67 protein-coding genes and 1 pseudogene (2 of these 68 cut by a window edge) are annotated in these 57,310 nt (G+C 40.8%); 63 read left to right on the top strand and 5 right to left on the bottom strand.

What is annotated here, in order from left to right; translation table 11 throughout:
- From CS562_RS01615 to CS562_RS01590, 6 genes are all read left to right on the top strand, one after another.
- On the top strand, nucleotides 1-1,897 hold the 3' portion of the coding sequence (locus CS562_RS01615) for a serine/threonine-protein kinase (protein ID WP_099853197.1). Its footprint begins 194 nt before the window's first position; the window shows 1,897 of its 2,091 coding nt (coding positions 195-2,091); its start codon lies beyond the left edge, outside the window; its stop codon occupies nucleotides 1,895-1,897.
- 33 nt (nucleotides 1,898-1,930) lie between these two features.
- Entirely contained in the window at nucleotides 1,931-2,683 is a 753-nt protein-coding gene (locus CS562_RS01610) for a vWA domain-containing protein (protein ID WP_064639011.1), read from the top strand.
- Nucleotides 2,684-2,694: 11 nt separating this feature from the next.
- Nucleotides 2,695-3,537 carry a protein phosphatase 2C domain-containing protein gene (locus CS562_RS01605; RefSeq protein WP_099853193.1) on the top strand — a complete coding sequence of 281 codons (843 nt, stop codon included), beginning with the start codon at nucleotides 2,695-2,697 and terminating at the stop codon, nucleotides 3,535-3,537.
- Nucleotides 3,538-3,726: 189 nt separating this feature from the next.
- Nucleotides 3,727-4,533, top strand: coding sequence for an SDR family oxidoreductase (locus CS562_RS01600; protein WP_076289576.1), 807 nt, complete (start codon nucleotides 3,727-3,729; stop codon nucleotides 4,531-4,533).
- Nucleotides 4,534-4,712: 179 nt separating this feature from the next.
- The gene (hrpB, locus tag CS562_RS01595; protein ID WP_099853192.1) at nucleotides 4,713-7,229 is read left to right on the top strand and encodes an ATP-dependent helicase HrpB; all 2,517 of its coding nucleotides are present in this window, start codon (nucleotides 4,713-4,715) and stop codon (nucleotides 7,227-7,229) included.
- A gap of 256 nt (nucleotides 7,230-7,485) precedes the next feature.
- Nucleotides 7,486-8,088 (top strand): general stress protein, encoded by a 603-nt coding sequence (locus CS562_RS01590; protein WP_063563227.1) that lies wholly within the window; start codon nucleotides 7,486-7,488, stop codon nucleotides 8,086-8,088.
- 137 nt (nucleotides 8,089-8,225) lie between these two features.
- Here the strand turns inward: CS562_RS01590 and CS562_RS01585 are convergent, their stop codons facing one another.
- Nucleotides 8,226-8,627, bottom strand: a complete 402-nt coding sequence (locus CS562_RS01585) for a YidH family protein (RefSeq protein ID WP_257219296.1) — start codon at nucleotides 8,625-8,627, stop codon at nucleotides 8,226-8,228.
- A 70-nt stretch (nucleotides 8,628-8,697) separates the two neighbouring features.
- Here CS562_RS01585 and CS562_RS01580 point away from each other — a divergent pair, with 70 nt between their 5' ends.
- The 7 genes from CS562_RS01580 (at nucleotide 8,698) to CS562_RS01550 (ending at nucleotide 14,838) form a co-directional block, all read left to right on the top strand.
- Complete coding sequence (locus tag CS562_RS01580) at nucleotides 8,698-9,843, top strand: acyltransferase (RefSeq protein WP_099853189.1); 1,146 nt, start codon at nucleotides 8,698-8,700, stop codon at nucleotides 9,841-9,843.
- A gap of 320 nt (nucleotides 9,844-10,163) precedes the next feature.
- Entirely contained in the window at nucleotides 10,164-10,538 is a 375-nt protein-coding gene (locus CS562_RS01575; protein ID WP_063563231.1) for a replication termination protein, read from the top strand.
- 2 nt (nucleotides 10,539-10,540) lie between these two features.
- Complete coding sequence (locus CS562_RS01570) at nucleotides 10,541-11,542, top strand: Gfo/Idh/MocA family protein (protein ID WP_099853186.1); 1,002 nt, start codon at nucleotides 10,541-10,543, stop codon at nucleotides 11,540-11,542.
- A 292-nt stretch (nucleotides 11,543-11,834) separates the two neighbouring features.
- Complete coding sequence (locus CS562_RS01565) at nucleotides 11,835-12,275, top strand: ribonuclease (RefSeq protein ID WP_090993640.1); 441 nt, start codon at nucleotides 11,835-11,837, stop codon at nucleotides 12,273-12,275.
- Nucleotides 12,276-12,292: 17 nt separating this feature from the next.
- Complete coding sequence (locus CS562_RS01560) at nucleotides 12,293-12,568, top strand: barstar family protein (RefSeq protein ID WP_099853184.1); 276 nt, start codon at nucleotides 12,293-12,295, stop codon at nucleotides 12,566-12,568.
- Nucleotides 12,569-12,757: 189 nt separating this feature from the next.
- Nucleotides 12,758-14,044, top strand: coding sequence for an MFS transporter (locus CS562_RS01555; protein WP_099853181.1), 1,287 nt, complete (start codon nucleotides 12,758-12,760; stop codon nucleotides 14,042-14,044).
- 110 nt (nucleotides 14,045-14,154) lie between these two features.
- Nucleotides 14,155-14,838 (top strand): ArsR/SmtB family transcription factor, encoded by a 684-nt coding sequence (locus CS562_RS01550; RefSeq protein WP_076289585.1) that lies wholly within the window; start codon nucleotides 14,155-14,157, stop codon nucleotides 14,836-14,838.
- Nucleotides 14,839-14,997: 159 nt separating this feature from the next.
- On the opposite strand, the gene CS562_RS01545 is transcribed toward CS562_RS01550, so the two are convergent.
- Nucleotides 14,998-15,564 (bottom strand): TraR/DksA C4-type zinc finger protein, encoded by a 567-nt coding sequence (locus CS562_RS01545; RefSeq protein ID WP_076289586.1) that lies wholly within the window; start codon nucleotides 15,562-15,564, stop codon nucleotides 14,998-15,000.
- 205 nt (nucleotides 15,565-15,769) lie between these two features.
- Here CS562_RS01545 and CS562_RS01540 point away from each other — a divergent pair, with 205 nt between their 5' ends.
- The 27 genes from CS562_RS01540 to CS562_RS01410 all read left to right on the top strand — a co-directional run bounded on the left by CS562_RS01540 (nucleotide 15,770) and on the right by CS562_RS01410 (nucleotide 37,908).
- The gene (locus CS562_RS01540) at nucleotides 15,770-16,147 is read left to right on the top strand and encodes a DivIVA domain-containing protein (RefSeq protein WP_024630343.1); all 378 of its coding nucleotides are present in this window, start codon (nucleotides 15,770-15,772) and stop codon (nucleotides 16,145-16,147) included.
- A gap of 62 nt (nucleotides 16,148-16,209) precedes the next feature.
- On the top strand, nucleotides 16,210-16,644 hold the full coding sequence (locus CS562_RS01535) for an Rrf2 family transcriptional regulator (RefSeq protein WP_076289587.1): 435 nt from the start codon (nucleotides 16,210-16,212) through the stop codon (nucleotides 16,642-16,644).
- Nucleotides 16,645-16,680: 36 nt separating this feature from the next.
- On the top strand, nucleotides 16,681-17,178 hold the full coding sequence (locus CS562_RS01530) for a metallophosphoesterase family protein (RefSeq protein ID WP_099853178.1): 498 nt from the start codon (nucleotides 16,681-16,683) through the stop codon (nucleotides 17,176-17,178).
- A 231-nt stretch (nucleotides 17,179-17,409) separates the two neighbouring features.
- Nucleotides 17,410-18,324, top strand: coding sequence for a sugar phosphate isomerase/epimerase family protein (locus CS562_RS01525; RefSeq protein ID WP_099853175.1), 915 nt, complete (start codon nucleotides 17,410-17,412; stop codon nucleotides 18,322-18,324).
- Nucleotides 18,321-19,493, top strand: a complete 1,173-nt coding sequence (locus CS562_RS01520) for a Gfo/Idh/MocA family protein (protein ID WP_076289590.1) — start codon at nucleotides 18,321-18,323, stop codon at nucleotides 19,491-19,493. The genes CS562_RS01525 and CS562_RS01520 overlap by 4 nt, the downstream gene beginning before the upstream one ends.
- 53 nt (nucleotides 19,494-19,546) lie before the next feature.
- On the top strand, nucleotides 19,547-20,644 hold the full coding sequence (locus CS562_RS01515) for a Gfo/Idh/MocA family protein (RefSeq protein WP_099853173.1): 1,098 nt from the start codon (nucleotides 19,547-19,549) through the stop codon (nucleotides 20,642-20,644).
- A 206-nt stretch (nucleotides 20,645-20,850) separates the two neighbouring features.
- Nucleotides 20,851-21,378 (top strand): hypothetical protein, encoded by a 528-nt coding sequence (locus tag CS562_RS01510; protein WP_076289592.1) that lies wholly within the window; start codon nucleotides 20,851-20,853, stop codon nucleotides 21,376-21,378.
- 244 nt (nucleotides 21,379-21,622) lie between these two features.
- Entirely contained in the window at nucleotides 21,623-22,168 is a 546-nt protein-coding gene (locus tag CS562_RS01505; protein WP_076289593.1) for a GrpB family protein, read from the top strand.
- 207 nt (nucleotides 22,169-22,375) lie between these two features.
- Nucleotides 22,376-22,762, top strand: coding sequence for a hypothetical protein (locus tag CS562_RS01500; RefSeq protein ID WP_099853170.1), 387 nt, complete (start codon nucleotides 22,376-22,378; stop codon nucleotides 22,760-22,762).
- Between the two features lie 404 nt (nucleotides 22,763-23,166).
- A complete protein-coding gene (locus CS562_RS01495) occupies nucleotides 23,167-23,439 on the top strand; it encodes a hypothetical protein (protein WP_143813552.1) in 273 nt (90 codons plus the stop codon).
- Between the two features lie 205 nt (nucleotides 23,440-23,644).
- Entirely contained in the window at nucleotides 23,645-24,427 is a 783-nt protein-coding gene (locus CS562_RS01490) for a nucleoside phosphorylase (protein WP_099853166.1), read from the top strand.
- A 224-nt stretch (nucleotides 24,428-24,651) separates the two neighbouring features.
- Nucleotides 24,652-25,305 (top strand): lysozyme inhibitor LprI family protein, encoded by a 654-nt coding sequence (locus tag CS562_RS01485; protein WP_076289597.1) that lies wholly within the window; start codon nucleotides 24,652-24,654, stop codon nucleotides 25,303-25,305.
- 249 nt (nucleotides 25,306-25,554) lie between these two features.
- Nucleotides 25,555-25,932 carry a VOC family protein gene (locus tag CS562_RS01480; RefSeq protein ID WP_180287001.1) on the top strand — a complete coding sequence of 126 codons (378 nt, stop codon included), beginning with the start codon at nucleotides 25,555-25,557 and terminating at the stop codon, nucleotides 25,930-25,932.
- Between the two features lie 269 nt (nucleotides 25,933-26,201).
- Nucleotides 26,202-26,630, top strand: a complete 429-nt coding sequence (locus tag CS562_RS01475) for an NUDIX hydrolase (RefSeq protein ID WP_076289599.1) — start codon at nucleotides 26,202-26,204, stop codon at nucleotides 26,628-26,630.
- A gap of 212 nt (nucleotides 26,631-26,842) precedes the next feature.
- A complete protein-coding gene (locus CS562_RS01470; RefSeq protein WP_076289600.1) occupies nucleotides 26,843-27,436 on the top strand; it encodes a hypothetical protein in 594 nt (197 codons plus the stop codon).
- 466 nt (nucleotides 27,437-27,902) lie between these two features.
- Nucleotides 27,903-28,346 (top strand): hypothetical protein, encoded by a 444-nt coding sequence (locus CS562_RS01465; RefSeq protein ID WP_076289601.1) that lies wholly within the window; start codon nucleotides 27,903-27,905, stop codon nucleotides 28,344-28,346.
- Nucleotides 28,347-28,561: 215 nt separating this feature from the next.
- Entirely contained in the window at nucleotides 28,562-29,497 is a 936-nt protein-coding gene (locus CS562_RS01460) for an acetamidase/formamidase family protein (RefSeq protein ID WP_099853161.1), read from the top strand.
- A gap of 167 nt (nucleotides 29,498-29,664) precedes the next feature.
- Nucleotides 29,665-30,003: a 2'-5' RNA ligase family protein gene (locus CS562_RS01455; protein ID WP_099853157.1), complete on the top strand. Its 339-nt coding sequence runs from the start codon at nucleotides 29,665-29,667 to the stop codon at nucleotides 30,001-30,003.
- Nucleotides 30,004-30,391: 388 nt separating this feature from the next.
- Entirely contained in the window at nucleotides 30,392-30,958 is a 567-nt protein-coding gene (locus tag CS562_RS01450) for a histidine phosphatase family protein (protein ID WP_076289603.1), read from the top strand.
- Between the two features lie 119 nt (nucleotides 30,959-31,077).
- Entirely contained in the window at nucleotides 31,078-31,467 is a 390-nt protein-coding gene (locus CS562_RS01445; protein ID WP_099853155.1) for a hypothetical protein, read from the top strand.
- 286 nt (nucleotides 31,468-31,753) lie between these two features.
- Nucleotides 31,754-32,863, top strand: coding sequence for a DUF3626 domain-containing protein (locus CS562_RS01440; protein WP_257219294.1), 1,110 nt, complete (start codon nucleotides 31,754-31,756; stop codon nucleotides 32,861-32,863).
- A gap of 332 nt (nucleotides 32,864-33,195) precedes the next feature.
- Nucleotides 33,196-33,711: a phosphotransferase-like protein gene (locus CS562_RS01435; RefSeq protein WP_099853149.1), complete on the top strand. Its 516-nt coding sequence runs from the start codon at nucleotides 33,196-33,198 to the stop codon at nucleotides 33,709-33,711.
- An 80-nt stretch (nucleotides 33,712-33,791) separates the two neighbouring features.
- On the top strand, nucleotides 33,792-34,046 hold the full coding sequence (locus CS562_RS01430; protein ID WP_306553496.1) for a hypothetical protein: 255 nt from the start codon (nucleotides 33,792-33,794) through the stop codon (nucleotides 34,044-34,046).
- A gap of 386 nt (nucleotides 34,047-34,432) precedes the next feature.
- Nucleotides 34,433-34,651 (top strand): S-layer homology domain-containing protein, encoded by a 219-nt coding sequence (locus CS562_RS33780; RefSeq protein WP_099853147.1) that lies wholly within the window; start codon nucleotides 34,433-34,435, stop codon nucleotides 34,649-34,651.
- A gap of 207 nt (nucleotides 34,652-34,858) precedes the next feature.
- The gene (locus CS562_RS01420; RefSeq protein WP_099853144.1) at nucleotides 34,859-35,341 is read left to right on the top strand and encodes an ATP-binding cassette domain-containing protein; all 483 of its coding nucleotides are present in this window, start codon (nucleotides 34,859-34,861) and stop codon (nucleotides 35,339-35,341) included.
- Nucleotides 35,342-35,461: 120 nt separating this feature from the next.
- A complete protein-coding gene (locus CS562_RS01415; RefSeq protein ID WP_099853141.1) occupies nucleotides 35,462-36,724 on the top strand; it encodes an AAA family ATPase in 1,263 nt (420 codons plus the stop codon).
- Nucleotides 36,721-37,908, top strand: a complete 1,188-nt coding sequence (locus CS562_RS01410) for an HNH endonuclease family protein (protein WP_099853139.1) — start codon at nucleotides 36,721-36,723, stop codon at nucleotides 37,906-37,908. Before CS562_RS01415 ends, CS562_RS01410 begins: the two co-directional genes overlap by 4 nt.
- A 269-nt stretch (nucleotides 37,909-38,177) precedes the next feature.
- On the opposite strand, the gene CS562_RS01405 is transcribed toward CS562_RS01410, so the two are convergent.
- Complete coding sequence (locus tag CS562_RS01405) at nucleotides 38,178-38,501, bottom strand: DNA-directed RNA polymerase subunit alpha C-terminal domain-containing protein (protein ID WP_099853137.1); 324 nt, start codon at nucleotides 38,499-38,501, stop codon at nucleotides 38,178-38,180.
- Between the two features lie 347 nt (nucleotides 38,502-38,848).
- Between CS562_RS01405 and CS562_RS01400 the strand changes: the two genes are divergently transcribed.
- The 12 genes from CS562_RS01400 (at nucleotide 38,849) to CS562_RS01350 (ending at nucleotide 47,958) form a co-directional block, all read left to right on the top strand.
- Nucleotides 38,849-39,400, top strand: coding sequence for a hypothetical protein (locus tag CS562_RS01400; RefSeq protein WP_099853134.1), 552 nt, complete (start codon nucleotides 38,849-38,851; stop codon nucleotides 39,398-39,400).
- Between the two features lie 239 nt (nucleotides 39,401-39,639).
- A complete protein-coding gene (locus CS562_RS32775) occupies nucleotides 39,640-39,795 on the top strand; it encodes a hypothetical protein (protein WP_180287000.1) in 156 nt (51 codons plus the stop codon).
- A 48-nt stretch (nucleotides 39,796-39,843) separates the two neighbouring features.
- On the top strand, nucleotides 39,844-40,296 hold the full coding sequence (locus CS562_RS01395) for a hypothetical protein (protein ID WP_099853132.1): 453 nt from the start codon (nucleotides 39,844-39,846) through the stop codon (nucleotides 40,294-40,296).
- Between the two features lie 214 nt (nucleotides 40,297-40,510).
- Nucleotides 40,511-40,822, top strand: coding sequence for a helix-turn-helix domain-containing protein (locus CS562_RS33775; protein WP_099853130.1), 312 nt, complete (start codon nucleotides 40,511-40,513; stop codon nucleotides 40,820-40,822).
- 53 nt (nucleotides 40,823-40,875) lie between these two features.
- Nucleotides 40,876-42,363, top strand: coding sequence for a PIN-like domain-containing protein (locus tag CS562_RS01385; protein ID WP_099853128.1), 1,488 nt, complete (start codon nucleotides 40,876-40,878; stop codon nucleotides 42,361-42,363).
- A gap of 77 nt (nucleotides 42,364-42,440) precedes the next feature.
- Entirely contained in the window at nucleotides 42,441-42,986 is a 546-nt protein-coding gene (locus CS562_RS01380) for a hypothetical protein (RefSeq protein ID WP_099853126.1), read from the top strand.
- 737 nt (nucleotides 42,987-43,723) lie between these two features.
- Entirely contained in the window at nucleotides 43,724-44,437 is a 714-nt protein-coding gene (locus tag CS562_RS01375) for a hypothetical protein (RefSeq protein WP_099853123.1), read from the top strand.
- Entirely contained in the window at nucleotides 44,434-45,222 is a 789-nt protein-coding gene (locus CS562_RS01370; protein ID WP_099853119.1) for a hypothetical protein, read from the top strand. The genes CS562_RS01375 and CS562_RS01370 overlap by 4 nt, the downstream gene beginning before the upstream one ends.
- 222 nt (nucleotides 45,223-45,444) lie before the next feature.
- Complete coding sequence (locus CS562_RS01365; protein WP_099853116.1) at nucleotides 45,445-45,939, top strand: hypothetical protein; 495 nt, start codon at nucleotides 45,445-45,447, stop codon at nucleotides 45,937-45,939.
- Between the two features lie 139 nt (nucleotides 45,940-46,078).
- The gene (locus CS562_RS01360; RefSeq protein ID WP_099853112.1) at nucleotides 46,079-46,726 is read left to right on the top strand and encodes a restriction endonuclease; all 648 of its coding nucleotides are present in this window, start codon (nucleotides 46,079-46,081) and stop codon (nucleotides 46,724-46,726) included.
- Nucleotides 46,727-46,764: 38 nt separating this feature from the next.
- On the top strand, nucleotides 46,765-47,487 hold the full coding sequence (locus CS562_RS01355) for a hypothetical protein (protein ID WP_099853109.1): 723 nt from the start codon (nucleotides 46,765-46,767) through the stop codon (nucleotides 47,485-47,487).
- Between the two features lie 192 nt (nucleotides 47,488-47,679).
- Complete coding sequence (locus CS562_RS01350; RefSeq protein WP_099853107.1) at nucleotides 47,680-47,958, top strand: hypothetical protein; 279 nt, start codon at nucleotides 47,680-47,682, stop codon at nucleotides 47,956-47,958.
- Nucleotides 47,959-48,137: 179 nt separating this feature from the next.
- Here CS562_RS01350 and CS562_RS01345 read toward each other — a convergent pair whose 3' ends face one another.
- Together CS562_RS01345 and CS562_RS33770 are read right to left on the bottom strand one after the other, a co-directional pair.
- The gene (locus CS562_RS01345) at nucleotides 48,138-48,446 is read right to left on the bottom strand and encodes a DNA-directed RNA polymerase subunit alpha C-terminal domain-containing protein (RefSeq protein ID WP_099853105.1); all 309 of its coding nucleotides are present in this window, start codon (nucleotides 48,444-48,446) and stop codon (nucleotides 48,138-48,140) included.
- 30 nt (nucleotides 48,447-48,476) lie between these two features.
- Nucleotides 48,477-48,569, bottom strand: a pseudogene (locus tag CS562_RS33770) (hypothetical protein); the annotation flags it as partial.
- 267 nt (nucleotides 48,570-48,836) lie between these two features.
- Here CS562_RS33770 and CS562_RS32770 point away from each other — a divergent pair.
- The 11 genes from CS562_RS32770 to CS562_RS01295 all read left to right on the top strand — a co-directional run.
- Nucleotides 48,837-48,995: a hypothetical protein gene (locus CS562_RS32770; protein WP_180286999.1), complete on the top strand. Its 159-nt coding sequence runs from the start codon at nucleotides 48,837-48,839 to the stop codon at nucleotides 48,993-48,995.
- Between the two features lie 9 nt (nucleotides 48,996-49,004).
- A complete protein-coding gene (locus CS562_RS33765; protein WP_099853103.1) occupies nucleotides 49,005-49,370 on the top strand; it encodes a DUF4145 domain-containing protein in 366 nt (121 codons plus the stop codon).
- Nucleotides 49,371-49,513: 143 nt separating this feature from the next.
- Nucleotides 49,514-51,607 carry a CAP domain-containing protein gene (locus tag CS562_RS01335; RefSeq protein WP_099853100.1) on the top strand — a complete coding sequence of 698 codons (2,094 nt, stop codon included), beginning with the start codon at nucleotides 49,514-49,516 and terminating at the stop codon, nucleotides 51,605-51,607.
- A gap of 210 nt (nucleotides 51,608-51,817) precedes the next feature.
- Nucleotides 51,818-53,323 carry a PIN-like domain-containing protein gene (locus tag CS562_RS01330; protein WP_099853096.1) on the top strand — a complete coding sequence of 502 codons (1,506 nt, stop codon included), beginning with the start codon at nucleotides 51,818-51,820 and terminating at the stop codon, nucleotides 53,321-53,323.
- A 55-nt stretch (nucleotides 53,324-53,378) separates the two neighbouring features.
- Complete coding sequence (locus tag CS562_RS01325) at nucleotides 53,379-53,882, top strand: hypothetical protein (RefSeq protein WP_099853093.1); 504 nt, start codon at nucleotides 53,379-53,381, stop codon at nucleotides 53,880-53,882.
- Between the two features lie 177 nt (nucleotides 53,883-54,059).
- The gene (locus CS562_RS01320) at nucleotides 54,060-54,353 is read left to right on the top strand and encodes a hypothetical protein (protein ID WP_099853091.1); all 294 of its coding nucleotides are present in this window, start codon (nucleotides 54,060-54,062) and stop codon (nucleotides 54,351-54,353) included.
- Between the two features lie 236 nt (nucleotides 54,354-54,589).
- Nucleotides 54,590-54,865, top strand: coding sequence for a hypothetical protein (locus CS562_RS01315; protein ID WP_099853089.1), 276 nt, complete (start codon nucleotides 54,590-54,592; stop codon nucleotides 54,863-54,865).
- 110 nt (nucleotides 54,866-54,975) lie between these two features.
- Nucleotides 54,976-55,500, top strand: coding sequence for a CHAP domain-containing protein (locus CS562_RS01310; protein ID WP_257219291.1), 525 nt, complete (start codon nucleotides 54,976-54,978; stop codon nucleotides 55,498-55,500).
- Nucleotides 55,501-55,531: 31 nt separating this feature from the next.
- A complete protein-coding gene (locus CS562_RS01305; protein ID WP_099853087.1) occupies nucleotides 55,532-56,026 on the top strand; it encodes a DUF5662 family protein in 495 nt (164 codons plus the stop codon).
- Nucleotides 56,027-56,065: 39 nt separating this feature from the next.
- Nucleotides 56,066-57,049, top strand: coding sequence for a serine hydrolase domain-containing protein (locus CS562_RS01300; protein WP_099853084.1), 984 nt, complete (start codon nucleotides 56,066-56,068; stop codon nucleotides 57,047-57,049).
- Nucleotides 57,050-57,204: 155 nt separating this feature from the next.
- Nucleotides 57,205-57,310: the 5' end (the start) of a GNAT family N-acetyltransferase gene (locus CS562_RS01295; RefSeq protein WP_099853081.1), read on the top strand. The gene runs 419 nt beyond the window's last position; the window shows 106 of its 525 coding nt (coding positions 1-106); it begins with the start codon at nucleotides 57,205-57,207; the stop codon falls past the right edge of the window.

The raw sequence follows: 57,310 nt of genomic DNA, 5'->3' as shown, positions 1-57,310 counted from the left end.
CCCGGCTATGGTGTATCAGTCTGAGCATATGGAGTCTTATAGTGAACTGCCAGGTTTGCAGGTATGCAAGCGTGATGTGCTCACTCCGGAAAGAAACGGAGCGCTCATTGGAGAACATCCTGATCTGTTGTATGCGGTATTGATGCCGTGGGTGCATGGTCTGACCTGGTTCGATGTAATCAGCGATCAGAAGCAGCTGACAGCAGAGGAAAGTCTGAAGCTGGCGAGAGCTCTGGCCGGGACCGGTTCAGCCATGGAACAGCGTGGGCTGGCTCATTGTGATTTGTCCGCACCCAATGTGATGATTCCGTTTTTTTCCGAAGTGGAGAACCTGCGAGGGGTTTCAGCAGTAGAACTGGTAGACGTTGAACAGATGTACGGTTCCAGAATGGATCGTCCGGATGCTTTGCTTGCCGGCTCACCGGGCTATGCGGCCCATCGGACAGTGAACAGCGGTTTGTGGAGTGCGTATGCCGATCGTTTTGCCGGAGCAGTTATCATTGCTGAGATGTTAAGTTGGTCTGATGCAGCGATTGTGGAAAAAGCATGGGGAGAAAGTTATTTTGACCAGCACGAAATGCAGACGGTAAATGAACGTTATTATGCCATGAGAGAATCGCTCCAGAAGCGCTGGGGCTCCAAGGTGTCAGATCTGTTTATTCGTGCCTGGGAGAGTCATGATCTCAGCAGCTGCCCTACGTTTGGCGAATGGTTTGTGGCGCTGGCTGCTGTGGATATCCATCTGGCAAGCGCAGCATCTGTTGAAGAATCTGAAGTTAAGGTTTCAGACCAGACAAATGCAGTCGAGACGAACCCGATTAAAGGGACAGGAGCAGGAAACGGTATATCGGATAAACAGGGAATTATGGATCAGAACGTGCCCGCCACGGAACCTTCACCTGGTCAGGAAGCGGTAGTCAATCGTCTCTTCCTTCAGGCGAGAGCATTGGAGGATGAAGGCAAACCGGCTGCGGCGCTCGAAGTGTATCGTTCACTACATCATTTCATTCCGGATAACAGTGCGATGCAGGTGGAAGTTGAGGCTGCGATTCAAGAGCTGGACGCGAAGCTAAATCCCAAGCATGATGATGCAGCTCAGCCAGCCAAGATACCTTTTTACCGATCCAAAAAGTTTATGATTTCTTCGGCGGTGCTGATTGTTCTGCTAGCTGGAACCGTACCAACGGTTAAAATATTGGCCGATCAGGCTGAGGTTAAACAGAAGGAGCAGGCGGCGGCTGCCAAGCAGGCCGAACAAAAGGCTGCGGAAGAGGCCGAAGCTGCGAGGCTGACTGCTCTAAAGCAGCAGGAAGAAGAAAAGAAACAAAAAGCGGCAGATGCGGCGAAACTGGATGCAGAGGAAAAGAAAAAGCTGGCTGAAGCGGAGAAAAAGAAGGCAGAGGCCAAGAAGAAAGAAGAAGAGCGTAAAGCACTTCAGGCCAAGTATGATAAGCAAGCGAAATATGAGGCTTATCTGGCCAAGCAGAAACAACAGAAGCTTGAAGCAGCCAAGAAGGCTGAACAGGAAAAGTACGACAAACAGGCGAAATATGAGGCTTATCTAGTCTGGAAAAAAGAAAATGACGCCAAAATTGCGAAGCAGGAAGCGGAGCGTAAGGCAGCAGCCGAGGCTCAGCGCAAACAGGAGGCGGCTCAGAAAGCTGCGCTCAAGAAAAAACGTGCCCAGAATGTCGTCACACTGATTGCCCATTACAATAAAGCGTATAATGCGCAAAAAGGCAGAAAAATTGAGAATGCCGAATCCTACGCGCGTGATTTTAAAAATCTGTACAATACCGATGCTACCTATTTCAAAGGTGTAGGTAAAGTGGCAGCACGAATGAATGCAATCAATAAATTCCTAAGCAATACGGATTATACATTACCCAACTTGTAAAATAACGTCAACGACGGAGGTGACACATCCCAGATGAACTATACTATTCAAGCATCCCAGCGCACACCCGCACTGATTATCTATCTAATTGATATTAGCGCCTCCATGAACATGGTTCTGGACAACCGTCGGCGGATTGATGTCGTCTATGATGCCTTATCTTTGGCTATTCGCCAAATGGTGTTTCGTTCGACCAAGGGCAACCGACTGACACCCCGTTACAGGATCGCGATTCTGGCATACAGCGACGATGTGTACGATCTGTTGAACGGGATAAAAGGAATTGACGAGATCGCTGCTGTAGGTTCCTTACCAGACTTAACACCGAAAAGATTCTCGGATTCAGCAAAAGCTTTCTTGCAGGCCGAGAAAATTCTGCAGGCTGAAATTCCAAATATGCAGGATTGTCCTGCACCGCTTGTATGTCATATGACCGATGGGGTAGCTACAGGCGAAGATCCGGAGCCCATTGCCAAAAGAATCATGGGTATGAGCGTGCCTGATGGCAATGTACTCGTCGAGAATATTTTTATATCCGATCATCTGCTGGAGGGCCCCATTCCGGAGCCGCGAAGATGGAAGGGAATATCCCAGGAGACAGTCCTCCAGGATGAACATGGGGAGAAGCTGCGCAATATGTCCTCGGTTCTGCCGGAAAGTTATCGTGAAATGCTGGTTGAGGCGGATTATTTGCTTTCACCTGGTGCATTGATGATGCTTCCTGGTACTTGTGCAGAACTGGTATCCATCGGGTTTCAGATGTCCGCTGCTACGCCTGTGAGATAGGAGGGGAAATCATGAGAGCGATGCGTTTGGCAACATTGTCTGCTGGAGATAAGGGAAGCCGTGCGGACCATTATCAGGGCAACTTTCGCTATGTGAGTGTCCAGACCGGGGAACAGCCGTTGACCCGATATCAAGGTACTTTCAAGTGCAGGTACGGTTATGGAAGAGCGGCGGAGACTGTTAATCAAGGAGACACCGGACAGGATTTTGCTGCTGTTCGCATGAATGGTAATGTATGTACTTTCGTATTATGTGATGGGGTAGGCATGAGTTACCTTGGTGATTTTGCTGCACGCTTTCTGGGGAACGCCTTGTTGGAATGGCTGGAAACGACACAGCATCCTTCTTTGGATACTATGGAGCGTCTGCTTCATGATTTGACCAGTCCGGCATCCGAACAGCTGGAGAAGTTGCAGCCTTTGGAAAATTCACCTGTACTGCTGCGGGAAGTGCTGATGGAGAAGCGGAGCAAGGGAAGTCAGGCCATGTATGTGTGTGGACGCATCGAGCTCTCGGCGGGCAATCGAAAAAGCAAAGTGTGGTTAGCCTGGCAAGGGGACTCCCGCATCCGTCTCTGGCGTAACGGTCAAGAACAATCGGCAGCATTTCAGGTGAACTGCCGTACGAATGAACGTTGGTCTACACTGGAGGGTCCGGTTGGTGGCAAACCGCATATCTATGAGGCTAAACTGTCTGCCAATGAAGTAGTTCGTCTTCAACTGTACACGGATGGCCTGAATGACCTGGATGCGATTCAGGCTTATATACCAGATGAGCACATCCAGGTACTGCTGGATGCCAGACATACCGGTGGGCTTGAAGATGATGCCGCTTTCATTGAGCTGGAATGGTAAGGTCGGGTGAAGCATTACGGGATGATCTGATTATGCTGCTAAAAATGGTGAGCCTTAACTGCGAAAAAACTTATCCGTATTGATTTAAAAGACACTCTTTTTGGGTAATCTTGTGAAGAATCTACTTACAGATATTGCATGAACGTACATTCTTACATAATTACTGAGCGAGAAGGAGTGGAATGGATAATGACACAACATAACGGAAAACCAAGATTCGAAGGCAAAGTCGCCATTATTACAGGTGCTGGTTCGGGGATTGGCAAAGCGGCAGCACTCAAACTGGCGAGTGAGGGAGCACATGTTGCACTGCTCGATCTGGTTAATGATCGGATTTCGGAGACGGAAGCCGAAATTAATAAGCTGCGTGCAGGTGCGGCAAGAGCATTCGATGTAGATATTTCCGATCCTGCCCGGGTGGAAAAAGCAGTTCTGGAGACCATTGAATTGTTCGGCGGTCTGGATATCGTTTTTGCCAACGCAGGTATTAATGGTGTATCGGCACCGATTGAAGAAATTCAGGTTGAGGATTGGCAGCAGATTATTACGACCAATCTGAACGGTACTTTTTTTACGATCAAGTATGCACTGCCTCATATGAAGAAACGTGGTGGCGGTAGTATCATTATCACGAGCTCCATTAATGGTAATCAGCGCTTCTCCAGCTTTGGCATGTCGGCGTACAGTACATCTAAGGCGGGGCAGGTTGCTTTTGCGAAGATGGCTGCGCTGGAATTGGCGAAGTTCAAGATTCGTGTCAATGTCATCTGTCCTGGAGCGATTGCCACAAATATTGACCAAAGTACGGTCAAAACGGATGAGTTGCATCAAATCGTCATTCCGATGGAATTTCCGGAAGGCCAGCAACCGCTTGCGGACGGACCGGGTCAGCCAGAGCATGTCGCTGATCTCGTAGCTTTCCTGGCTTCTGCGGAGTCCAGACACATTACAGGTGCGGAAATTGTCATTGACGGTGCAGAATCTCTGCTGAGCTAAATGAGCATTTTGTATCCATCCATAGAGCGACTTTCAATCAGCGTCGTGAACAAGTTAAATGGAAGGATGTAAAATGTTGAAAATGGATGTATCTATGAAGTCGTTCCTCTGGAACGGCTTTTTTTGTTATAATGCTAACATTCGAATAGACACGTGGAACATTAATTAGGAGAGATGAGATGAAGACGGATTTACCGATACAACAGATTATTCCTGAGCTGAGGTTGTTATTTCAGAAGAAGGATACAGGTGTGTTAATTGCGGAGCCGGGTGCGGGTAAAACGACCGTAGTCCCGCTGGCACTTCTGGAGGAGCCATGGGTTGCTGGACGGAAAATCATTATGCTGGAGCCCCGCAGACTCGCCGCTCGCTCGGCAGCTGCACGAATGGCAGCTTCACTAGGTGAAAAAGCAGGACAGACCGTAGGGTATCGGGTGCGGATGGATACGCGTGTAAGTCAGTCCACTCGCATAGAAGTGGTGACGGAGGGTGTATTGACCCGGATGCTTCAACAAGACCAGGGCCTGGAAGACACGGCGATGATTATCTTTGATGAATTTCATGAGCGGCATCTACATGGTGACCTTGGTTTAGCGCTTGCGCTTGAATCCCGGGCCATGCTGCGTCCAGATCTGAAACTTCTAGTGATGTCGGCCACACTGGACCCGGCTCCTGTCTGTGCGTTGCTTGGCGAGGGAACCAAATGGATTGACTGTCCTGGACGAACGTTTCCGGTGGAAACCCGATATGTATCCAAACCGGCATCCGAGCAGATCGAGACTTTTACGGCTCAGACCGTCGTTAAGGCACTGACAGAACAAGAAGGGGATGTGCTGGTTTTCCTACCGGGTGCAAAAGAAATCCATCGCACAGAGCGAGAGCTGTCCAACCGTATGCTTCCTGCTTATGTTGAGGTACATGCTCTATATGGCAGCATGCCTGTAGAACGGCAGGATGAAGCTGTGCGACCCGCAGATGAAGGTAAACGGAAGGTTGTGCTGTCCACGTCCATTGCCGAATCCAGTCTTACCTTGGCTGGAGTTAAAGTCGTGGTGGATGCAGGGCTGAGCCGTGCGTCTGTATTCTCGCCGCGGACCGGCATGAGTCGGCTCGTTACCCTGCCGGTGTCCAAGGCGTCAGCCGATCAGCGGCGAGGGCGCGCGGGGCGGATTGCACCGGGCGTGTGTTACCGGCTATGGAGCGAAGAGGCCCATGGCGTACTGCCTGAGGCAGCAAAGCCGGAGATTGCCTCCGCGGACCTTGCGCCGCTGGCGCTGGAGCTTGCCGCCTGGGGTGTCCAGTCCCCTGCAGAGCTGCAGTGGCTGGACACCCCGCCTGCCGCAGCCTACGGCCAGGCACAGGCGCTGCTGCGCCAGCTGGGCGGCCTGGACGAAGCAGGCCGCATCACGCCCTTCGGGCGGCGGATGAACACGCTTGGCGTGCATCCGCGACTGGCCAGCATGCTGCTCCGCGCGGCGGAGCTCGGGCTGGCCAGCTACGCCAGCATGCTGGCGGCACTGCTGCAGGAGCCTGCGGGCCTCCGCAGCAGTGGCAGTGCAGGCGCGGGCACCGATCTGCGCCCGCGCGTGGAAGCGCTGCTGACTGCGGACAGCAGCGGCATGCCGCAAGCGGCAGCGTATGTCGCAGACGTCGCTGCCGTGCGGCGCATGCTCCAGGAAAGCCGCCAGCTGCGCTCGGCGCTCGGCCCGGCGGCCGATCCGGGACGGCCGGATGAGGACAGCTGCGGATGGCTGCTGTCCTTCGCTTATCCGGACCGGATTGGGCAACGCCGGGAGGACGGCCGCTATCTGCTGAGCAGCGGCCGTGGGGTACGGCTCGCAGCGACAGAATCGCTGAGCCGTTCAGCCTATCTGGTCGCAGCCGAAGCCGACGACCAGGGCGCGGATGCGCGCATCCTGCTGGCTGCGCCAGTGCAGGAGAAGAGATTGCTGGACTTGGGTCCACATCTGTTGCATGAAGAAGTTCAAGTGGCCTGGGACCGAAACACCCGCAGTGTGCGAGCACATAGAAGGCTGCAAATTGGAGCCATTACGTTGAAAGAGAGCAGTATTGCACAGCCACCCGAAGACCAGGTGCTCGAAGCATTACTCTCAGGAATACGTATCGAGGGGCTGGATTGCCTGCCCTGGACAAAATCATCACGACAGCTGGCGGACAGGATGCGCTTTTTGCATCATCATGTGCCGGAATGGCCTGATCTCATCGAAGATCATCTGACCGAAGAACTGGCAGAACATCTCAGCCCTTTTCTGACAGGCATGCGATCTGCTGCGGATCTCAAGAGATTGTCGATGCAGGATGTGCTGCTCGGCGGACTGAGCTGGGAACAGCGACAGCAATTGGATCGTGAAGCTCCTACACATATACAAGTGCCTAGTGGTTCACATATTCCGGTGGACTATAGCCGACCTGAAGATCCTACGCTCGCGGTGAGACTGCAGGAGATGTTTGGACAGCAGGAGACCCCGCGTATTGGTGGTGGTCGAGTACCACTGACCATACATTTGCTTTCCCCGGCGCAGCGGCCTGTACAGGTCACACGAGATCTGGCCAACTTTTGGCGGGAGACTTATTTTGAGGTGAAGAAAGACTTGAAAGGTCGTTATCCCAAACATTATTGGCCGGATGATCCGCTCGAAGCGATAGCGACTAACCGGGCTAAACCACGAATTTAGCTAGAATGTGTTTTCCAGCCTCGGTCTGAGAGTTGGGTCTGAACGTGCTCTGAGTGGGCGAGTATGCGATCGGCGGATTTGTGTCTTGAGTACTAACGAACCACGTGCAGGCCCTAACGCGGTGACCCGCTGCATATCAATGGTCGGTCATTCTCCTAGTCCTTTAAGGATATGATATTGCGGTGGAAGGGTTTGAAAGAAAACAAGGCGGGTAATAACATAGCGAACCACTCAATTAGATGAGGAGGGATTCACTATGCAGAAGAAAATCGTAGGTGTGTTTAATACAGAACGTGAGGCATCTTCCGCAATCGAGGGACTGAAAGCGCAAGGATTTACTTCAGATGAAATCTCGGTAGTTACACAGGATCGGGATGAACTGAAAGCTATTCGCGAAGAGACGGGTACAAAAGCGCCCGAAGGTGTAGCTGCAGGTGCGGCAACAGGCGGAGTGCTAGGTGGAGTAGCTGGATTGCTCGCTGGTATTGGCGCATTGGCGATTCCGGGCATCGGTCCTATTCTGGCCGCAGGCCCTATTGCCGCAGCCTTTACGGGTGCAGCTGTAGGTGCAGGAGCAGGCGGACTTGTAGGTGGACTCGTGGGTCTCGGCATTCCGGAAGAGGATGCAAGACAGTATGAGGAATACGTGCAAAGTGGTAAAATCCTGCTACTCGTGGACTCTACGGATCGGGACACGGATGTTTATGACGTGTTTAGCAGTAACAGTTATGTGAACCGGGACAGAATCGATGTCAATCGGGATGATGTTACGGTTGAGCGCACGGATCTCGATATGGAAAATCAAAGATTGGAAGCTCGGGATAAGGCCGCTCGACTTGGCAACAATACTTTTCTATAATAAATCGGTTCAGTAAAGACAGGAATCTTCAACTGGAATGACATAAGTGAGCCACCAGGTGGTCATCAGCCGGTTTCCTTTAGAGGAAGCCGGCTTTTGTCCCTGTTTTAACTTCCTGCTGTAGCAAGGTTCAGGTGTTAAACCTGCCAGGCAGGGAATAACAATACATACAGTAATACGGCCAGGGCCAGTCCGATCACCAGCAGCATCAGCGTCAGGAACCGAATCAATTTCGTGGATGCCTGGAATGTTTGTGAATTAATCTGATTGCGTTTTCGGTGATAAGCGGAAGCAGAGCACAGGATGATCAGAATACCACTGACCAAGGAAGTAATACCAATGATGATTGCTGCGATATGGGCCATCCGATCATATGCCGTTGAACTGAAGCCGAAGCCGGCTGCAAGAAAGCCAATGCCAACCATGGCAATGCCGGTACGAACCCAGGCCAAAAAGGTCCGCTCGTTGGCCAGATGCTGTTGTACATATTTGGAGTCAATGGTAGTTATGCTTTGGTCTGTATCTGAGATGTGAATCACCCCGTTCATCAATATATGGCTTTATTGTACGTCGTTTTCATGGCAAAACCAAGAAAGGAGGCTGTCTGTTATGCCTCGTAAAGAACGAATTACAGAAATCGAGAGTCTGAGGGGAATTGCTTTTGCGGCGGTCGTCCTTCAGCACTCCATAGCACATTATTCCGTGGTCCCAGAAGCGGGACTGGAAGACGGCGTATTGCTCGCGATCCTGCTAATGCTGTCCAAATTTGCAGTACCCCTGTTTATTTTCATCACAGGTATGGTGCTTTTCTATAATACAGGAGACAAGTTGCATTATGGACGTTTCATGCAAAAGCGTTTAACCGATGTCATCGTCCCCTATATGATCTGGTCACTGATCTACTTCACACTCGCGCCTCGCGGCTGGAACGGATTTGGTTGGCAGGATATCCCTGACCTTGGTTTGAAATTAATCACGGGTAAAACGACCTCGCATTTTTGGTACATTATTATGCTTATTCAGTTTTATCTGTTGTTTCCCCTGTTTTTGCGAGCAATCCGTTATGTTTATAACCGATATGAGGCGAAGGGGCGCACAATAGCTCTTCTGATTTCCGGTGTGGTGTACCTTGTGCTCGCGGATCAATTGCGAAATATCGCCAGGGTTATGGAATGGTTGAATGTCCCGGTGCTGACCGATGCCTTTACAACCTATGCCGATCGAAATTTTTTGTATTTCTTTTTTTATTTTGTGCTTGGTGCGGCAGCCGGGCTATCGGTTCAACGCTGGAATGAGTGGATTCAACGTTTGCGCTGGGGATATTGGACCGTGTTTATAGTCCTTGGTCTTCGGTTTATATATAAGTTAATGCAAGAGTTCCAGAAGCCGGAGGGCATACAGATTACGTTCTATACTGTTAGTCTCATCCGGCCGGATATGATTTTATTCCTCATTGCGTCCATCATGGTGATGTACCACCTGGCTGGCAAGCTCCACAATATCAGAGTAACAAGATTGCTGGCATGGATTGGCGGGGTGTCATACGGGGGCTACCTGATGCACATGCTGATGTTGCGCTACAGCTACATTCCGGATGAACAGTTTTATGTGGCATTGGGTTTAAACCCCGTAGTGCGTACAATCATCACTTGGCTGCTGGCGCTTACGTTATCCTGTGTACTTACATGGCTCATCTCTCGCGTAAGCTGGGGCAAGTGGATTGTGGGAACCGTACCGAAGTCCAAACCTGATTAACAGGTGAATACATCATCATATGAAAAATTCAGAACAACAGTGAGTTTAGGGCAAAAAAAATGAAGGCAACAACCTGACAAAAAGTGACGCCAATAACACGACGAACACTTTTGAAATAAATTTTAAAATTTCATTACATGAAAAATTCATAATAGAAAACCCAAATTCTCGCTCTACCTTACGTTCCTGCCTATCCATCATTTCTCCTTCTTGCCTTCCAACGCCCATGGACTAAAGGAAGAAATACGGATAAAGATGGCAGAAGGGGAACATAAGTTTTATAATACTAGATATATAGAGCTGACAGGAGGGGAATGAACGTGGCTTTTATGATTGCGCAGCGGGCATTTATTAAGCTGTATCTGATTACCATGGTTGAACAGCATAGGGGATACGGCTATGAAATGCTGGAGGCAATGAAGCAGGAATTCAAAGCCTACGGTTATGTACCACCCCAGAGCGAGATATACCGGGCGCTGCATGAATTGGTTCAACAGGGTGTCTTTTATCGTACGAAGAAGCTGAAGGGCAGTGATCCCAAAGTCGATTTTCAGGAAATCGTTTTATATCACTTCACGGATGATGGTGCGGAGAAAGCTGAATTATATAAAAAACAGGTTAAAGCCGATCTCGATCGTTGTCTCGGCATGTTACACAAGGCAGAAGAGGACAATTACGGAGTGAAAGGAAGATAAGCATGCACAGACACTTACAGTGGGGTGTACTTGGTACATCTACAATCGCGAAAAATGCAGTCATTCCGGCGATTCAACAATCCGAACGTGGTGAAGTCTTGGCGATTGCCAGCCGCAGCAAGGAGAAGGCGGAAGCCCTTGCGAATGAACTCGACATTGCCAGAGCGTATGGTAGTTATGATGAACTCATTGCGGACCCGGATATTGAAGCTGTGTATATTCCTCTGCCGAACCACATGCACAAGGAGTGGACAATTAAGGCTGCTCAGGCTGGAAAACATGTATTATGTGAGAAACCAGCTGCTCTGAATTCAGAGGAAGCGGCGGAAATGATTGAGGTATGTCAACAGCACGGCGTACTGTTTGCAGAAGCCATTATGTATCGATACCATCCGAAGCATAGACGTGTGCAAGAGATTATAGCCAGTGGGGAGATTGGTACGGTCAGAGCCCTCCATGGCAATTTCACCTGTAATACTGCTGACGATAAAGATAATGTAAGGTTCAAAAGGGAGATGGGCGGAGGATCATTATTTGATCTTGGCGTATATCCTATCTCGGCAGCTCGCATGTATCTGGGGCAGGAGCCGGAAGCGGTAACGGTACATGCACTATTCTCGGAAGAACATGATGGCGTCGATATGATGGCCTCAGGACTTGTGGAGTTTCCCAATTCAGTATCATTAACGTTTGACTGCGGAATGTGGGCTTCTGGACGAGCCGAGATGGAGATACTTGGTACCGATGGTCGGATTGAACTGCCCAAGGTGTTCGGCTGGGAGAACAGTGATATTCCACCACAGATTATCGTGCACACCGATTCCGTCAGCCGTGAGGAACGTGTATCGGTGTCCAACTCCTACGTTTTGCAGGTGGAGACCTTTGCAGCCGCAGTGCTTGAAGGAAAAGCGTTACCGTTTAGTCCGCAAAATACCATTCAGAATATGCGTGTTATTGATGCATGTCTGGAATCGGCAAGAACCCGTCAACGGGTGCAATTATAGATTAAAGCAAGAGCAAACATGATAGCATGATAGATGATAAGAAATGATCGAAATGGTAGACTCCATCCGCGGGATGTGAGTCTTTTGTTATATTTAAATGTTATATTTATATATTTTTACAATAATAACGGTTGAATTTGATATTTCCTCCAAAATGATGTGATATAAATAGTAAATAGATGGCTTGTTCACTATAATCTAGCAGAACGTACATCCTGGCAGAATTCACATCTCATATCACTTACATAGTGGCAACGTTCATCCATTTTAGAGTCATTGGGAGGCTGGATTTATGAAAAAGTTTTTGTCTACAGCTCTGCTAGCGGTTATGTTAACGATTGTTTTCTTCACAGGTTCACAGATCGCTCCGGTTGGACAACAGAAGGCTTCAGCTGCAACGTGTACCATTATCAATACGTTTACTGGTGTGGCCAACTATCTCAGCGCTAACGGGCAACTGCCATGTAACTACATTACCAAAGCACAGGCAACGGCACTAGGCTGGGTATCGTCGCAAGGTAATCTCGCTACGGTTGCTCCAGGCAAAAGTATCGGTGGAGACGTATTTAGCAACCGGGAAGGCTTGCTTCCAGCAGCGAGTGGCCGCACTTGGCGTGAAGCGGATATCAACTACACTTCCGGTTTCCGTAATTCTGACCGTATCCTGTACTCCAATGACGGCTTGATTTACAAAACGACAGACCACTATGCATCCTTTACTCGCTTGAAATAAGGAAGGACAAGACAGACATGAAGAGGGTAGTACTTAACGGTGAGGACTTTTACAGCACAACAGAGTTACATGAGCTATTGAAGCAAAAGCTTGAACTGCCAGACTTTTACGGTGCAAATCTGGACGCCTTGTGGGACTGCCTTACAGGCATGATTGAGCTGCCGCTTGAATTAATCTGGACGAACTACCAGATCAGCAAGGAACGGCTGGGTAGTGAGGCAGAGAAGGTGTACCAGTTGATGCTGGAGGCGGATGAAGAGAGTATTGGATTTCAATTCAAGACTGAGGACTAGTACATGAATTACGAATCAAAGCAGCAAATATTGGTGCAAAGAGAACAGACCCTTCGGTCTGTTTTTTTGTATTTTATAGGGATATACACAACGTTAAAAATATTTTCACGAAAGGGTTGATTTTCGCATATCATACGTTAAAATAAAATTAACATTAAAAATATTTTCACGTTGAGAGGCGGAGTAATCATGAGCGAAGGTACAGTCGCACACAAACAAGGGATCGGGGAATTAATTCGGATTAAACCATATGTGCAGTTTATGGTGAGCAAGGTAGTATCCAGATTCGGCGATTCGATTGATTCCATTGCCTATAGCTGGATGGTGTACATTCTTACAGGTTCAAAGCTGCTAATGGGAACACTGCTGGCTGTTAACTTTTTGCCGAGTATCTTTCTGGGGCTGTTTGTCGGCGCACTGGTTGATCGCATGTCGCCCAAAAAGGTGATTGTGCTCACGAATACTGGTCGAGGATTATTTGTTGGCATTACAGCACTATTGTTTGGTCTGGGTGAGCTGCAAGTCTGGCATCTGTTCGTCATCACCATTTTGAATTCCCTTCTGGAATGTTTCGCGTCACCCGCAGAGGTATCCAGTATACCGCGATTACTTCCCAAATCGATGCTGCTGTCTGGTAATGCCATGGCCTCATCTGCAACCCGGGTTGCAGAACTCGCAGGACTTGCAGTGGCGGGAACGTTAATTGCAACGGCAGGGATTACATGGACGATATTGATCGATGCGGGCTTGTTTGCTTTAAGTGCACTCCTGATGAGCCGTGTGGGGTACCCGAAAACTAAAAAATCATCTAACAATGAAAATAAAACATTAGAATCATCTGATTCTCCTCCAGTAAGAAAAAGTATATTTTCTGAAATGACAGAAGCCTTTCATTTTATGCGTAAACATGTGTTGTTACTGATCGTTTCCATTCTGTTTGCCTTCGTTAATTTCTGTCTGATGCCATTCAATGTTCTTCGCACGCCATATGTCATTGAAACGTTGCACGCCGGAGCAGGAGGGTTAAGTCTACTCAGTGGGCTGATTGTGGCAGGCATGCTACTGAGTGGCTTGTGGCTGTCTCACCGAGGATCGAATTACCGTAAAAGTGTACTGGTCATCGTCGGCATTGTCATGTTGGGGCTCAGTTATGCCATGACTGCAATCCCGGCTTACATGACGTCCTACCAGCTGCCTGTTGCTTCTGCCTTTTGTCTGATGATGGGCATGGGGATTCCACTCGCTACAACACCCCTTGCGTCCTATCTGATGGAAGTTACGCCTTCCGATATGCTTGGCAGAGTGTATGCCCTTCAAAGTATGCTCGTTGTGAGTGTTGCTCCATTAGGCAGCTTGGTTTCAGGAGCCCTTGCCGATTGGGTGGCATTGCCGATTCTGTTTATCGTGTTTGGTGTTTTGCTTGCTATGTCAGCCGCTTTGGTACTTCTGAGCAAGACTTTCCGCACCGTTCTATAAAAAGGCTTCAGGAAGCCTGTTATCTTCAGTCTGTTTTGACCGAAACCCTGTTCGGACGGTATAATATACACATGATGGGCAACAGGTACCCCGGAAATGAGGATACAGGTATGCAGCGCAAAGTACTTTCAACGATTGAAGAAATCAAGGTCTACTCCGATCCGTATCGGATACAGATCATGAATATGTTTAATAAACAGGGTAGACCCTCTACGGTTAAAGAGATCGCAGACCAGATGGGCGAAGTGCCAGCCAAGGTACATTATCATGTGAAAAAACTGGAAAAAATCGGTCTGCTCACCATCGTATCCACTCGTGAAATTAATGGAATCATCGCCAAATATTATGAGCCCTTCAAGGGAGAAATCCAGCTCCGTAACGAAGATGAAGAGAATTCACCTTTGAAGGAGGTATTTCGTTCCGAAACCTTCAAATTGTTAAATGAAATGTTTGAGCAGAGCCGTCGGCGATTCATGAATCAGGCGGAAAACGGGGACCGTATGTTTATCTCAGATATGACGTTGTATGCTAGCCGGGAAGAAGTAGAGCAGTTGTACAACAACATTACGAAGATGTGTGAACCCTATTTAACGAAAGACAGGCATGATGCGGACCAAGAGGTCTTTCATTTATTCAGTTCCCTATCCAAAGATACGGTGAATAAGCCTGCTTCGGGAACCACTGGGAAATTGAAAAAGAAAGCTTCACCCGATAAGGGCAAGTCTGTTGCGAAAACGTCAAGACCTGCTAAAAAGCAGAAGGAATCCTCGTCTGGTGGTCAGGCGGAAGATTAACCGAAGCATATTCATCGGCTTTATTGAAGTTCCGTCTGTGTAAAGATGATATGCTGGACCAAGAAAAAAAGCCGCCATTGGCGGCTTTTTCATGCGTAATTTGGCATGGTGAAAGACATGTACCTATCTAAGCGTAAACGACCTTAATTCGTTCATAAACTACATGTTTTCATCATAATCTTTCACGTCACGTTTGGCTGCAGTTGCGGGGGAGTTCGATGTGCCATATTCCTCGACGGCTTCCCAGGCGTCAGCGTTATCGAACTTGCCAGCATTGCGCTGTCTTACTTCACCGGCACCGCTTGGCGGCATCGTCATGACTTCCTCCTCAACGGGCCGTTCGTTGCTTAACTCGCGGTTAGGCGTATCATCGATACAGTAGGCTGTGTAAGGGATCGCTTCGAGTCGTTCAAAGGGAATATCCTTACCACAGGTCACACATGAGCCATACGTTCCCTGTTCGATTCGCTCCAACGCTTCATTCACCTGGTTGAACTCGTCGGTTAACGTATCATCTATCGCCAAGTCACGGCTTCGCTCAAACGTCTCCGTACCAGCATCTGCTGGGTGATTATCGTATGATGACAGCTCGCCAGTTGAATCTTTCAGGGACTCGGCTGGAGCACCGTCTTCCATGCTGGATTCAAAATGACGCTGTAGGTTTTCACGTTGTTCCAAAAGAGCGTTTTTCAGCTCTTGAAGTTGATCTTTGGTTAATGTACTCATAAGGACATGCTCCTTTCCCGCAATGGGGTTGTAGTCAGTCCTTACCCGAATTTCATAAGAAGCAATCAGTTTCATGTGTAAAGAGGGTCGTTCGATTTTATATCTGACGGATAATGTGTTATAAAAAATATAGAGAGAAAATGCGGCGGTATCGAAGATCTTCTTGTGCTTACCGCGGCGCGTTTGATAATGGAGGGTTGTCAATATGGATGAGCATATGAAACGAAGATTGGACAAACAAAGACAATTGTTCAAGCAATTGGGCGTGCAGCTCGACGCTTTATCGATTCATGAAAAACAATTCAACTATAAACTTCGTGGTTATGATCCGGATGAGGTGGATGCCTATCTAGATTTGGTTATTAAAGATTACGAACGTTTCTATGCCAATATAGCGGATCTGATGGACAAGTGGCAAGAGCAGCAGTTAACGATTCGGGATCTGAAGTCGTCGGCGAAGCCAGTGGAAGATCCAACGAAGATTGATCGCAAACAACTGGATGATATTGTGAAACAATTGGAGTACAGCGTTCGGCAGTTAAAAATCCGGGCACGCCCTGAACAGGACCTGTTCTCCGAGTAAGTCTGCACATCTGGGATGATATAAAATCAGCATTATAATGCTCAAATAAAAGGTGGTTAATCATGAGTACTCATTTTTCGGTCAGTGTGCATTGTTTGTTGTTGTTGTCTTTCAGCGCGCCTGAACGAATCACTTCGGCACTGATTGCAGGTAGCGTGAATACCAACCCTGTTGTGGTCAGACGTATTCTGGGCGGGTTGAAAAAGGCAGGACTTGTGGACTCCTCACCGGGAACGAGAGGATTTTACCTCGCCAAGCCCTCAAGCGAAATCACATTAGCCATGATCTATCAGGCTGCCAAGGATGAAGGCCCATTGTTTCCGATTCACGGTAACTGTAATCCGAATTGTGATGTTGGCCTTCGTATTGATAGCCTTCTGACCAATTTGTATCAGGTTGCCGAAGCAAAGGTGGAACAGTTTTTCGCATCCATTACCCTTGAAGATATGGAGCGTTCCTGTTCCCAACTTGAAGTTCTTCCAACACATGCCGAATAAAGCGTAATGTAAGGGAAAGGGAAGGTGTGCTGTACTATGAAAATTATTGTCATCTCGGACACTCATTTACCTCGAAGAGCACGTAAATTACCCGATCCCTTGGTTGAGGCGCTATCAGATGCTGATCTGATTCTCCATGCGGGAGATTGGTCGGACTGGAGTGTACACAAGCTGCTCAGCGCTTATGCACCCGTTGAAGGTGTTGCCGGTAATACGGACCCGCCTGAAATAGGTCAAAAACTCGGGTTCTCCCGCATCGTTGAAGCGGACAGTTTACGTCTTGGTCTTGTACATGGTCATCTGGGATCGAAGTCTACAGAGCAGAATGCGATCCACACTTTTGCAGGACAGCAGGTGGATGCTGTGATTTTTGGACATTCGCACATTCCAGTGATGCATACGGTCAATGATGTGCTGATATTTAATCCGGGCTCTCCTACGGATCGGCGCTTTCAGCCCCAATATTCTTTTGGTATCATGACGACACATTTAGGGAAGTTGCAGGCGGAACATGTTTTTTATGATGTAAAATAGAAGTTGCAAACCAGGCATCTCGAATCAGAAGGATCTTCTGTTATTCGGGGTGCTTTTTGCTATGTATGCATTCAAAAGGGAACTTGCAAGTTATCTCTGAATGGGGAATATGGTCTGCTGTTTATCTGTCATTCATCTCTTCTCGTTGCCCCCTATGGAGGCCTTCGTATGAATGATACAATGCGTTTACAACAATAAATTGAATACGTTTACATAAGGAGATGAATGTTGATGAAATTGTCTGTATTCACTGTTGCCACACCGGACTTGACCGCAGAAGAATTGGCTTCTGCTGCAGCCGCAGCAGGCATTGAAGGGATCGAATGGAGATATCGTGGAATACCGGCGGATGCTTTGTCCGAAGAACCTTCTTATTGGAGACATAATCGTTGCTCGATAGATCCGGATCAATGGGAGGAACAGGTACCTGCATTTCGTGAAGCGGCAAAAAAGCATGGCAGACAGTCGATTGCATTGGTGCCATATCTGAGCTGTGGAGATCTGCTTGCGACGGAGCAAGCATTTCAAACGGCACAAGCCTTAGGAGCATCCATGATGCGTGTTGGAGTTCCTGGTTATGATCGCAAAACCAGCTATCCTGAATTATACAAACAAGCTGTGCATTATCTGAATGAGGTTCAAGAGATGGCCCAACAGTATAAGGTAAAAGCTGTAGTAGAGACTCATCACCAAACGATTGCTCCCACTGCATCACTGGCTTATCGGCTCGTGCAATCGCTGGATTCACAGCATGTAGGAGTATTGTACGATCCAGGTAACATGGTCCATGAAGGATATGAGAACCATCGTATGGGACTGGAATTACTGGGACCTTATCTGGCACATGTGCATGTGAAGAATGCGGCCTGGTTCAAGGATGCATCTAACATGAATTCGAATTCCAGTGTGAATGAAAAAAATACAGAAATCTCGTTAACATCAAACTGGCATTGTCAGTGGGCCCCCTTGACTGAAGGCGTGGTGAACTGGTTGCAAGTATTCCGTGACCTCAAATCCGTTGGATATGATGGTTATTACGGGATTGAGGATTTTAGCGGAGTCTTGGAATCGAAGGCGATGCTACAGCATTTTGCAGATGTTTTTGCCGAAATTGAACGTCGTGTGGACGAGGAGGTAGAGGTATGAGTTTGGTTCGAGTAGCCGTCATTGGAATTGGGAATATGGGTGCAGCCCATGCCAGAACGTTGGTAGCAGGTGAAGTACCTGGTGCAGAACTGGTGGCTGTGTGTGATGTGAGACAAGAAATGGAGAGCTGGGTATCCAGCAACCTTCCGGCTTCAGTCACCTATTGGCAGGATGCGGAGCAGATGATGTCATCAGGGACGATTGATGCGGTAATTATAGCAACTCCGCATTATGACCATCCCGAAAAGGCCATTCAGGCTTTTCAGTATGGCTTGCATGTCATGATCGAGAAACCTGCCGGTGTATACACCAAACAGGTACGCAAGATGAATGAAGCGGCTGCTGCCAGCGGCAAAGTGTTTTCCATGATGTATAACCAGCGAACCAACCCTTTATATATCAAACTAAAAGATCTGATTGCCTCGGGAGAACTGGGCGAGGTACGACGCACCAACTGGATTATTACGAACTGGTATCGCTCTCAGAGCTATTATGATTCAGGCGGATGGCGGGCAACGTGGGCTGGTGAAGGAGGCGGTGTCCTGATCAACCAGGACCCTCATCAACTGGACTTGTGGCAATGGACCATCGGCATGATGCCGGTGCGTATGCGTGCCTTCTGTTCATTCGGCAAATACCGGAACATTGAAGTGGAAGATGATGTAACGGCATATGTCGAGTATGAAAATGGAGCAACAGGTGTATTCGTGACCACAACGGGTGAAGCACCAGGCACCAACCGATTTGAAGTCAATGGGGATCGAGGCAAAATTGTCATTGAAGATGGTCAGTTGACCTTCTGGCGTCTTCGTGAACCCGAACCTGAATTCAATCAGAGATTTACCGGAGGATTTGGACAGCCAGAATGCTGGAAATGCGAGGTGCCAATTACGGGTGTGGAAACCGGACATCCTGGCCTGATTCGCAACTGGATCGATGCCATCCTGAACGGGACTCCGCTTATTGCTCCCGGTGAAGAGGGTATCCATGGTTTGACTTTGTCTAATGCTATGCTGCTGTCAACCTGGACGGATAACTGGGTAGATCTGCCGATCGATGAGGATTTGTTCTATGAGCATTTGCAGCAGCGGATTGCCAGTTCAAATACAAAGAAAGACAAGGCAGAGAGTGGTAGTCAACCTGCCGATCTGTCACAGACATTTAAGTAAGGTAATTGTGTAGCTGGTTATTCACGAATCCCAGACGGAAGGACGGAGAAGACATGGCAAAAGACGGAATGTTCTATGCTCCAAAGAGTCTGAAAAAAGAGGTCGTATGCGGTCCAGGTGAGTTTACCATTGCTGCTGTGGCGTTGGACCATGGACATATCTACGGTATGGTTGGTGGGCTGGTGGAGGCTGGGGCAACGCTCAAATGGGTATATGATCCTGACCCGGCTAAAGTCGAGGCCTTTCGGAAACAGTTCCCACAGGCACAGATCGCGGCATCTGAAGCGGAGGTACTTGCTGACGATGAAGTGCAGCTCGTAGCCGGAGCAGCCATTACATCGGAACGTGCGCCACTCGGCATGAGAGTCATGGCTGCAGGCAAGGATTATTTTACGGACAAAGCACCGTTCACGACACTGGATCAACTGTCTCTTGCACGTGAAGAGGTTAAACGCACTGGGAAGAAGTATATGGTCTATTACAGTGAGCGTCTGCACGTGGAAAGTGCAATCTATGCCGGACAACTGATCGAACAGGGAGCCATCGGCAAAGTTGTACAGGTTATGGGGACAGGGCCGCATCGATTGAATGCGGGTGGTCGGCCTGAATGGTTCTTCCAGCATGAAAAGTATGGTGGCATCCTCTGTGATATTGGAAGTCATCAGATCGAGCAGTTTCTGACCTTTGCTTCATGTACGGATGCAGAAGTGGCGTTCAGTCGGGTGAACAACTTCAATCATCCACAATTTCCGGAACTGGAGGACTTTGGCGAAGCATCACTCATCGGCAACAACGGGGCTTCAGGTTACTTCCGCGTTGACTGGTTTACACCGGATGGTCTGGGTACCTGGGGCGATGGGCGAACGGTTATTTTGGGAACGGACGGATACATTGAACTGCGTAAGTATATCGACGTGGCGAGAGAGCCTGAAGGCGATCAGGTATACCTGGTTAACCATGAAGGGGAATACCGTTATAGCGTCAAAGGACAGGTAGGTTATCCATTCTTCGGTGAACTGATCCGGGACTGTCTCGATCGAACAGAAATCGCGATGACACAAGAGCATGCGTTTAAGGCGGCAGAACTCTGCTTGATTGCGCAGCATAAGGCAATGAGTGAGAGAGTGGTATGGAGTAGTGGTGCGAAGTAAATGCATTATTTAAGATAGTAATAGATTATGTAGGTGGAGAGCGGCCTGATGTATAGGCTGCTCTTTTGTTTGTTGTAGTACCTTCGCAAATGGAACAATATGGTTTATTATGTATGTAGTTCAGAAAGTGAGTTAAATGTGGTGTTTACGAAGTGCATAAATTAGATGTTAGATGAAATTTCCGATATGAAAGGATATCTAATTCTATGGGAAACACAATAGTTTTGAATAGAAATAGAGAAAATATTAAACCACTCTCAATGACTAATACTTTGACAGAGGTGTTCTTAGAAGTATTAGTGTTAAGTGGTTCTATGACTGCAAAAACAAATCGTGAAAAAGAACTTATTATTTGGCTGGCTCAGCGAGATCAGGAAGTTGTTGGAATGGGTACAGTAGGTTTTGATATAGATGAACTACCATGGACAATAGATGACTTCACAAAAGAGAAAGAGTTCCTAATAGAAGTATTAGAAAATGCAATAGGTGGGCAAGTTTGGATTAAGTTAAATTATGAACCAAATAAAGAAATGGTCGTTACGTGTCTAGAACATTTCAAAAAAATGATTTTATCATTTGAAGTAAATGATGTAGATGAGCAACAGTATTTTGAATGGACAGAAGGCAATGATCAAGATGAGACACCAACAGTACCAGTAGGTTATCCAAAATGCGACAGACATAATATCTTTTTGTCATGTCACGGATGCTTGATATGTAACAAAGAATATTGAGAGCGTTATATCAAGAAGTCGGCAACATCATCTAACATTATATCCACGCATCGGAGCCTGACGGCTCCTCGGTCCGCCCGAAGGGGATTAGCAGGGAAGTGGAATCAGGCGGACACATCCGCACCGACTAACCGCATCGCGTCCGGCTGCTTGCGGAGCCTTAAGTCGGTGGGACGTCGTGGATACAGGAACGTTATCGGAAATCTTCGTAAATATAAATCAAATAAACTCAAGGGGGATTGCGATGAAGAATCAAAAACCAGTAGCTATTGAAGAATACAATGAAGAATGGCCAAAAGCATTCAATATAATAGAATCAATTTTATCAAATAAACTTGGTGGTCTAGCATTACTAATCGAGCACGTTGGAAGTACATCGGTACCGAATCTTGCAGCCAAGCCAATAATTGATATTGATGTAGTAATTGAATCTATGAAGTACCTACCAGGGGTGATCAAGAAGCTAGACGAACTAGGATATGTACACGTGGGTGATTTAGGAATTAAGAACAGAGAGGCATTTGCAAGAAAGGACGTTTATGTACCTTACAGTAGTGAAGGCTACGTGAAGCATGAACATCATCTATACGTATGCAATAGAGAAAGTGACGAACTAAAAAGACATATAATGTTTCGAGCCATATTAAGAAAGTATCCCTTGTTGGTATCTGAGTACACAAATTTGAAGATCCAACTGTCAAGGGAATTCAGAAACAATCGCAAAGCCTATACTGAAGGAAAGACAGAATTTGTTACGAGGATAATGAATGAGTATAAAGATGTTTTGTAGAGTATTTCAGTAAGACGAAGACATCCGATAACAAAGTGTTCCAACTTCGCGACTGTCGTCGCTCGGTCTGCCTGAGGAATTTTCATTGATGCAGATTCAGGCAGACACATCGTTTTCCTAAGATAAGGGAAATCGACGTCAGGAACACAAAAACGTTACACGAAATCATCGGAACAACATTCAACACTAACTAAAGGAGTGACCTGAATGATAAAGTCGCCTGGAGGTTCACTTTTTCCATATTATTATAAGGGTGGAGAAATCCATTGCCTTAAATATGGAAGTAAGTATAAAAAATATGATGAACTTTTTGAATTAATGAGACTGGAAGAAGAATTTATTTTTAAAGCGAATAAAAAACTGAAGATATGGATTGATCTGTATGAAACATCTACAACAGAAATAGTTCTTCAAGAACTTGTGAACAATCTAAATAACTTGAATGGCTATGTAAAGAAAATCTCATTTGTTGGACTTTCAAGTATAAGTAAATGGAAGTTAAAGCGCAAAATAAAGAATTTAAAGCTAGAATACCCTGTTACATATTTCTCAGATCCGGAGGAAGCAAAGACTTGGTTGATAAGTGAAAGATAGTGAATGTAGCTCAAGAAGGCGATGAATCTGATAACACATCATTCACGCATCGGGCATACGGCCCTTGGTGCGCAGAGACATTTCGAGGAAGCATGTTCAGCGGACAACCTTCTACGGAGGTTCGTGATTGCAAAAACGTTAAGTGAAATTACTGAAGAGAGGGAAAGTACTTGATTTTAGAATATTTAGATAAATATGCTCAGAAGGCTTAACGAGAGGTTACTTCAATAATAACTTGTCCAACTTTTTTGTTTTCTAATGACCCTAATCTAACCAGAAATGAAGCAAATTATAATTACGTGTACATCCATGGATTCAATAGACTTTTAAAGAATAATAGAATATCATCAGATCAATTGATTGAAGTGTTTTCTTTTCTTGAGAAAGAAATTGAGATATACCTTATGAAGCACTACACAGGTAAAAATTTTATGTATTACTTGAAGGCGGATGCTCTAGTCCCGGCATTTACAATAACAATTGTATCGCATTATGAAGATAAAGAGGTGCAAGAAAGTGTATCTTTATTTGAATTAATTGATTGGTACAAAGAAAATGCATGTTTTGATGGATTGGAGATAATTGCGAGAAAGATAAGTGATGAAAGTAAAGAAGCAGAGTCTAAAGGAGCTTTTCCGGATTCAGTAAAAACATATACAAAGACAATTAATACCTAGATAGCAATTCAAAGAGGTTCTTAACTCCACTTAACATAATATTCACACATCGGGCATACGCCCTCGGTGCGGCAGAGGGATTTCAGGGAAGCAGAAGCAGCGGACACTTCCGACTCCGTCGGACGTCGTGAATACAGGAACGTTATATGTAATAGCTGCAAAGAAATAATAAAAAAAAATTAAATTACTTTGGAGGTAAGTCGAGATGGAGAGCAAAAAAATCGATAGTAATGAATTCCCGATATTGGAATTTGATGAATCGCGAGTTGCAATAATAGAGGCAACTAATTTTATTAAGCCAAAAGAAGAATTTGAATACTGTGTCATAACATTTTTTCGAGAGGTAATTGAAAAAATGAAAACGGAGGGAAAGTTGAAAGAAGTTGCATCTCTACATTGCGAGACTGTAGATTTGCCAATATATGAAACATATTATCAAGGAAAAAAAGTACATATTACTTTGGGGTATTTAGGAGCTGCAGGTTCAGCAGGATTCTTAGAAGAACTGATAGCCTATGGTTTTCAGAAATTTATAGTTTGTGGTGGTGCAGGTGTATTACAAAAAGACATTGCTGTTGGACATGTAATAGTACCAGTTTCGGCAGTGAGAGATGAAGGAGTATCATACCATTACATTAAGCCATCAAGAGAAGTTGAATGTAATCTAGAGGTATTAAAATTCATAGAGGACGATTTTAATATACATAACATAAGGTATATTAAGGCCAAAACTTGGACGACAGATTCATTTTATAGAGAGACTAAAGAAAAGGTTGAGTTGCGGAAAGCAGAAGGGTGTATAACTGTAGAAATGGAAGCAGCAGCATTTATGGCTGTCTCACAATTTAGAAATGTAAAATTAGGTGTTATCTTGTATGGCGGTGATGATTTAAGTGGTGTCGAATGGGATAGTCGAAGTTGGAATAGCAGAACAGAAATAAGAGAAAACCTTGTTCAAATATCAATGCGGATATGCAGTTCCTTATAACTGAAATAGCTATAATCTATTTACATATAAACACCGTATTCACGCTGCGGGGCTTTGGTCTGAAAGGGGCATTTCGGAGAAATGGATTCAGGAGACAATCCTGCGAGGCTAAGTGGCGGAGCCACCCGGTCTTAGCGGACCTTAAGCCTCTCGGGTTCGTGAATACAACAACGTTATGCGCCATTACCGGTAAATATTAAAGATAATATTTAAGGAGATAATTTATGAAAGGTAAGATACTCTTCTTATTTTTTATCACGATAATGTTTTCATCTTGTCAAAATATTAGTCAATCGACTACTTTGAATAGCGAAACTAAATCAATAATGAATTCTGAACTGCATCCTGACTTAGAGAGTAAAGGTAATGGAACAGAATCGAAAGAAATAACTGAAGGTCGATCAGAGCCTTCTAACAATGAAGTGTTATCCATGAGAATTGGGAACTACGATTTAAAAGGAGAATTTTATGATGAAATGCTTCGAAATCCTATAGATCATGATTATGAAGTAGAATTTAATGAATTTCAAAATTCCAAAGAGATTATTAAAACAATGGCATGGGGAGCGTTGGAAAGCAAATATACAGAAATTTGGGATAAAGAGTTGAACCAAATATATAAAAAGCTTCTTTCTAAGTTGGATAGAGAACCAAGAGAAGCACTAATCGAATCGCAGAAAGAATGGTTACAGTATCACTTAAGGGAAACAACATTTGTAGAGAAGACATTTATTAATAATGGTTACCTTGGATCAAAAGGATCGGTAAGCCTAGGCACGGTTATACGGGAGAGAATTAGGGAAAGAACGATGCAATTATTTGAATATCGATATTTGCTAGATAGTGAAGTTGAGTTTTTATACCAAAGTGAAAAATAGAGTTGGAATCTTGATCAAAGGTTTCTAGGTGATGCTGCTTCGAAGACAGTAACGTCGCTTAACAATGTATTCATGTTGTGGGGCTAGCACCCCTTGCTTGTCAGATGTATAATCATGGAAGAACAATCAGACAACAAACGAGCCAGTCTAAGATAATTGCTATCTAAGGCTGGCTCGTTTCGTGAATACGAGAATGTATATGAAACTGGCTAAACCCTGATAAAACACAAAACCCGGGAGGGAAGTTTTTTGAATAACTTGATTGAGAATGTTGATCATGTTCAAATACCTGTTAAAGATGTTGATCAGGCAGTAGGATGGTATAGTGAAGTGTTAGGACTAGAACCACTGACAGTTTATCCTCATGCAGCATGGCTGAAATTCAATTCAGGCCCGGTACTGATGCTTCACTTCAGTTCGAAAAATGATAAGACATTATGGTTATCCAATGATGGTTTTCCTATGCCATCATTTATGTTTCTAACAAAGGACATTGAATTATTACACACAACGTTACAAACACATGATGTAAAGATAAGACTATATGAAGATCATGGGTTTGGATGGGTAATTAAGTTTACAGACCCATTTGGAAATGAGTTAGGAGCATATCAACCAAAGAAATGACCGCAATATAAAGAGAATCTGTAAGTATATCAAGAAAGAGCCAGCATTATATAACACCGCATTCACGCGGTGGGTCGTATAGGCGCCCTTGGTCCGCCCGAGGATTTTCAACCCTGCACCACCTAACCGCATCGCGGCCTTATGATCTGGGAGGCTAAGATAAGATCTATCTAATCCTTTCAGATTTACTTAAGGTGGTGAGGATTCGTGAATGAAGTAAAGTTATATGAAAGATAATCAGATCTAAATCAGAAGGGAAGCCAAACATAATGATCAGAGTTGATGTAGCTTATTCCTTAATTACTGACCCAACCAATTCCAAAATATTAATGGTAAGGAATGTAGATGATTCTAGTGACCGATGGTCACTTCCAGGTGGCGCTGTTGAAAGAGAAGAATCATTAGACCAAGCAGCAATAAGGGAAGCTAAAGAAGAAACTGGACTAGATATTAAAGTCCATGGAATACTGGCGGTAAATGAATGTAAATTTCCGGAAAAAGAAGAACATGTAATATTTATAACATTTAAAGGTGAGGTAATCGGTGGGAATGAAGAAATAGTTAGACCTAATGAAATTTCTGAAATAGCTTGGATTGATATAGAGAAGGCTGAACAATTAATGCCTTACTATAAAGATGGATTAAGAAGACTAATAGATGGACATGAAATCACATATTTTAACGAAGGCAATAAGTGATTTTGTGAGTTGTTCGAGACGGCATATCCTTCATATAACATAATATTCGCACTGCAGGCCACTCGTCCCTTGATCTGCCAGGAGTGTTTTCGAGGAAGAAGAATCGGTCAGATACATCATTCCGCTAAGATAAGAGATATCTAAGGGGTCATGAATACAGAAACATTAGCTGGAATTCCAGCAATTATTTATTTAGAGGTGTAAATTCAGAGATGTCTTATACAAAACCGGTTATTAGAGAACCATATTATGATTGTCCAAAATGGTTTGACAATGATGTGCATCGTTCAGAGTTACTAACGCTTTCGGGCAAGTGCACATCTTCTGAAGTTGAACTCTTTATAATACATTTATTTGGATATTGCAATATAAATATAGATCAATCAATGGAAGACACTTTCAATGAACTATTTGCGAATGACTCTGTAGCTATTTTGGGTGGTGTTGCTTTTTATGAAAGTGAAGAAAAATTTATTATGCCAAGTTGTTGCTGTGGTCTAGAACAATTTAGGGAGATTTATAATTCTATTCTTAATAGAGAGAGTCCCTGGCTTGGACATGATCCCTCACCGGGAATAACTTATAAGGATAACATGGCCATCGTCTGGTCTGATGATCCTAATTCTAGTGATAGATCGGACGTTTTCCATATTGATTTTGAGTTTGAAGAAATTTTATCTTGTCTTGAGAAATCCAAATATGATTTGAAAGATTTCATTGATAAGCCACTCTTTGAATGGATTTATCGAAGAGATCGAGATACAGCTAAAAAAATGAAAGATAGAATGTATGAGTGGTTTCTTTAGGAAATGTGATTATTAGTATTTCTAAGAAGGCAGGAACATCAGCTAACATTATATTCATGCTGCGGCTCGGCTGTAGCCGAACCTTGATCCGTCTGATGCTTTTGACAGAGAAGCAGAATCAGGCGGATAACCCTGCGAACCTTAAGGCAGCTGAAGCTGCCTTAAGGTTCGCAGGGTTCATGAATACAGAAACGTTATAAGAAAGATACGCAAATCTATAATTTAATATCTAAGAAGGCTAATCCATCTAATAACACCATATTCAAGCTTCGGGCATTTGCCCCTCGGTCCGGGAGAAGTTAGAGGGATATTCGGGGCTAGATTTTCAGTAGCGAGGAAGTGGAATCAGCCGGACACATCCAATCGATTAAGTGCGCTGATGTGTACCCGGCAGCTTCCTGCCTTAAGTCGATAGGACGTCGTGAATACCCGAACGTTATTGAAACACTTCGAAAGCAGGAAAAACATGAAAACAAATAAGGCAATGAAGAATTTATTGGATGAGTTATCTCAATCAAATAAATTCATAAATTCGGATTTATTAAATCCCAATTTTATTGAATGGGATAATTGTATCTTTATTGATACTTCAAGTTTAAGTAATACAGATTCTATTGGGGAAATAATTTATCAAGATAGGACAGATCTGGAAGTATCAATTAATCATTATCATGTAGACGATTTATGGACTGGATTCAAACTAGTCTCTAACTGGGAAGAGAATCTAAAATCAAACTACCCTAAAAGAGAATTTATCTTGATTCTAAGTTCTACAATCGAAGGAGAAGATGTGGTAATTAGATTCTATCAATCTAGGGATAATGAACCTGAATGGATTAATCTAAACGATCTTGAAGGATATAAAGAAGAAGCGATTTTAGTAATTGAGGTTCTGAATGTAGTTCAATGATGAGAAGTGCTTCGTATAACAAAATATTAAAGCGTCGCGACATACGGCTTTGGGTCCGGCAGATGTTTATCGGGGATATGAAAGCAGTTGGACAAATCTTAACCGACTAACTGCATCGCGGCCAGCTCCTGACGGAGACTTAAGTCGGTGATGTCGCGAATACGAAACGTTATACAAAATTGGCATAAAGATAATACCGCATTGGAGGCGATATTATGGTGGTACACAAAATTGAATTATCCCAAGAAATATTAATTGGTTCATTTACTAAAGAAGTAACTCCAATCATTTCAGTGTCATCTGGTGATTCCATATGTTTTGAAACATTAGACGCAGGTTGGGGTACTGGGAGAAGTAATAGTGAGAGAAGGAAACCATTTTCAAGAAAAGAAAAAATTGATGGAGGCCACGCCTTGGTGGGACCTATTTATATTGAAGGTGCTAAGAAAGGCATGACTTTAGAGATTGAGTTTAATGATATTATACCTGGGCAATATGGTTTTACTGCTGCAGGTCAATATCCTAATTGGCAAAACCAGAAGTTACATTTGACCGAATTTAAGGAAATTAGCCTTGATTGGAAACTCGATAATAAATCCATGGTGGGAGTATGTGAAATCAACGGCAACTCCTTCTCGGTTTCATTACGACCTTTCATGGGCGTTATTGGAATGCCTCCAGATGACATAGGAATTCACTCTACTTGGCCACCACGATATTGTGGTGGAAATATTGATTGTAAAGAGCTTGTGAAAGGCAGCAAATTGTATCTTCCTATTTCTGTCGATGGGGGTTACCTTGCTATTGGAGATGGTCATGCTTTGCAAGGGGATGGAGAAATCAGTTGCCAGGCTATTGAATGTCCGATGGAAGTTGTTGATATAACTGTAAATTTGATTGAAGGCATAGATTTGTTAACCCCCCGAGCTAATACTCCCGCAGGGTGGATTACTTTTGGGTTTCATGAAGATCTTAATGAAGCAACCGTTCAAGCTTTAGATGGAATGCTTACCTTGATGGGTGAGTTGTATGGTTTAAATCGTGTTGAAGCTATTGCTTTAGGGAGTTCTGTTGTTGATCTACGTATAACGCAAATTGTAAATGGGGTTAAAGGGGTACATGCCTGTCTCCCACATGGAATTTTGAAGTGATTCGAATGTAGCTCAGTACCTGAAATAAAGAAAACACATATGAATATCTTTCATGATTTTAATGTTTAGTGGTCTCAACTCATCATTAAGGAGAACCAAGCAAAAATGTAAGATTAGTCATACGATTTTCCAATGAATAAGAATACAAAAGAAAGGATGTGGTTCGTTTGTTTGCTGTAGAATTATTCTTCAACAAAGAATTCGATGAGTACGTCAGAAAAGTATGGATGCACTTTGACAAAAAGGGAATCAGTTATTTTATGAATAGATTTGAGAACTTAAGTCCTCATATAACACTTGCCGTATATACGGATATTTCCGATTTGAAAGGATTTAAAGAACAACTGGAAATCTATTTTGATAATGTTTCTCCTCTTCGTTTACGATTTGATATCGTAGCTACCTTTCCAACCTCGGGAACGATATTTTTAGCCCCAACCATGACGGAGGAACTTCAACGTTTACATAAGGATTATTATAATAAGTTAGACAAATATAATAATTAAGCGAGTATATATTATAGCCCAGATCAATGGAATCCACATTGTACCCTGGGAACACAATTAAGTAGAGAAGCGATAGCTAAAGGAATTCATGATGTAGTAAAGGGATTTGAACCTATGGATGGGATCATAGAAAGAATGAGTTTAGTGAAGATTGAATTGTCAGAAGAAGAGAACAGGAATATAACTAAATTTGAACAATTTTTTGTAAGTTAATTCAAAGAGGCAGATACTGCGTATAACATTATATTCACGCTGTGGGCATTCGCCATGGTCCGACAGAAATCGGAGCATACGTTGGTAGTGAACAAAGGGGAATGGCGTGGAGAATATATCAACTTTATGTGAAATCATAGTGCGACATTCATGAAAGCATCTAAAGGAGGCTTGTATGAAGACAATTATCTATATGGTTAGGCATGGAGAATCACCATACAACGAAGGAAATGAAAGAACAAGAGGGCTTACCCCAAAAGGAAAGATCGATATTGAAAAAGTAACGAAGTTACTTATAGGTGAAGGAATAGACATGATTATATCAAGTCCTTATACTCGAGCAATTCTGAGTGTTGAAGGATTGGCCAAGCACTTAAAGTTAGATATTAAAGCATTTGAAGATCTTAGAGAACGACATTTTGCATCTTATAATATTGAAAATGCAGAGTTAATGTCTAGTATCAGAGAGAGTTTTAATGATTTTGATTATACCTTGCCGGGTGGAGAGTCCAATGCTGATTGTCAGAAAAGAGCAATCTCAGTTCTAAAACCCTTACTAAAAGAGAACAGAGGGAAGAAAATAGCAATCGGGACTCATGGTCTTGTGATGACTTTGATGATGAATCATTTTGATTCAGCTTTTGGTTTGGAGTTTTTGAATCAATTAAAGAAACCAGATATTTATAAAATGCAATTCGAGGACTTAGAATTAGAAGAAGTAACAAGAATGTGGAATGATTAGAATTCCTGAGGTATATAAAGAAAACTGTGACATTACATGTCAGAGTTTTCACGCTGCCTTGGTCTTGCTGGAAGCAATTCAGTGAAGTGTAAAACATCTAAGAAGGATGAAAAGAAAAAATGATAAAATCTATTAGTATTGATGCATGGAATGGGGCCACATTTAAGGAAGAAATCGTTGTGAATCCTACATGGACGGACACTTTAAGTTTTTTAAGAAAACTCGATGGAGATAAATTTACATTAGTATTTTTTGAGGTATCAGACACCGATTCAGCATTAGTTGGAGGCGGACCTGAATATTTCATTGTGTCTATTACAATTGATGATACTATATATACTCTTATGAACGATAAACAGGATAACTGTGAAATTCCCCTGGTTGTTGGTGGTCAGTTAGGCAATTATTGTGATAACATTTGTATAGAATTAATTCCCATGCTTGAAGCCATAAAGTATTTTTATGAAACCGGAAAACTACTCGAAATACATAAATGGAAACAAGAGTAAAATTACTCTGAATGTAACTCGAAGAAATGAGTTACATCATCTAATGGGCAGCAGGGTTCGTGGTCCGGAAGAGCAGATTCACCGGACACTTTCAACCTGCTAATTGGCAAAGCCACCTGTTACTAAGTGCCTAAAGCCACTTAAACATTGTGACTTAAAAAAAACTGCGAACGCTTACATAAAGGCTATGAAATTATGCGTTACTGCAGGGAGTGATGATGCTCCTAATAGCCTTGTTTTTAAAAGTAGGTTGAGGTCTCAATTTTAGAAAAGGATGGTGTTTCTTGTGTCGAACAACAGACAACTTACAAGATCTCAGAACGCAGCGATTGAATATATAAGTAATGACGCAAGATCCCAAAAAAGAGAAGCTCAAGCATCACTCAAAGAAATTTTTCATTTTTCGAATATTCCTTGGAACACTTTTTTAGAAGCAGTTCATAAGATTAAATCCCATGCAAGGGTGGCTTTGCATTTTCATCCGGATCGTCCGGTTTTAGATATGAAAAGTGTAGCTCAATCTTTATTAGAGCAGGGGATCTATAAAAGTCAGTTCGAGACTTTCATATCCAATGGGAGCGTATCGGCTTATTCAGGTGGTGCACGGGATCTTTGGGAGGAAAAACTATTTGGCGGAGCTTATCAGATAGAGGGGGTAACCAACTTTGAAAGGCCAAGGTATGGAGCTCTTCATTTGTTGTTACATCCGGATGGACCGTCTCCACGATTCGGCTCTTGTTATTTTCTTTTAAAACCGAATGCTTCACATCGCTGTACGTTCACTTACGGTGGCTCTCAAGATGCTCCAAAGGAAAAGGGGACATATGAGGAATTAGACGATATTATATCTGCGCTTTTTTCGGATGCTTTCTTTCGGTATTATGCTATTGGAGAAAAAGATCTTACTCCTAAAAAATTGATAGATCAGCTATTGTACAATCTGGAACGCCCGTTAGAGGATCCGTCAAAACTGGCCCCACATCGGAATCTTAACCATTTTATCGAAACTCAAATTCATGGAGATATATATCTTGAAGATGATGTGGAAATTTTAGTAGCTGACCCATCGTTCAAAGGAACGGAAATAGGGAATTATTTAGAGCAAATCTGCATCAAATATTCCATTGAACTATTTTGGCATATGGGTTTTGCGATGCGTGCAGAGGAAGTGCCCTCTGATTTTAGGGGTCCAACCATGCCATCATTAGCGAAGCGAATTGCAAGCAACGGTAATATTGACGCAAGTGTGATTGGGAATGCTGTCAACAATTTGAAGCACAATCCTGATCTCTGGTCTGACAGAGGTAATTACGAAGAAGTGCTTCAGGAATTAAAATACATGTGGCATATACTTGTTAGATATGGTAAATCGATTGATAAGCTGTATAAAGGATGATTCTACTGAAGAAATCATTATTAATAAAACTAACAAGTGCTGTATTATCAACGATTATTATGTCTTTTATGTGCGCAACGATATTCTTTCCTGATGAGTTCGGAAGTACATTTTTATTGGGGATAATAATGTTCATGCTGTTATATGGTATTGGAGGCATTCCATTTTCATAGCATCAGCGATAATAAAAACCTCAAGAGTTTCTTATAAATTCAACTTAATTGAACAGTTTATAAAAAAAATGAAAATTAAAAGAGTACAGTTTTAGATATTTAGCAATTCGAAGAAGGCGTAGTCACTCAAACATAACCGATGCAAAGGAAGATGAGAAAATGGATAAAGGGAAAATTATTTTTCTGAATGGCGTAACCAGTTCAGGTAAAACTTCACTCGTAGAAGCGATGCAAAATTACGATGAACCCTTTTTTTATGTTGTGGCCAATGATCTTTTTGAAAATACGATTGGTGATAAACATTTGCAAACAGACTACTGGAAGTATTTAAGTGAAGCGATCATTCTAATGTATCACACAGCAAAATTATTTTCGGATCATGGAAAGAATGTTTTAATCGATGGGATACTTTTTGAAAGACCGGAATTGAAGCCGCATTATGATAAAGTCCTAGATATATTCGATGGATATCCTTTGGATATCGTTGAGGTTTACTGCCCGTTAGATCTTTGTCGTAAGCGAAATATAGAACGTGGTGACAGAAGAGAAGATCAATCCGATGAGCAAAATAAAATAATGTCGCAACACATTCGCTATAGCTTTTCAGTCGATACGAGTTTGAATACGCCGGAAGAATGTGCAGAAATGATTATCACATCAGTATTCAAAAAATAATTTAATGTTAGAAAATATCAGTTCAAGGAAGCAGAATCAGGAAAATACACTTCAAACTTTCATTAAGAGGAGAAAGAAGTATGGGTTCAAGAATAATGCATCTGATTGTGGCAAATAGAATTGCAGATTCCTTATCTATTGTAGATAAGACGCCGTTTTTACTTGGGAATATTGCACCGGATGCTGTCACAACAAAAGATTCATCACATTTTTTTGCTGGTGAAATTCAGGATTATTCAAGGAACGTAGACTATAAAGGATTTTTACATAAGTACCGATCACAGGCAGGTCGGTATGAGGTTACAAGGTGGTACTTTTATATCCTAAAGATATAATGGGCGGTAACAGCGTCTATACAGTGAAACTCGATTATACGCTGTCTAAGGAATCAGAGCTTCACAGTAAGACTTGGTCTTCGCTACAGGCAAAGGGCGCACAATTCAGGACTTATCCGCCCAATACGATGAATTAATGATGAATCCCGGAAGCAAGTTGCCGCTTCAGATCGTGGCCTCTTACGATGACGGTACATTTGGAACCCCGAAAACGGCTATCTCTTACTCCAGTAGTTCGCCCGCCGGGCTGAAAGTCTCAATGTACGACAGGCTTGAAGGGGTTAAGCCTAGCAGTTACAAGTTGACACTCAGCTCCGATACGGTGCGACGGATAGTACTAGTGCGGGTATTCGAGCGCCTCAAGAGCAAGAACTATCTAGCAACCGATCCGACCAAGGTTTAAAGATATCACAGGACATTCCGATCAAGCAGCAATCGAGTGGGCGCTCCGTTCGGATGTCGTCGAATCGGACGCAACCGGCAAATTTTGCCCGGAAGAAACCGTGAGCGAAGCGCAGTTCCTTATCATGCTGCTGCGCACCTACAAAGTCGATACGAATCGTACGCTAACAAGAAGAAGCACTTGGCTGAAGGTGAAAATATAACTTATGAGACTCAGTCATTAATAGACGATGATTTTAAGTATGGTGTATAAAAATAATGTAGCGCCATCACTTTGTTCACGATTACGAAAATTAACAATACATGTATTTGTTAATCTCTAGTCAATATTTATAATATAAATAGGGCTATCACTAAGATTCCCTATTATAGTCATTCTTTTATAGAGGAAAGTTAAGGAGTTATAGAGCATGCATCCAACTTTAATTTATCTATACATACATGATATTGATCGATGCTTGAAGCAGGAAGAATTTACATTCACCAATGATTTCGTTATTAATTATGAGTACGGTAACAGAAGTTTGAAAATTAAAAAGAATGAAAATAATCCGTACATTGGTATGTGGGGAGGTAATATCAGTAATATCAATCTTATTGTTGGTAAAAATGGATCTGGTAAGTCAACTGTCTTAGATCTACTTGGGTCAAACAGACATAAATATGATTATGATAGCAAATGGTTTGCGATATTCCATAATGTAGGGAACCGTTTTACGATAGAAGGTCAGTTTCCTGGATTAATCAAAGAAGTGGAGAGTGCAAGACTGGCTTCGAATACACATGAAGTATATAATGTTCAATTGTATATTAATTTTGAAAGTTTAAGATTAAGTGTCACCACTAGAAGTAATAGTCCAGCTGAGAATCAAGACATCCAGTTCCTCTACTAATCTAAAGACTCAGCTCATGATTGGTACACACATCAAAGTAGAAGGGATTCAAGAGCAACTAACGTACGCTATGAAAGAAAATATCTGAAATCACCATCTTACGAGAGTATATATTTATTTATGAGCAAAGAATTTACGGTTCTAGAGAGTGTATTCACTATGAATAATGCAATCGTATCTATTAGGAAAGCTTCCTCTATGAATGCACTCCCTGAAAGTTTAAACTTAGAAGATTTTGAAGAGGCAGGATTTCAGTTATATCAAGGTATAGCAGAAGTGTTTTTAAGTTCTAATAAGCGGCAGAATAAGATTAATGGACTTGACCAGTCTCATAAAGAAAGGTTTATAGTTTCATATTTGGAAGTTATCGTATATAAAGGGCTATTAGAATATCTGAGAAGCTCGGGACGAATGGAAATACCACCTCATACCCTAGAGGAATTGAAAAAAATACAATTCAGAGAAGATACTTACCGATCACGAGTTAAGTATCTAATTAAGTTACTTCCTATACTTAATGAAAATTCAATGTTTTATGAGCTGATGTACACCCACTTAGACTACATAGATAAAAAATTTTACACTTCAAATTTCGAAATAAGAGTACCAATCAGCGAGGAGACAAATTACGAGTTACTTGAATTGATTAATTATATAGGTGATCGCTTAGATCATAAATCTAAAGATCAACCACCATATTACCTAAACATTTTGTTTGATAATATGAGTACCGGTGAATTGGATTTCATCCATAATTTCGCTAGCATATACAATCGTGTTAAACAACTTTCAACCAACACCGGAAGAGCAAGAACGGTAATTCTGATGTTGGATGAACCGGATGCATCCTTTCATCCAGAATGGTCAAGACGCTATATACATTACTTAATAAAATGTATTTCTCTAGCTGGACTACCTTACGGCACCCAATTTCAAATTATTCTTGCGACTCATTCTCCATTTATTGTTTCAGATATTCCTAAGGAACATATTACATGTATAAATGTGACTGAAGATTTAAGACGGATCGTTAAGAAGGCTGATTTTGGCTTAATGGGGAACCTTTACGACATCGTGAAGAATGACTTTTTTTTGGATTCTCCTGTAGGTGAATTTGCGAAACATTTTTTCACAGCCACGGTAGAACGAATCAATGCATGGAAAGAATACGATGAAAAGGAGATAGATCGAATTGATAGTCTGATCAAATCTATTGACGAGCCAGTAATCAGATATAGACTACAGGAATGCTTAAATGATAAGAGAATTAAACTTCGTGTAAAACAAGAAGTATTTGGCAATCAAGATGAACTAGATATCAAAATTTCTGCAATGGAGAGAGAATTACAAGAACTGAAGGAGAGGAGAAGGGGAAATCGTTGATTAAGTTAGAGCATATTATATTAACCAAAGCTGAAAAATCTTCAAATTATTTCAATAAGTTAAAAGTTGTTATCCAAGCTAATTACACTAAAGAAATTTCATCAACAACTCCTGCAATGAATCCCTTCACACAACAGAAGGTCTTTAGACTTTTTGAGATAAAAGGAAGTTTTGACGAGAACTTTTTGAGAAACCTTTTATCGGGAAACTTTAGTAATATAATTAATAAATATCAGGTAGTACATAACTACTTTTTAACGCGCAGCCTTGTGTATTTCAGTTCTTTTAATATCAAAGATGAGTTGAAATATAGGGGACTTGTTGATACTCGACCAAATAGGGAAGCGATTCGTAAAGAATATGTGTCAACGTACGATTCATCGTGGACTGATATTCTTATTAAAAATTCACATCCGTCCTTTGAGAAAAGCGAGAAAGCTTTCAACGCATTAATTAAAGATGTAAAGTCTAAACTGACTGAACTCAACATAGGAATTGGGCGGATACTAAATTACGATATGATAAAGAAATTCAATAATTTAAGGCATGTTTTATTGAATCATATGGGAGTTGAGGTCTGTCCATATTGCAACAGACAGTACATTACCAACTACAACTATGAAAATGAGCCTAAGTCTACAGCAGACGTAGATCACTTTTATCCAAAATCAATATTTACGCTATTTTCATTGTCTCTATTTAATTTTGTACCCTCATGTCAACTTTGTAACTCGCGCTTTAAGAGTCATAAAGGGATTGATATATTATTTCCGTATGAAAAAGGCTTTTCGGAGGATGTACGTTTTAAAATGATGGGAGGATCCGTTGACTCAATTCTTGGTCATGATACTGAATTTGAGCTGACATTAGATGTGAATGGATTGGCTCCACACCTCAGAAAGTTAGAGAACAGCATAAGAATGTTTAGACATACCGAGACCTATCAAAGTCATAAAAATACCGTCAGAGAATTGCTCTTCAAGAACCAAGCTTATAACAGGACACTTCAGGGCGATTTACAGAACCTGCTTAAAGATATGGGGCTAGAACAATTGTCAAAGCGAGAACTAAATTTATTTCAGTTTGGATACACTCTCGATCCTCAGGATTTCGGACAGAGACCATTGTCTAAGTTAGTTTATGATATTTACTTGCAAGTTCAAAAACATGCTTCCTACAGATAAAGGGGCTAACCAACGATTACCTAAGTCAATGCTGGTTTTCATTTGATTATTCTCTACAATGGAAGCCGACACGAAGCATTAGTTACCGAATAATAAACACCGATTTGATCTTTGACCAACTCGGTGTTTACTTTAGATTGAGGTAGTTAATGGGGTTAAGTGAATAAGGAAGGCAGCATATTTAAAATTCCAGTTCTTCAAGTCTAATCAGAACTGTCCTTCAGGAGTGTCTGGTGACAGTTGATGACTATATTCAGCGATATAATCTTTCAATATCTCATACAATCTTCTGATTGATAGATCTCCCAGTTTCTCACTCGGGACAATTCCTCATAGTTCAATTTTAGAATCTCATCGACTGTGGTAAGCCTAGTTCGTAAAAGGCAGTTATATGTACGTGCTTCAACCTTCTTTTTAATTAAGCACTCAAGACTTCTCTCCATAGGAGTAGTTACTTTGAAAATTTCTTTAAGACTCATTTCCGGATGATATTCCAGATCCTTTGACGTTCCCTCAAGTTCATGTTTTAGTTTGATCCGTTCAGCCCTTTCTTTCTTCCAACTAGCGCTTTTGCATGCTGCACATTCTGACATGGAGCATCACTCCTAATACCATTTCAATATGTTGTCTATTAATAATGTACTGTATGACAGTTGCGGATGATAGGGGAGTTTTCAAATTTGTGATCTCGGCTGCTTTACTTGATGAAGGAAAGATTGTGTTGGCTGCTCATAGAAATGCCGATATATAATGTAGATTTGTACCCATTTAAAGAAACTCTATTTATAACCCTTCCTTAAGTATCTTTGCTCGTACTTTCAATATCTATTCGTCGTGAAATAGACACTAACGATGAGAGTGGAATCACCAAGACATTAAATTCTTTACAACACAGAACATCCATTCGAAATTCACAAAATTCCATTAAGGAGTGATCATATTGACAACTGCAGAAATAGTGACTTTGTCTGCTTCTCTTATTGCAGCCCTTTGTACACTGCTGACATTGTGGCAATTAAACAGTTCACAGGGGAAACAGAGATTGATTGAAACTGTGACTAAACAAAGGATAGAGTGGATAAATAAAATTAGAGTTTGTTTTAGTGAGTACAGTGAGTTGATGGAAAGAATTTCTATGATAAGAAGTTCTGGTAACAATATTGATGATTTACAATTCCAATTGAGTTATTTGAGTACTCATATCGATATGCTACTTAATCCAAAAGAAGTGATTACACAGAGATATATTGAAAAACGAAACCAAATAAAGAGGTACTTGTTGGATGATTACTCAAATGAATACTCACCTGCTGAGTACTATTCAATGATGCTAGATCTTCAATATCTACAACAAGTCATTTTGAAATCAGAATGGAAAAGACTTAAACGGGAGTCAAGCAGTGGAAAAGAAGTGAATGATATGAATACCATTCATTTAGAGACTGCTGAAGACATAGATCCTGGTCGGTTTATTCGCCTTCTCCATAAATGAGGTAATAATGCATGGAATCTATCCCCACGATGCTAATGAGAAATATAGTCTAACATTACAGAATCCCCTCACTTTCATCGGAAATCTAAAGAAGTGGGCTTTCTCGTGCGGGGATTCTGTAATTGTGTTGGATGCTTGGAAGTGCCGATATATAATGTAGATATCATATTAGTCTTGGTATTAGCTGCTGTGATATTCAGATACGTTTGATAATGCATGATTGAGAAGGGGGAATAGGTTTGGATAACATTAATGTTGAAAAGATCTCTGGTGATATTGCTACGTTAGGAGCAATATTATTTGAAGCAGCTACGTCTCGCGTTGATATCTCTGTGAATGATTACGACACATTTTTGGCTATAGTTAAGGAGTTCAAAATAAAAGTTGTTTCATGAGAGTCGAGAGACTGGAAGAAGGTGAGATTGAGGAAGAGATCATCACTGATGAAGACCTGGAAACAAGAGAACCTAGAAGTCTTAAAGAGAAAATTAAAAAATATTGGTGAAGAGCAGAGCATAGAGCTATTCTTCCAACATGACAGTTTGTTCTACTGCTTCAACTATTTCAATTTCAATTTATGCCCTGATCTCAAAGAGGATTTTTTAGAATTGATGTTGGAGCAATATAGGGTTGAAGTAAATGGAGAATTTGAACAAGCTAGGTCTAGCAGAGTAGAACATTTAGAAAACATCTTAGAAAATCTTAAGGATTATCTTGTTAACAGTGATACATTCAAAAAATGTACGAATGCTCCTGCTAGAAAAGGTTATTTGTATGAGGTTATAAAATTAGAGCAGTTCAAGGCTGATTTTGAAGATATGCCTAACAGATTAATGCTGCCTGTCGTTGATGCTGCTTGGCAACAAGTTAGACTGAACAAAATTAGTAAACCATGATGTTTATGTCCCAAATAGCTATAAGTTGAGTCTGATAGGTTGGATATTTACATAATGCTAATGATCCATTTTGAAGAGGCCATACTAAACACAAATCAAGGATGTGCTATTGCATACGCCCTTATCTAAGTTTGACGGTAAGTGAGAGTTTAAAATGATTTCAACTTGCTAACTGTGTAAAGAGAGGTGGTCGTTCGGGAACTCGAATTAACGGATATGTAGGAAAACAAATAAGAATTATTCGAAGGAACAATTAGGGGAGAAGGTTAGATTGCCCCAGCCTTATATAGGTGGCATAGAACGAGGTGAGAGAAATATATCATTAGACACCTTAGAACGTTTGCTAGGAGCACTTGAAGTTTCTCCTAGCGAATTTTTGAGAAGTTACAAAGACAATTATTTTCTCTCCGAAAATGAGAAAGCGAGAGAAACAGTTCTGATCGACTTGAATGCATTGTTGTCCACAAGGTCTGTTCGAGATATCGAGATGATTCAAGACTTGACGAATAATTTTCGTGGCAATTGATGCACGATTTCAAACATAAGGCAGTCCATAAAACTATTGAGGTGGGGAAACTTATGAACAAAATCAGTCAAGAAGAGTTTAAAAGACTCTGGAGCAACGCTATTATTTCGCTGGATACTTCTGCTCTACTATTCATTCAAGAGTGTGACTTTGAACTTGCAAAATATGCTATGGATACTCTTCTATTTGTTAGTGAGCGTATATGGATTCCGTTTCATGTAGCTAAAGTCGAAATGAATTTAAAGTATAAAGGACAAAAAACTGGAGCTATTGGAAGGTTGCAAAAGTTCAATAAACGACTAGATGATAGCCTGGGAAATATCAATAAAAATCTCAATAAAATGTCTAGGGAGTTAAAAGAAGAAGGACATGATCAACTTGCTGAGGTAATAGCTGATATAGATGTAAACAAGTTTATGTATGAGATGATCACGAATTTTAAACAAAAATTAGATCAATCTACTGAAGATAATAGGCATTTTCTTAAATCAGAGTTAGTAAAAACATTCCAGGATTATGTACGTTCAAAAACACATCCATCATTTACCGTTGAGGAAATAGCTCAGATAAAAGTGGATGGAATCCGTAGGTTCGAAAAGAAAATACCACCCGGGTACTGTGACTATTTAGAAAAAGACTATAATAAGTTTGGTGATTTAATTGTATGGAAAGAGTTACTTAAAAAATCTGTTTCAGACAGTAGACCAATTTTATTTATAACAAGGGACAAGAAAGAAGATTGGTTCTATAAGAATTCTGATCACGAAATTTCTAGTGTTAGAGAGGAACTTCTACAAGAGGCTAAAGCGAATAATGCTCAGGTGCACATCATCTATTTCAACGATTTTATTCGGATGAGTGATTCGGTTGTAAGTAGAAATATAGAAGACCTGATAAATAAATTAGAAACAGAAGATAGCTTACTTGAGCAGATAGAAAGTTATCTAAACGAGAACATGTATGGAGCATTACAAGAGGAACTAACCGATATAGGAAGATCTGAGTACAATTCAGATTTTATTGAAATGGATGTAATCGAGAATATAAAAATATTAGAAAAATCCTATGAGATATTAGGTGATAATGTAATTATGAACTGTAGAGTTTCATTTCAAGCAAGCCTCACTCATAATTATCACGTTGATAGTAGGGAGCCAAATATCGAGTTGCCGGGTAGTATGGATTGTGAGGTAGACGCAATTTTTAATTATGACGTTTTCTCAGGAGAGCATAATGAACATATTAAGATCATTGATTTTAGATCAATTGAGATAGAATTTGAAAATATTGAACTAATAGGATCGACAAATCCATTTGGAATTGATGACGATGATGTGCAAGAAAATGACTCTTATTATGAGGAAACTATTGATATGGAACAGCAAGAGGAGGATTACCAAAGATATTTGGATGAAGAAGCTGCTAGAGAAGATTATGTGAGTGATGATGAATTTAATAAAGCTGAGGAAGAATATGAGCGACAACAGGAAGCTCAAGCTTTCTGGAAAGAACGTCATTATGAAGTTGAGTATGAAAAGTAACGTGAGTTTTTTAAGCTTGTTTTAAATGGTTCATCAACTAGAACTTCAAATGTAAACTTAAGAATGGTGGAGAAAAGATGTCATTTTTCACAGGTGTAGTAGTACCCATCGGGGCTGTGTTCATCGGATGGTATTTCGCTAACTCGAAGGCTGAAGAAAAGCATCAAAAGGATGAACAAATCCAACGTTTAAAATTGCTACGTATGCTCCAACAGGAACTAGAAACTGTACTAGACCATTATGAAACTGAAGGTAAATATCTACTCAGGAACTCTATCAAAGGTCAGGCCATTAATAATAGCCCAGTATTCAATGCTGATGATCATAAGGAGTTCTTCAATCTGTTATGGAAATATATGCGTGGATATGAGTCGTTGAATACTGCGATTGAAGCGATTCCCACGATATTTCCAAAACAGGATGAAATCCTGAAATTGAGTAAGACTTTTTTCATACACGATAGTAGAAAGTACGATAAGTTATATAATGAAATGAACAAACATATTGATGAAATTCTCAAGTTATCTGTTCAACAGATTATGGATGCGGCTAAGCCGCTTTTAGTCGAGGTTAATAATCTTATTTTGCAAAATAGTAATGTTAAAACTCATCCGGTTGGATGAGTTTATTATATTTTCCAAAGTGTTTACTTGATTATTGAAGAACAGTTCACCGGACATCTGTTTAAACTGGGAGCAAAGCTAAGTAGAAGCTATTTAACAATACAAAATAGAGGATAAGATGCTTTTATTCAACTAACGGGCAGACTAATACGTTTATCTAGTTGTTTATAGTACTTATAATTAAGAAGTGATTCTGTAGTTGTTTTAAGGGTGCCCTATGGATGAGGTAATACTAATATTCTGTAACATATTGTTTCGTCAAGTGGTGGTAATTTCATTAGAGGCAGCATGTCTCACTAGTTTGTACGGTGATTAGTGACGTTCATTTTACAACTATACTTAATTACGCATAACTCTTGTTGGATGCAATTCTTATTAAAAGGGTATGTAGACTGCCTCGAATTAAATTTTTGTCGGAAACATACAATAGATAAGAGGTTTTTGTCTGCTTTTGTTGAAATATATAATTCATATATTTTTTGGATGTGAGGATAAATTTCAAGTAACCATCCTATGTGAAAATTATTAATCACCAGTTCTCTTAAACAGTCATAGTTAATTTTAAACACATTAAAAGATGGTAATAAGGATTACATAAACAGAAATATCAGGTTTAATTTTGAAAATATTGTTGATTTTTCCCCATGTTATGTTCTCATTATTTGAGCTCTAGTACGATGGATATTGAGAACTGTCGGTCTCAGTAAATAAATTTTAAGTTACGGGAAGGTATAATTATGACGACATTTACTTGTGAATTTTATCTTGCAAGTGATTCAAATTTAAGAAACACTTTTAAATGTAAATTTTCAGATTGGGAGATTGGGCAGTTTGGTGCATTATATAGTGAAAATATGCTACTTTCTTTGGGAAGACACTTTAATTTATATACAAATGGATCAAATAATGGCTTTGAAGTAATCAGAAATACTTATACAGGAAAACCTGTGGGTAGATTTAATATGCTTGGACTTAAGAAAAAGGCTCCTTTAGTATCTGGTAACATTGGAGAAGCAATAGCAATGCCTGCCCTTACTGCATGTTGTAAAGTTCCGATCTATAATATGCCTTTTCAAAGATTCAAATCAACAACTAAATGTCCAGATTATAGATTTGAGACAGTTCCACATTTGCTAAGTTTACTGTGGGATTTACCAAGATCAACGTTTTCTTCCTTTCCCAGCAGTCTACCTATGGAAGTTAAAACGCATTTGGGAGACAGTCAGAAGTATCCTATAACTGCGTTACATCAACTGAAAAGTTATTGGCACGAGTGTGCCGATCATTATCATGAGGGAATAGGATTTGGAGTAATTTCTAGAGTTAACCTGAAAAGTAACTTGCTAAAATACTTTTTATTTATCCCTAAAGGAGGAGTAGCAAACCCTGCAATTTTAAATGCGAAATATAAAACGTTTTATAACAAGCCGGGGAGGTATTTCGAAGTATGAAAGATAAATCGATTACTCTACTTAACAGTAGCCTGTTGATGCACTGGGTTGCAGATTATGAGAAAAGTGTGAGTTTAATTAAGCAGGCAGAAATTGTGCTTAACCAATCAGGGATAGAGATTAAGTTAGATCAAGAACATCAATATCAATCACTGTTGGAAAATAATGATAAATTAAAATATATTGAATTGACTGATAATCAATCTAATGAAACTAGTAACCCTTCAAAAAAAGCGACAAGTTACGTAAATGAGAAACTTCTCAACGCTAGAGAAATTCCTTTAGAATCTTCAAATAACTCGGGTCTTTCAATCCCAGAAGAAAAAAATAGGAATGAATACTTGATAGTTTCCCAGGCAAGAATTTTATATAATATCTCTCAAAAAGCAAAATCATTATACAAAAAAAGGAGTGAAAAACAACAAGAGAATGATCCTTTCGTAACATCACATTCTGAAAAACTCTCATGTTTGTTAATAAGAACAGATATATTAAAGTACGAAATCAGAGTTGTGGTCAATGTTAGGTTTGACTGGAATGAAGATTCATTTAATGATATAGAAATAGAAGGCTATCGAATAGATTGTACTTCATGTAACAGTCATGAGTCAGTATTTTATATTGAAAACCGTCGCATATCTGGAGAGGTTCACTTTTCAAGTCTAGGTCTAGGCGAAGGTAAGTTTTATGAACAACAAGGTGTACATGCTCCTGATAGGAGCGAAATGTTAATACTTATAATGAAGAATCTAGCTCAAGAAGTATTTAGTATATCGGGAACTTAGAACTATCAAATGAATTAAAAAAAACACAAGAAAAATACATAATTCAAATAACAGGAGGTTTTTCGAAGATACTTTTGATGCATAACCAGCTTGCTGAAACGGCAACCAATATACTTAAAGCAGGAGACCACTGGAAAACTTCATGGAAAGCTCGAGCCTTTTGTGACACTGGTCCAGGATCTACAGCCAAATTTTACAAAAACTATTATGTAAGGATTATGCATGTGGGATTGGCCAGATGTTTATGATACGTTGGCAGCTTGGTTGTCCGGCATCAGTATTGAGAAGGGGTTCTCCTATGAAACCGAACAGAATACTTTAGGGTATAGGTGTAATGAGCATTATGTTCGACCGGAAGATCAGGTAATTATGGCACATGAACCATCTGGTGGTCACCAAAATCCTAGCGTTTTTTATGATACTACATCTCATTTCCCAGCTGGGACAGAGATAAATTTCAAAGCTAGGGTTGCATCAGAAGATCCTAAAATTCCAAGGAACTTTAATTTGGCAATTTGGCAAATGCTTGACACTGCGAAATTATGTGCCGAAACTCAGCAGATTGAAGTAACAGATTGGCAGGAGATAGAGTTAACGTATGTTATCCAAGAAAAGGGGCCTTTTCGTCTTGAGGTATATTGGCATGATAACGAGTACACGAATGTTTTGATTGATATGAAAGAAACTTTGGTGATGTTCAGAAAAACATTCGAATAGAAAAATGAGTGATCAAGATATTAGCAGTAAACTAAGCGGGGCAGTCTAAACAAGAGACTGCCTCTTTGCATAGTATTTGTGCGTATATGCTTGTAATATATGGTATTATATTACTAGAATTCATCTGGAGGTAGACCTTATGAACTATATTCTAATTATAATCTTCGTCGTCGTGAGTATCGTATTGACTTCATTAATTATAATTTTATGGAGAAAACCGAAGATTAAAGCTGTTTTGGATATTGAGAATTATGAACTTAAAGATATTACATTAGAAGATATTGATAGAATGGAAGATGGCTCCGGTTTTGAAATGTACTTGTACAGATTATTAATTGAACTAGGCTATTCCGGTGTCTATAAGACGATAGGTAGTCGTGACTTTGGAGCTGATGTAGTCTTTACTGACCCGGATGGAGTTAGAAATGTCATTCAAGCCAAAAGATATGCAGTAGAAAATCCAGTAGGGATTAGCGCTGTTCAAGAAGTCTTCTCTTGTATGAGATACTATAAGGCTAAAAAAGCAATTGTTATCGCAACAACCAGATTCACAGATTCATGCGAAACGCTAGCTGGTATCAATTACGTGAAACTAATTGATCGTACGGACTTATCTAACATTATCGAGGCCTTCAGATCCGGTGATACCTTTACAGCTCGTAAAATAGTTGAAGCGGAACCTAGAAGGATACTTGAATCCTGGTCAGAAACAAATTCAACTACAATGCACGAAGTTTGTAAGGATTTCAATGCAGAGAAGTATGTAAAAAAAGTAATGAGTAAATGACATTATATTTTCGAAAGACTAATAGGGAGGTGAATTAAATGTTGAGAATGGTTCCGATAACGAAAGAAACAGTAAAAAGGCTGACACCGACTAAGGATGTATTGAGGGAGTTGTATCTTAAATCAGGTAACCAGTGTGCCTTCCCTGGATGTTCCCATCTTATGATTGATGCTGATGGTAATTTCATAGGCGAAATTTGCCATATTGAAGCTGCTAAAGAAGGGGGGCAACGCTTCAATCCAATACATAGTAATAATGATCGAAGAGCGTTTTCAAACTTGATGTTAATGTGTCATGCTTGCCACAAAAAGACTGATAATGTACAAATTTATACTGTTAACGTTCTTCGAGAGATGAAAAAGAATCACGAAAAAAAATTTTCGGATATTGTTTCTAAATTAGAAAATTCAATTAGTGATTTAACAACCTTCCAAGATTATTCATATACATCATCCTGCAAGCGTATTAGCGACTGTCTAAATTGGGAATATGATGCTAGTCAATTAAAGAAACTCAGTGATGAAATTAACCATTGGGTAGATGAACTAAGAAAGCTACCACTTAATACACGTAAGATCTTCTCAATTATGATCAATCGTTCTGGGCCTAATTCTTGGGATCGGCCTCGAGTAATAATTCACGAGTTACAAAAGGTTACAGGCTTAGGTTCAAAAGCTATTAAGGAACATTACGATCTGCTTTTAAATACCACTTCATTAGTAAAGCAGAGAACGATGAAGAAATTAACACACCGGTTGTAATAATAGAATCGAAATTCTGGATTGCGTTAAAACATTTTTGTAATGCTGAGAGCATTAAATTAGAAGAAATAATTGTAAATCTAAATTTTGGATTGTTAGATTAAATGTATAATTTGTTAAGCAAGCCTCTGGAGAGTCAAGGAGAGTAGTGGGGCTATTACATCACCAAATAAATTTGAAGGAGACTAAAGCATGGTAAAAGTCATAATTTCACATGATCGTTTAAAACAAGTTGTTAAACCAGGAGATACAATACAATGTTACTTACATACAGGACGATCAGTTGATAATCCTCCAACTCATTGTAAGGTTAGGATATCCGTAGCTAAAGTTGAAGTGGATTGTATAAAAGGGCGCATTATTCATTCAGAATATGGCCCTTCGAAATTAGTTCCAGAATTTTATGAAACTGTTAAGGATAAAGAGATTAGTGTTTCATGGGATATGATTGAAGAAGTAGTTTGTAAGTGAATTTTGCTCATGAACAACATTTTATTAAATCGTATAACTCATTTTTACGAAGTGTGTCCAGGATACTGTAATATTGGACATCCTGGAATTGGGGTTAATCAACTTTATTGAATATTTGTAAGGTGTTTTTTGCACTCCTATCTAACAACCTTGTGTAAAAGGGTCTCTATTTTGTATTCTTATTTATCATTTTTCTCGCTGTTCTCTTTTAATATCCTATATAACTTTTTTATAGATCCTTCACCTAGGTTTCTTATACGGCAGAGTTGATCGTAGTTTAATTCTAGAATTTGTTCAACCGTATTGATATCCCTTCGCTTAAGGCTATTGTATATCCTTGCTTCTACTTTTGGATTAACAAGTTCTTCAAGAGTTTCTTCAACAGTGTAGTCAATTTTTAATATCTCTTTAAGTTTCTTTTCTGGATGATGCTCTAAATCTGTGAAAGAACCTTTCATTTCTGATCGTTCAATTCGTCTCAGTTCCATTTCTTTTTTCCAACGTGAGCTTTTACACTTAGCGCAGCCGGCATCGCGAACTCTGATTCGTACCGGGTTAAACTCTTCGTGGCCAAACTTACATACCCACCAAGCTCTACGATGAGAATCTGCAGTTACATCGTTCGTGAGATCCTTTTATTTTTCTTGGTATCCCATTCTGCAGCAATGTGACTATGAGATATAGAAAGAGAGATGTCGGTTGGTACTGTCAAAGTATATTCACTCCTATTAATTTCAACTAATATTTATGTGACTATGAGTGCATTAGTATTGTTGCCGATCTAGACTTAACATTTAAGTGGAAACTGATTAGTTACTAATAATAAATATTATATCGAATGTAAGGCAAGTTACTATTAGATTAGAGGGGGGAGATAAATGAAACAAATTTCAAGTGAGAACTATTATAATGCTGATGAACCATTTAACTACTTTGGTAGCCAAGATCCTCAAACAGGAGAAGTTCAAAAAATTACGGAGATCTACCTGATAGAATTGATCAACGAACTTAAACTTAAAGAGGAAGTTATTTCATAGATTAAAGAAATGATCGAAGTATCTAAAGCTTTATTTGCTTATGGTTATTTGTACTGGAGCTTTCTAACGCTATCGATGGATCAAGCGTTTAAAGCTTTTGAAGCTACCATTGCCCATGTTCATGAGAAGATCTATGGATCAAATTACTCTGGAAGCACTCGTTTGCCGCTTTCGTCTCTGATAGATAGATTGTCAAAGAGGAACATTATTGATCGCGAACAGAAGTCTAGATTTCACAACATAAGACAGATTAGAAACATGCAAGCTCACCCATCTTTTCAAACGCAGCTAGGCTTGCCTGCATACGAGGTATTGAAGGATATATGCACAGAGATAGATTCTCTGTTCGATGCTATACATAATCACGATATGTGAGGAATCAATGAAATTAAATAATAGAATGGGGAAAATCGGACTCCAACCTGTCCTAAGCTTTTTTGTTAAGGCTGAGAATCCAGATAAGAACGCAAATCGTTAAGTGCAATGCGAAAAAAGATGAAGATGAGGGGAATAACACAATGAGATCAAGCAATCACAGCAAGAATAACAGTTCTAATCAATTAATAACCCGGAGATCAGGCTGCAGCTTGGCAACCTGTCTGCTCTCCGCGGTCATGGCCCTGACGTTCGTACCGACTTATCCAGCAGAACACGCATCGGCGGCCACAACTGCGAACGTCTCGCAAGGAGGTTTTACTCAGGATCAACTCGACGGATTGGCGTATCTGAACGAAATTCGGGCGAAGGTAGGTGTTGGCCCCTTGGAGCTTGACGCGAGATTGTCTCAGGCGTCTCATGCACACGCAGCGTATTACAATACCACTCAGTTCAAAGGAAGGACGGCTCATGAGGAGGGGCCAGGCACACCAGGATTTACGGGAGTGAGAGCAGGAGACCGGGGAAAGGCAGCTGGATGGCCAAATACAATGGTTGCTGAAGTCATGGCTTTTAATATGGCAACAACACGCCAAGCGATCGATGGCTGGCTAAGCACCGCTTATCATCGCCAGATTATATTGGATGAGGATTATACATCGGTCGGCATTGGATTGCAGAATGGTACTGCTGTCATGAACCCAGCCTCTATGAAGTTACAGAGGGATAGTACGGAAGCCAGAGTATATCCGTACGACGGAATGAAAGGAGCGGACGTTGGTTTCTATGGATTCGAGAACCCGAATCCTCTTGTCGCCTTCGGTGTTGAACATTCGGGTGGCATCATCTCCGCTTCAGCTGGCTTCGCCATTGATTCGTTCGAAGCCAGCATTTTGGATGCGCAAGGAAAAGATGTTCCATATTACAGCGAACTGCATGGTAATACGGTGTTCTTCTATCCCAAGGATGTGCTGGACGGGTACAGCGTCTATACAGTGAAGTTTGATTATACGCTGTATAAGGAGTCGCAGCGACGAAGCAAAACCTGGTCGTTTACGACGGGAAAAGGGAACACGATGAAGGGTTTAACTGCGCAATACGACGAATTGGTGTTGAATTCAGGAAGTAAGTTGCCGATGCAGATCACGGCCTCTTACGACGACGGGACATTCGCAACGCCAAAAACGGCGATTACATACTCTAGCAGTTCCCCTACGAGCCTGAAGGTCTCCCCGGATGGTGTACTCGAAGGTGTTAAGCCTGGCAGTTACAAGGTAACGCTCAGCTCAGGTGAGGTGCAGGGAACAGTACCGGTACGAGTATTCGAACGCCTCAAGAGCAAGAGTTATCCATCAACTGATCCGGCGAAGATTAAAGATATCGCAGGACGTGCCGACCAATCAGCAATTGAGTGGGCCCTTCGTTCAGGTATCGTTGGAGCGGACGCAAACGGTAAATTCCGGCCAGATGATTCTGTGAGTGAAGCGCAGTTCCTCATCATGTTGCTACGCACCTATAAAATTGATGACGAATCCTACGCTTCCAAGAAAAAGAAACACTGGGCGGAAGGTGCCTACAACGTGGCTAAGGCTCGCAATCTGTTGCTGTTTAGTTCAGGTCCGGGCAAAAGTGAATTCCGGGATAAACCAATGAACCGTTATCGCACAGCTGGCCTGATCGCATCGATGGACGGTGTGAATTTCGATTTTCCTTATGCACTGAACTACGTACTGGCTCATAATTACATGCGTGGAACCCAAGGAAATCAGAGTAGTATGTTCGGTTCCAACGATATCGTGACTCGGGCACAGGCAGCGGTGATCTTGATGCATTTGCAGTCCAATATGAAGCAATTGGTTGGCGCGCCGAAATCGGTCACTTCCGAGGAAAAGCAAGCTGAACATCTATTTCCGGAAGTGTATATTAAACCGGCACTTGGTAGCAAAACGTTGATTGTTGAATTCGGCACGGACGGCAGGCTCTTGGTGGAAGGGAAATTCACGGATCAGGCAAGCAAGCAATTGGAGATCCAGATCGATCAACACCTGGATAACGTGCAAACTGGGAAGTTGCTGGAGAAAATTCCAGTGCAGATAGATTCATCGGGTCACTTTTCCATTTCGTCCACGGGAACATATAGCGATGCTATCCTAAATGTATTTCTAAGGACACCAGAAGCAATTTATGCTATTAATGTCAAAAGAGGCTCAATGAACGCATCGGATTATTCAAGATAAGAAATTATAACTCAATTAAAAAAGTTTACGACTTAAGGATGAAAGGTGAAGAAGCGTCCGTGCTGGTGCGGACGCTTCAACATGTCGAGAGAGTCGGATTGGATAAAGAAGAGGAGACATAATTCTGAATTCCCTCTGTTATTTAACGTACTTTTAGATTTATCTGGTGAATACAAACTATAAGCAGAATACATAAACGGAGGAAGACGGATGAATTATTTAAGTGAAGAAGATTTCAAGAGGCTTTGGAAAAGTGCTCTCATATCTGTTGATACATCGGTGTTGCTTTTTTTACAGGAGTGTCATGCACCATACGCCAAATATGTAATGGATACGCTACTTTTTGTTGAGGATCGTATATGGATTACTTCTCAAGTTGCTAATGTTGAGATGGCTCCCCAATTCAATTACACCGGTGAGATTAAGGGTTCTCTTCGTAAGTTAAATGACTTTGATAGAGAGTTTGATAAAACGATTACAGCTATAAATGCAAAGTTTCAATCTCTACAACAAAATCTAGATGAACAAGGACATGATTTGTTATCAGAATTGATTGCCGAAATTGATATAAATAAAGTTTTGTATGATGTGATCAGTAATTTTAAATTGAACGTAGCTTCTTCTACCAAAGAGAACAGAGAATTCCTTCAGTCAAAACTAGTACAAATATTCCAGAAGTCACTTTGCTCTAAAACTAGCCTTGGATTTAATGATGATGAGATCTTAGCAATTGAACAAGAGGGTATCATAAGATACGAGAAGTGTATTCCACCAGGGTACAAGGACGCTAAGAAGAATGGAAATAAATATGGGGATTTAATAGTCTGGAAAGAATTGTTAAATAAGTCTAATCAGGAAAACAGACCGGTTTTATTTGTTACAGCAGAAAAAAAAGAGGATTGGTTCAGGCTAAGAGATAATGTGATCTTAGAAGTACGAGAAGAACTCCGTAAAGAGGCGGAAGCTTGTAAAGCCGAAGTGTTTGTCATTCACTTTAAAGATTTCATTAAAATGAGCAAACTATTTATTAGCAGGAGTACTAAGGAACTATCGGAGAAAGTTGATAGCCAAAAATCGGAAATAGCTGAGCAAGTAGAAATATATATCAATCAGAATATTCATGGAGAACTCGAAGAGAAACTGACGGAGATAGAAAGTGTTTTATATGATTCGAACAATATTGAAGTGGATGTAATTGAAGATATTGTCATAAGTAATTTTACGTATGATATCGAAGATGAGGAGGTTACCATTAACTGTAAGGTAAATTTCACTGTATATGCGGATCATAGTTTTTACATGGGTGCTAAAGAGCCTTCTATAAATCTCCCTACTAAAATAGAGTGTCAGATAGATGCGATGATATTTATCGATATTTTTTCTGGTCAGCATAACGATCAAAATAAATTAATTGATATTGACTCGCCTTATATTGAACTGGATGAAGTTGAAGTGATTGATGCAACTAATCCATTAGTTCATGAAGATGATTTTCAAGAGCAGCCTGATCCAGACTATGACGAGAGCTATATTGATGAACTAGAAGCAGAATACGAACGCATGAAGGAACAAAGAGAATCAGATTTTGCAAATGAAGAACACATTAGTGTGGAAGAAATGGAAGCAGAGGTTGAAGAGCGTATTCAACAAAAAGGGAATAAAAAGGACTATGAGGCGATGTTACGAGAGGAAAAAGAAGACGATGAAGAAGACTAGTAGTCAATCAACTCCTTCTTCGCCGCTGAAAGGGTTAAGGGGATAATGATAACATATGAGAAATAGTCACTGGTCAGTAAAAGTAGCATTAATTTATTTAATTTTCATTTTTTTCGTGAATTTGTCTATTTCCACTTGGTCTACTATAGAATTCAGTCATTTAACAAAGGATTTTGGTAAATCCTCTCAAGAATCAACAATGACTCAGGCTGCAGAGAAAGTAATTGAGTCTCTACAGAAGATGATTGGAAATAATAATACAAATGAGATGCAAAGTGGTGCTGAGGATACAGATGATTCCCTAAAAAAAACGAAGCAATTAGAAGATAAAGCAAAGGTAGCTTTAATCTACCTTTTAATAAGTGTATCTGCTGGTATTGTCACATCCATTGCGTTGTGTACCCCCAAATTTGTAATGGGATTCATAGAGAAGTTTATGGATGAACCCTATGTTGAGTACGATCCAGTTGACCAATTTAAGAAAATTATGATAATTGCTAATGTCAGTTTATTAGGTTGGGATATCTATGGGAAACTCAGTGCATTTAAATATTTTTAGTTCTCCGTATTAATTAGTTTTATTTTCCATACTCCATGGAGTTATTATTTAAAAAAATATGAATTTCAGACAGGTAGAAATTGCGTCTACTGAAAATCAGAATACATTTGAATGAATACATCATTGTGTTTCACAAAATTCAGTTGATGACACACCAAAATAAGGGAGCTGAATCGAATGTCGGTCATGAGTTTTGAAGAGTTAGAAAGGAAAAGTTGTAAGCAACTCGTAGAGAGAATAAAAGAGTTATCCAATGGCGGCTTTCAAAGTTTTAGTAACATTCATGCAATTGAAGTTGTACACGACTATACGTTTGAAGAAACGGGTGCAAGGGATCAAGTTGTGTGTGTTGCATTCAATCATACTGGTGCATCATATAATTTGCGTTATGATAACGGAGAATTTGTTTCTTTGAAAGAAAATATATTGATTACAGAAGAAATTAAATTCTTTTCTAAACATATACTATAAATCAAGCGTGTGCTGTTTGTTGGCCCCATTCAGTCTATTGAGGAATAGGATGATTGAAGATAAAACCTTTTATAATAGTAACTACCGTGTGGTTTCGTTTAAACTAAGGAGCAAAATTTTATTAGCAAACAAAAAAAGAAAAGGAGAAGCTTAATGTTATTTTATCTTATTCCAGTTATTCTATCTTACTACTTGTTCTTTATCTCCAATGGACTCAGAATAGTCGCAGTAAGAAAATGGCCAGTTATAATTTCCTAAAGAATAATGCAGAAGAGATAGCTACTCTAGATATCAATGATTTAAGTCCTACAACTAAAAAGTATCTATCAGAGATTTCTAAGAATATGGGTAAAAGGTATGCCAAAGATTCCAACCATCATCATGTAATTACTGGAATGAGACTTTTAGATATAAGTGTAAAACTAAAAAAGAATGAACAATTAAATGATATTGAAAAGAGTTTAGCATGTAAGCATTGGACTAATACTACATCTCAATTTTTACTTATCTAACTGTTAGTTGCCATTCATTTCCCATAGGGATTCCGATAGAACAGGTAGAGGTGAAGTGCAAGAGTAACAGAGGAACGATAAACAAAAGAACTAAAAATAGACGTTTTAGATTGGCTGAAATTGCGGAAGCGCTTGCGATTCAAGAAGTTATGGGGAGTCCGGAGGATGAAAACTTTCGGGAAATATGCAAGTACTGGCCTGACTCGGATATCTATAAAGTTCTGGAAGCAAATTGGTGTGCCGCATTCGTTTATCATTGCTGCATGAAGGCTGGCATCATACTCCCTATTCGATACCCGAATCACAGTTATCGATTAGCTGGGGTTGGCGCCTGGTTAGATTGGGCTCAGCTACCTGAAACAAATTTTTTATATCAAGATGGATACCAGGGTTTTAAACCAAAGCGTGGTGATATTGTCATTTTTGAAAAGCTTCTATCCGATAATTCTCATGATCATATTGGAATTGTTTTGGCATGTGAGGGAAACCGGTTATTGGTTGCAGAAGGTAACAAAGACAATAAAAACTTCTCCAGCGTTGTTTACAGGAATAGAGAACATTGTATTTACGGATATATACGTATAGACGACAGCTATCAATTTCATTTTGACGGGAAATATATACCTATTGTTTGAAATTGAGTAAGAAACTATAAAGCCGAAGGAGATGGTCGCTATACTCCTAGTATATTGGCGGTATTTTCTTTATGTTTTGGATCATAAATTAAACGTTCTTATCGAATGTTGGAAAGAAGGATTATATCTTCAAGGGATAATCCATGACATGTCTAAATTCTCTCCTCACGAATTTTTTCCTTATGCACGTAAATTCTATTCAAATCAGAAGGACGAGGATACCGAGCTGAGATGGAAGAATGCGTGGCTACACCATCAAAATCATAATAAACACCACTGGGAGTATTGGATAGTAAATAAAAATACTAGAGAAGCCTTACCAATGCCAAAGAAATATTTGATAGAAATGGTATGTGACTGGCGGGCTTTCTCAAGAAAATGGGGGCGTAAAGTTAAAGAAACTAATTTACCAGAAAGAATGATGACATCTGAAAGTATAATATTACACCCAAAGACAAGGGAAGAACTTGAAAATTTCATGAAGAAAAAAACAACAATAAACAACAACAATAAACAACAACAATAAACAACAACAATAAACATAGTGAAGAAGGTGCACCTTTCATTGTTTAACCTGAAAATATTAAATAATAAAGCATTCATTGAACTGAATGATTATGTCTTACAGGTAAAGAATAAAATATCTGCTACCGCTGCTGCGACATATATTATTCATAATGATCGTATCGTGAATGAATGGTACTCAGGAGTACATGACAATTCTAAACATAGTCGATTAGTTGATGAGGAATCACAATTTAATGTGGCTTCAGTTCGAAAAACATTTTTAGGATTTGCTATTAGTCTTGCATTACATGAAGGTAAGGTCAGAAGTATAGATGATCTTGTTGTGGACTACTTGAATGAGTTAGATAGGGAAGTACTAAGGCATATAACAATACGACATTTGTTAACCCACACTCATGGTTTAGGTGATCTGCATAATAGATTGTTTCTTCAAGGAATCGACTGGAAGTACAATAATACTGGTGTTAATCTGCTAATTGAGTTATATAAAATCCCTGTATCACAATTACTCGAAGAGCGTTTATTCTCACCTATGGGCTTTAACCAAACAGGATGGAGGAAGGAAAATAATGAAAAATTAGTATGGCTTAATGAACAATATAAGGACGATCAAGGTAACCAGGCCAACTTATTTATGAGCACAAAGGAACTGGCATATTGGGGTTATCTGCATTTGAATAAGGGAGCTATAAACGGGAATCAGATACTTCCTAAAGAAATATTTGAGCAGACAACCACTATAATTAGTCCTCCTGATCTGGAACAACAATTGCCGAGAAACGGTTTTTTTTGGTTTGTGCAAGATGAACCGCGGTCTTTTACAGAATTAGGTCATAAACTTCCACACGGTTCTTTCCAGTCTCTGGGCGCCACTGGATGTGCCTGTCTTGTCATTCCTAAGTGTAAAACTGTTGCGGTAAGAATGTATAATCAGACTGGACAAAATCCGTTAGGGTACGACTATCTTGAGGATATCAAAACATTTGGAGATTTGGTCTGTAAGTACATAGAAGATCTATAAACCGTGAACTTGGCTTAAAAGATATCAGGCATTCCATTTAAAAGATAATGATAAATTTTTACTGAATAAGAATATATGTTCTGATATAATTGAACTGAGAATAGTAAGTCTCTTCCTCTAAATTTGGTACAAATAAAAACAGTGAGGTGAATGAGATGGAACAAAGGAATTCGCCAGAGGTAAGAATTGAACTATGGGACGAAGGAGATTTAGATTTGCTTCGCCAATTAAATTCGCCTGAGATGACAGTACACTTCGGAG

The organism is Paenibacillus sp. LK1 (genome assembly GCF_002750415.1).
Classification (GTDB): domain Bacteria; phylum Bacillota; class Bacilli; order Paenibacillales; family Paenibacillaceae; genus Paenibacillus; species Paenibacillus taichungensis.
The sequence above is the reverse complement of the archived record's forward strand: the minus strand, read 5'-3'. Positions and strand labels throughout refer to the sequence as shown.

Excerpts from the sequence above, each read along its gene's own strand:
- CS562_RS01610 (WP_064639011.1), top strand. The coding sequence starts at position 1,931 with ATGAACTATACTATTCAAGCATCCCAGCGCACACCCGCACTGATTATC.
- CS562_RS01605 (WP_099853193.1), top strand. The coding sequence starts at position 2,695 with ATGAGAGCGATGCGTTTGGCAACATTGTCTGCTGGAGATAAGGGAAGC.
- CS562_RS01600 (WP_076289576.1), top strand. The coding sequence starts at position 3,727 with ATGACACAACATAACGGAAAACCAAGATTCGAAGGCAAAGTCGCCATT.
- hrpB (WP_099853192.1), top strand. The coding sequence starts at position 4,713 with ATGAAGACGGATTTACCGATACAACAGATTATTCCTGAGCTGAGGTTG.
- CS562_RS01590 (WP_063563227.1), top strand. The coding sequence starts at position 7,486 with ATGCAGAAGAAAATCGTAGGTGTGTTTAATACAGAACGTGAGGCATCT.
- CS562_RS01580 (WP_099853189.1), top strand. The coding sequence starts at position 8,698 with ATGCCTCGTAAAGAACGAATTACAGAAATCGAGAGTCTGAGGGGAATT.
- CS562_RS01570 (WP_099853186.1), top strand. The coding sequence starts at position 10,541 with ATGCACAGACACTTACAGTGGGGTGTACTTGGTACATCTACAATCGCG.
- CS562_RS01565 (WP_090993640.1), top strand. The coding sequence starts at position 11,835 with ATGAAAAAGTTTTTGTCTACAGCTCTGCTAGCGGTTATGTTAACGATT.
- CS562_RS01560 (WP_099853184.1), top strand. The coding sequence starts at position 12,293 with ATGAAGAGGGTAGTACTTAACGGTGAGGACTTTTACAGCACAACAGAG.
- CS562_RS01555 (WP_099853181.1), top strand. The coding sequence starts at position 12,758 with ATGAGCGAAGGTACAGTCGCACACAAACAAGGGATCGGGGAATTAATT.
- CS562_RS01550 (WP_076289585.1), top strand. The coding sequence starts at position 14,155 with ATGCAGCGCAAAGTACTTTCAACGATTGAAGAAATCAAGGTCTACTCC.
- CS562_RS01545 (WP_076289586.1), bottom strand. The coding sequence starts at position 15,564 with ATGAGTACATTAACCAAAGATCAACTTCAAGAGCTGAAAAACGCTCTT.
- CS562_RS01540 (WP_024630343.1), top strand. The coding sequence starts at position 15,770 with ATGGATGAGCATATGAAACGAAGATTGGACAAACAAAGACAATTGTTC.
- CS562_RS01535 (WP_076289587.1), top strand. The coding sequence starts at position 16,210 with ATGAGTACTCATTTTTCGGTCAGTGTGCATTGTTTGTTGTTGTTGTCT.
- CS562_RS01530 (WP_099853178.1), top strand. The coding sequence starts at position 16,681 with ATGAAAATTATTGTCATCTCGGACACTCATTTACCTCGAAGAGCACGT.
- CS562_RS01525 (WP_099853175.1), top strand. The coding sequence starts at position 17,410 with ATGAAATTGTCTGTATTCACTGTTGCCACACCGGACTTGACCGCAGAA.
- CS562_RS01520 (WP_076289590.1), top strand. The coding sequence starts at position 18,321 with ATGAGTTTGGTTCGAGTAGCCGTCATTGGAATTGGGAATATGGGTGCA.
- CS562_RS01515 (WP_099853173.1), top strand. The coding sequence starts at position 19,547 with ATGGCAAAAGACGGAATGTTCTATGCTCCAAAGAGTCTGAAAAAAGAG.
- CS562_RS01510 (WP_076289592.1), top strand. The coding sequence starts at position 20,851 with ATGGGAAACACAATAGTTTTGAATAGAAATAGAGAAAATATTAAACCA.
- CS562_RS01505 (WP_076289593.1), top strand. The coding sequence starts at position 21,623 with ATGAAGAATCAAAAACCAGTAGCTATTGAAGAATACAATGAAGAATGG.
- CS562_RS01500 (WP_099853170.1), top strand. The coding sequence starts at position 22,376 with ATGATAAAGTCGCCTGGAGGTTCACTTTTTCCATATTATTATAAGGGT.
- CS562_RS01495 (WP_143813552.1), top strand. The coding sequence starts at position 23,167 with ATGAAGCACTACACAGGTAAAAATTTTATGTATTACTTGAAGGCGGAT.
- CS562_RS01490 (WP_099853166.1), top strand. The coding sequence starts at position 23,645 with ATGGAGAGCAAAAAAATCGATAGTAATGAATTCCCGATATTGGAATTT.
- CS562_RS01485 (WP_076289597.1), top strand. The coding sequence starts at position 24,652 with ATGAAAGGTAAGATACTCTTCTTATTTTTTATCACGATAATGTTTTCA.
- CS562_RS01475 (WP_076289599.1), top strand. The coding sequence starts at position 26,202 with ATGATCAGAGTTGATGTAGCTTATTCCTTAATTACTGACCCAACCAAT.
- CS562_RS01470 (WP_076289600.1), top strand. The coding sequence starts at position 26,843 with ATGTCTTATACAAAACCGGTTATTAGAGAACCATATTATGATTGTCCA.
- CS562_RS01465 (WP_076289601.1), top strand. The coding sequence starts at position 27,903 with ATGAAAACAAATAAGGCAATGAAGAATTTATTGGATGAGTTATCTCAA.
- CS562_RS01460 (WP_099853161.1), top strand. The coding sequence starts at position 28,562 with ATGGTGGTACACAAAATTGAATTATCCCAAGAAATATTAATTGGTTCA.
- CS562_RS01450 (WP_076289603.1), top strand. The coding sequence starts at position 30,392 with ATGAAGACAATTATCTATATGGTTAGGCATGGAGAATCACCATACAAC.
- CS562_RS01445 (WP_099853155.1), top strand. The coding sequence starts at position 31,078 with ATGATAAAATCTATTAGTATTGATGCATGGAATGGGGCCACATTTAAG.
- CS562_RS01435 (WP_099853149.1), top strand. The coding sequence starts at position 33,196 with ATGGATAAAGGGAAAATTATTTTTCTGAATGGCGTAACCAGTTCAGGT.
- CS562_RS01430 (WP_306553496.1), top strand. The coding sequence starts at position 33,792 with ATGGGTTCAAGAATAATGCATCTGATTGTGGCAAATAGAATTGCAGAT.
- CS562_RS01420 (WP_099853144.1), top strand. The coding sequence starts at position 34,859 with ATGCATCCAACTTTAATTTATCTATACATACATGATATTGATCGATGC.
- CS562_RS01415 (WP_099853141.1), top strand. The coding sequence starts at position 35,462 with ATGAGCAAAGAATTTACGGTTCTAGAGAGTGTATTCACTATGAATAAT.
- CS562_RS01405 (WP_099853137.1), bottom strand. The coding sequence starts at position 38,501 with ATGTCAGAATGTGCAGCATGCAAAAGCGCTAGTTGGAAGAAAGAAAGG.
- CS562_RS01395 (WP_099853132.1), top strand. The coding sequence starts at position 39,844 with ATGAAGACCTGGAAACAAGAGAACCTAGAAGTCTTAAAGAGAAAATTA.
- CS562_RS01385 (WP_099853128.1), top strand. The coding sequence starts at position 40,876 with ATGAACAAAATCAGTCAAGAAGAGTTTAAAAGACTCTGGAGCAACGCT.
- CS562_RS01380 (WP_099853126.1), top strand. The coding sequence starts at position 42,441 with ATGTCATTTTTCACAGGTGTAGTAGTACCCATCGGGGCTGTGTTCATC.
- CS562_RS01375 (WP_099853123.1), top strand. The coding sequence starts at position 43,724 with ATGACGACATTTACTTGTGAATTTTATCTTGCAAGTGATTCAAATTTA.
- CS562_RS01370 (WP_099853119.1), top strand. The coding sequence starts at position 44,434 with ATGAAAGATAAATCGATTACTCTACTTAACAGTAGCCTGTTGATGCAC.
- CS562_RS01365 (WP_099853116.1), top strand. The coding sequence starts at position 45,445 with ATGTGGGATTGGCCAGATGTTTATGATACGTTGGCAGCTTGGTTGTCC.
- CS562_RS01360 (WP_099853112.1), top strand. The coding sequence starts at position 46,079 with ATGAACTATATTCTAATTATAATCTTCGTCGTCGTGAGTATCGTATTG.
- CS562_RS01355 (WP_099853109.1), top strand. The coding sequence starts at position 46,765 with ATGTTGAGAATGGTTCCGATAACGAAAGAAACAGTAAAAAGGCTGACA.
- CS562_RS01350 (WP_099853107.1), top strand. The coding sequence starts at position 47,680 with ATGGTAAAAGTCATAATTTCACATGATCGTTTAAAACAAGTTGTTAAA.
- CS562_RS01345 (WP_099853105.1), bottom strand. The coding sequence starts at position 48,446 with ATGGAACTGAGACGAATTGAACGATCAGAAATGAAAGGTTCTTTCACA.
- CS562_RS32770 (WP_180286999.1), top strand. The coding sequence starts at position 48,837 with ATGAAACAAATTTCAAGTGAGAACTATTATAATGCTGATGAACCATTT.
- CS562_RS33765 (WP_099853103.1), top strand. The coding sequence starts at position 49,005 with ATGATCGAAGTATCTAAAGCTTTATTTGCTTATGGTTATTTGTACTGG.
- CS562_RS01335 (WP_099853100.1), top strand. The coding sequence starts at position 49,514 with ATGAGATCAAGCAATCACAGCAAGAATAACAGTTCTAATCAATTAATA.
- CS562_RS01330 (WP_099853096.1), top strand. The coding sequence starts at position 51,818 with ATGAATTATTTAAGTGAAGAAGATTTCAAGAGGCTTTGGAAAAGTGCT.
- CS562_RS01325 (WP_099853093.1), top strand. The coding sequence starts at position 53,379 with ATGAGAAATAGTCACTGGTCAGTAAAAGTAGCATTAATTTATTTAATT.
- CS562_RS01320 (WP_099853091.1), top strand. The coding sequence starts at position 54,060 with ATGTCGGTCATGAGTTTTGAAGAGTTAGAAAGGAAAAGTTGTAAGCAA.
- CS562_RS01315 (WP_099853089.1), top strand. The coding sequence starts at position 54,590 with ATGGCCAGTTATAATTTCCTAAAGAATAATGCAGAAGAGATAGCTACT.
- CS562_RS01305 (WP_099853087.1), top strand. The coding sequence starts at position 55,532 with ATGGTCGCTATACTCCTAGTATATTGGCGGTATTTTCTTTATGTTTTG.